69 protein-coding genes and 1 riboswitch (2 of these 70 cut by a window edge) are annotated in these 57671 nt (G+C 36.6%); of the genes, 15 read left to right on the plus strand and 54 right to left on the minus strand.

The annotated features are described in order from the left end of the window. Positions 1-524: the 3' portion of an ADP-ribosyltransferase gene (locus QI30_RS08860; RefSeq protein WP_158621017.1), read on the plus strand. Its footprint begins 343 nt before the window's first position; only the last 524 of its 867 coding nucleotides appear in the window; the start codon falls outside the window, past its left edge; its stop codon occupies positions 522-524. Positions 525-757: 233 nt separating this feature from the next. Then, a complete protein-coding gene (locus tag QI30_RS08865) occupies positions 758-958 on the plus strand; it encodes a cold-shock protein (protein ID WP_020189763.1) in 201 nt (66 codons plus the stop codon). Between the two features lie 112 nt (positions 959-1070). Here the strand turns inward: QI30_RS08865 and QI30_RS08870 are convergent, their stop codons facing one another. After that, positions 1071-1622, minus strand: a complete 552-nt coding sequence (locus QI30_RS08870) for a hypothetical protein (protein WP_126990559.1) — start codon at positions 1620-1622, stop codon at positions 1071-1073. Between the two features lie 747 nt (positions 1623-2369). On the opposite strand from QI30_RS08870, the gene QI30_RS08875 reads away from it, so the two are divergent. Next, a complete protein-coding gene (locus tag QI30_RS08875; RefSeq protein ID WP_126990560.1) occupies positions 2370-3161 on the plus strand; it encodes a DUF5677 domain-containing protein in 792 nt (263 codons plus the stop codon). A gap of 71 nt (positions 3162-3232) precedes the next feature. Here QI30_RS08875 and QI30_RS08880 read toward each other — a convergent pair whose 3' ends face one another. The 35 genes from QI30_RS08880 to QI30_RS09040 form a co-directional block, all read right to left on the minus strand. Beyond that, on the minus strand, positions 3233-4030 hold the full coding sequence (locus tag QI30_RS08880; RefSeq protein WP_158621018.1) for an N-acetylmuramoyl-L-alanine amidase: 798 nt from the start codon (positions 4028-4030) through the stop codon (positions 3233-3235). After that, entirely contained in the window at positions 4020-4460 is a 441-nt protein-coding gene (locus tag QI30_RS08885) for a phage holin family protein (protein WP_126990562.1), read from the minus strand. The genes QI30_RS08880 and QI30_RS08885 overlap by 11 nt, the downstream gene beginning before the upstream one ends. Positions 4461-4571: 111 nt before the next feature. After that, a complete protein-coding gene (locus QI30_RS08890) occupies positions 4572-4934 on the minus strand; it encodes a DUF2513 domain-containing protein (RefSeq protein WP_126990563.1) in 363 nt (120 codons plus the stop codon). Positions 4935-5017: 83 nt separating this feature from the next. Next, positions 5018-6904 carry a Gp37-like protein gene (locus QI30_RS21165; protein ID WP_126990564.1) on the minus strand — a complete coding sequence of 629 codons (1887 nt, stop codon included), beginning with the start codon at positions 6902-6904 and terminating at the stop codon, positions 5018-5020. Between the two features lie 88 nt (positions 6905-6992). Next, positions 6993-7154, minus strand: a complete 162-nt coding sequence (locus tag QI30_RS20440; protein ID WP_158621019.1) for a hypothetical protein — start codon at positions 7152-7154, stop codon at positions 6993-6995. Between the two features lie 29 nt (positions 7155-7183). Then, on the minus strand, positions 7184-7417 hold the full coding sequence (locus tag QI30_RS08900) for a hypothetical protein (protein WP_126990565.1): 234 nt from the start codon (positions 7415-7417) through the stop codon (positions 7184-7186). 12 nt (positions 7418-7429) lie between these two features. Further along, positions 7430-7957, minus strand: coding sequence for a hypothetical protein (locus QI30_RS08905; protein ID WP_126990566.1), 528 nt, complete (start codon positions 7955-7957; stop codon positions 7430-7432). A 3-nt stretch (positions 7958-7960) separates the two neighbouring features. Next, positions 7961-8851: a hypothetical protein gene (locus tag QI30_RS08910; protein ID WP_126990567.1), complete on the minus strand. Its 891-nt coding sequence runs from the start codon at positions 8849-8851 to the stop codon at positions 7961-7963. A gap of 15 nt (positions 8852-8866) precedes the next feature. Continuing rightward, entirely contained in the window at positions 8867-9742 is an 876-nt protein-coding gene (locus QI30_RS08915; protein ID WP_126990568.1) for a phage tail family protein, read from the minus strand. Positions 9743-9745: 3 nt separating this feature from the next. Then, positions 9746-15439: a hypothetical protein gene (locus QI30_RS08920; RefSeq protein ID WP_126990569.1), complete on the minus strand. Its 5694-nt coding sequence runs from the start codon at positions 15437-15439 to the stop codon at positions 9746-9748. Positions 15440-15478: 39 nt separating this feature from the next. Beyond that, complete coding sequence (locus QI30_RS21095) at positions 15479-15610, minus strand: hypothetical protein (protein ID WP_255411568.1); 132 nt, start codon at positions 15608-15610, stop codon at positions 15479-15481. 62 nt (positions 15611-15672) lie between these two features. Continuing rightward, positions 15673-16029 carry a hypothetical protein gene (locus QI30_RS08925; protein WP_126990570.1) on the minus strand — a complete coding sequence of 119 codons (357 nt, stop codon included), beginning with the start codon at positions 16027-16029 and terminating at the stop codon, positions 15673-15675. A gap of 19 nt (positions 16030-16048) precedes the next feature. Beyond that, positions 16049-16621 (minus strand): major tail protein, encoded by a 573-nt coding sequence (locus QI30_RS08930; protein WP_126990571.1) that lies wholly within the window; start codon positions 16619-16621, stop codon positions 16049-16051. A gap of 11 nt (positions 16622-16632) precedes the next feature. Next, on the minus strand, positions 16633-16947 hold the full coding sequence (locus QI30_RS08935) for a hypothetical protein (protein WP_126990572.1): 315 nt from the start codon (positions 16945-16947) through the stop codon (positions 16633-16635). Further along, the gene (locus tag QI30_RS08940; RefSeq protein ID WP_233600561.1) at positions 16944-17294 is read right to left on the minus strand and encodes an HK97 gp10 family phage protein; all 351 of its coding nucleotides are present in this window, start codon (positions 17292-17294) and stop codon (positions 16944-16946) included. Before QI30_RS08940 ends, QI30_RS08935 begins: the two co-directional genes overlap by 4 nt. Beyond that, on the minus strand, positions 17272-17589 hold the full coding sequence (locus QI30_RS08945) for a phage head closure protein (protein ID WP_126990573.1): 318 nt from the start codon (positions 17587-17589) through the stop codon (positions 17272-17274). The genes QI30_RS08940 and QI30_RS08945 overlap by 23 nt, the downstream gene beginning before the upstream one ends. Beyond that, positions 17576-17854 carry a head-tail connector protein gene (locus QI30_RS08950; protein WP_126990574.1) on the minus strand — a complete coding sequence of 93 codons (279 nt, stop codon included), beginning with the start codon at positions 17852-17854 and terminating at the stop codon, positions 17576-17578. The genes QI30_RS08945 and QI30_RS08950 overlap by 14 nt, the downstream gene beginning before the upstream one ends. After that, complete coding sequence (locus QI30_RS08955; RefSeq protein WP_126990575.1) at positions 17829-18101, minus strand: Rho termination factor N-terminal domain-containing protein; 273 nt, start codon at positions 18099-18101, stop codon at positions 17829-17831. Before QI30_RS08955 ends, QI30_RS08950 begins: the two co-directional genes overlap by 26 nt. 12 nt (positions 18102-18113) lie before the next feature. Further along, the gene (locus tag QI30_RS08960; RefSeq protein WP_126990576.1) at positions 18114-19289 is read right to left on the minus strand and encodes a phage major capsid protein; all 1176 of its coding nucleotides are present in this window, start codon (positions 19287-19289) and stop codon (positions 18114-18116) included. A gap of 10 nt (positions 19290-19299) precedes the next feature. Then, complete coding sequence (locus QI30_RS08965) at positions 19300-19884, minus strand: HK97 family phage prohead protease (RefSeq protein WP_126990577.1); 585 nt, start codon at positions 19882-19884, stop codon at positions 19300-19302. Beyond that, positions 19832-21055, minus strand: coding sequence for a phage portal protein (locus tag QI30_RS08970; RefSeq protein WP_126990578.1), 1224 nt, complete (start codon positions 21053-21055; stop codon positions 19832-19834). Before QI30_RS08970 ends, QI30_RS08965 begins: the two co-directional genes overlap by 53 nt. A gap of 10 nt (positions 21056-21065) precedes the next feature. Beyond that, positions 21066-22754, minus strand: a complete 1689-nt coding sequence (locus QI30_RS08975; protein WP_126990579.1) for a terminase large subunit — start codon at positions 22752-22754, stop codon at positions 21066-21068. Then, on the minus strand, positions 22747-23115 hold the full coding sequence (locus QI30_RS08980) for a hypothetical protein (protein ID WP_126990580.1): 369 nt from the start codon (positions 23113-23115) through the stop codon (positions 22747-22749). Before QI30_RS08980 ends, QI30_RS08975 begins: the two co-directional genes overlap by 8 nt. Before the next feature lie 98 nt (positions 23116-23213). After that, complete coding sequence (locus tag QI30_RS08985) at positions 23214-23450, minus strand: hypothetical protein (protein ID WP_126990581.1); 237 nt, start codon at positions 23448-23450, stop codon at positions 23214-23216. Next, positions 23437-23757 carry an HNH endonuclease gene (locus QI30_RS08990; RefSeq protein ID WP_126990582.1) on the minus strand — a complete coding sequence of 107 codons (321 nt, stop codon included), beginning with the start codon at positions 23755-23757 and terminating at the stop codon, positions 23437-23439. Before QI30_RS08990 ends, QI30_RS08985 begins: the two co-directional genes overlap by 14 nt. A gap of 299 nt (positions 23758-24056) precedes the next feature. Next, complete coding sequence (locus QI30_RS08995; RefSeq protein ID WP_126990583.1) at positions 24057-24632, minus strand: site-specific integrase; 576 nt, start codon at positions 24630-24632, stop codon at positions 24057-24059. Beyond that, on the minus strand, positions 24629-25159 hold the full coding sequence (locus QI30_RS09000; RefSeq protein WP_126990584.1) for a sigma factor-like helix-turn-helix DNA-binding protein: 531 nt from the start codon (positions 25157-25159) through the stop codon (positions 24629-24631). The genes QI30_RS08995 and QI30_RS09000 overlap by 4 nt, the downstream gene beginning before the upstream one ends. A 169-nt stretch (positions 25160-25328) precedes the next feature. Beyond that, positions 25329-26489, minus strand: coding sequence for a helix-turn-helix domain-containing protein (locus QI30_RS09005; protein ID WP_126990585.1), 1161 nt, complete (start codon positions 26487-26489; stop codon positions 25329-25331). 22 nt (positions 26490-26511) lie between these two features. Then, a complete protein-coding gene (locus QI30_RS09010) occupies positions 26512-27159 on the minus strand; it encodes a hypothetical protein (RefSeq protein WP_126990586.1) in 648 nt (215 codons plus the stop codon). A gap of 66 nt (positions 27160-27225) precedes the next feature. After that, complete coding sequence (locus QI30_RS09015) at positions 27226-27423, minus strand: XtrA/YqaO family protein (RefSeq protein WP_126990587.1); 198 nt, start codon at positions 27421-27423, stop codon at positions 27226-27228. Between the two features lie 113 nt (positions 27424-27536). Beyond that, positions 27537-27773 (minus strand): hypothetical protein, encoded by a 237-nt coding sequence (locus QI30_RS09020; RefSeq protein ID WP_126990588.1) that lies wholly within the window; start codon positions 27771-27773, stop codon positions 27537-27539. 3 nt (positions 27774-27776) lie between these two features. Next, positions 27777-28055: a hypothetical protein gene (locus QI30_RS09025; RefSeq protein WP_126990589.1), complete on the minus strand. Its 279-nt coding sequence runs from the start codon at positions 28053-28055 to the stop codon at positions 27777-27779. Between the two features lie 3 nt (positions 28056-28058). Then, positions 28059-28427, minus strand: a complete 369-nt coding sequence (locus tag QI30_RS09030) for a hypothetical protein (RefSeq protein ID WP_126990590.1) — start codon at positions 28425-28427, stop codon at positions 28059-28061. Between the two features lie 156 nt (positions 28428-28583). Next, positions 28584-29486 (minus strand): DnaA ATPase domain-containing protein, encoded by a 903-nt coding sequence (locus QI30_RS09035; RefSeq protein ID WP_126990591.1) that lies wholly within the window; start codon positions 29484-29486, stop codon positions 28584-28586. After that, positions 29410-30270 carry a phage replisome organizer N-terminal domain-containing protein gene (locus tag QI30_RS09040; protein ID WP_126990592.1) on the minus strand — a complete coding sequence of 287 codons (861 nt, stop codon included), beginning with the start codon at positions 30268-30270 and terminating at the stop codon, positions 29410-29412. The genes QI30_RS09035 and QI30_RS09040 overlap by 77 nt, the downstream gene beginning before the upstream one ends. 58 nt (positions 30271-30328) lie before the next feature. Between QI30_RS09040 and QI30_RS09045 the strand changes: the two genes are divergently transcribed. After that, a complete protein-coding gene (locus QI30_RS09045) occupies positions 30329-30706 on the plus strand; it encodes a DUF2513 domain-containing protein (RefSeq protein ID WP_126990593.1) in 378 nt (125 codons plus the stop codon). On the opposite strand, the gene QI30_RS09050 is transcribed toward QI30_RS09045, so the two are convergent. From QI30_RS09050 to QI30_RS09080, 7 genes are all read right to left on the minus strand, one after another. Beyond that, on the minus strand, positions 30689-30883 hold the full coding sequence (locus QI30_RS09050; protein WP_126990594.1) for a hypothetical protein: 195 nt from the start codon (positions 30881-30883) through the stop codon (positions 30689-30691). The genes QI30_RS09045 and QI30_RS09050 overlap by 18 nt on opposite strands. A 35-nt stretch (positions 30884-30918) precedes the next feature. Beyond that, complete coding sequence (locus tag QI30_RS09055; protein ID WP_126990595.1) at positions 30919-31149, minus strand: hypothetical protein; 231 nt, start codon at positions 31147-31149, stop codon at positions 30919-30921. Then, positions 31133-31402, minus strand: coding sequence for a hypothetical protein (locus QI30_RS09060; protein WP_126990596.1), 270 nt, complete (start codon positions 31400-31402; stop codon positions 31133-31135). Before QI30_RS09060 ends, QI30_RS09055 begins: the two co-directional genes overlap by 17 nt. Beyond that, a complete protein-coding gene (locus QI30_RS09065; protein WP_126990597.1) occupies positions 31399-31917 on the minus strand; it encodes a helix-turn-helix domain-containing protein in 519 nt (172 codons plus the stop codon). Before QI30_RS09065 ends, QI30_RS09060 begins: the two co-directional genes overlap by 4 nt. 88 nt (positions 31918-32005) lie before the next feature. Further along, positions 32006-32305, minus strand: coding sequence for a hypothetical protein (locus tag QI30_RS09070; protein ID WP_126990598.1), 300 nt, complete (start codon positions 32303-32305; stop codon positions 32006-32008). A gap of 55 nt (positions 32306-32360) precedes the next feature. Then, positions 32361-33146 (minus strand): phage antirepressor KilAC domain-containing protein, encoded by a 786-nt coding sequence (locus tag QI30_RS09075; RefSeq protein ID WP_126990599.1) that lies wholly within the window; start codon positions 33144-33146, stop codon positions 32361-32363. Positions 33147-33178: 32 nt separating this feature from the next. Beyond that, positions 33179-33373 carry a helix-turn-helix transcriptional regulator gene (locus QI30_RS09080; protein WP_126990600.1) on the minus strand — a complete coding sequence of 65 codons (195 nt, stop codon included), beginning with the start codon at positions 33371-33373 and terminating at the stop codon, positions 33179-33181. Positions 33374-33510: 137 nt separating this feature from the next. Between QI30_RS09080 and QI30_RS09085 the strand changes: the two genes are divergently transcribed. The 7 genes from QI30_RS09085 to QI30_RS09115 all read left to right on the plus strand — a co-directional run bounded on the left by QI30_RS09085 (position 33511) and on the right by QI30_RS09115 (position 38568). Beyond that, positions 33511-33876, plus strand: a complete 366-nt coding sequence (locus tag QI30_RS09085) for a helix-turn-helix domain-containing protein (protein ID WP_126990601.1) — start codon at positions 33511-33513, stop codon at positions 33874-33876. 96 nt (positions 33877-33972) lie between these two features. Continuing rightward, positions 33973-34713: a hypothetical protein gene (locus tag QI30_RS09090; RefSeq protein ID WP_126990602.1), complete on the plus strand. Its 741-nt coding sequence runs from the start codon at positions 33973-33975 to the stop codon at positions 34711-34713. Between the two features lie 68 nt (positions 34714-34781). After that, positions 34782-35327, plus strand: coding sequence for an ATP-binding protein (locus tag QI30_RS09095; protein ID WP_126990603.1), 546 nt, complete (start codon positions 34782-34784; stop codon positions 35325-35327). Continuing rightward, positions 35314-36399, plus strand: coding sequence for an N-acetyltransferase (locus tag QI30_RS09100; RefSeq protein WP_126990604.1), 1086 nt, complete (start codon positions 35314-35316; stop codon positions 36397-36399). The genes QI30_RS09095 and QI30_RS09100 overlap by 14 nt, the downstream gene beginning before the upstream one ends. Further along, positions 36377-36751: an ASCH domain-containing protein gene (locus QI30_RS09105; RefSeq protein ID WP_126990605.1), complete on the plus strand. Its 375-nt coding sequence runs from the start codon at positions 36377-36379 to the stop codon at positions 36749-36751. Before QI30_RS09100 ends, QI30_RS09105 begins: the two co-directional genes overlap by 23 nt. A 71-nt stretch (positions 36752-36822) precedes the next feature. Further along, the gene (locus QI30_RS09110; RefSeq protein WP_126990606.1) at positions 36823-37329 is read left to right on the plus strand and encodes an ImmA/IrrE family metallo-endopeptidase; all 507 of its coding nucleotides are present in this window, start codon (positions 36823-36825) and stop codon (positions 37327-37329) included. 45 nt (positions 37330-37374) lie between these two features. Next, positions 37375-38568, plus strand: coding sequence for a site-specific integrase (locus QI30_RS09115; RefSeq protein ID WP_126990607.1), 1194 nt, complete (start codon positions 37375-37377; stop codon positions 38566-38568). A gap of 92 nt (positions 38569-38660) precedes the next feature. Here QI30_RS09115 and odhB read toward each other — a convergent pair whose 3' ends face one another. The 6 genes from odhB to dapF all read right to left on the minus strand — a co-directional run bounded on the left by odhB (position 38661) and on the right by dapF (position 48095). Further along, on the minus strand, positions 38661-39920 hold the full coding sequence (gene odhB / locus QI30_RS09120; protein WP_126990608.1) for a 2-oxoglutarate dehydrogenase complex dihydrolipoyllysine-residue succinyltransferase: 1260 nt from the start codon (positions 39918-39920) through the stop codon (positions 38661-38663). A 31-nt stretch (positions 39921-39951) separates the two neighbouring features. Further along, complete coding sequence (locus tag QI30_RS09125; protein WP_126990609.1) at positions 39952-42747, minus strand: 2-oxoglutarate dehydrogenase E1 component; 2796 nt, start codon at positions 42745-42747, stop codon at positions 39952-39954. A gap of 219 nt (positions 42748-42966) precedes the next feature. Continuing rightward, on the minus strand, positions 42967-44391 hold the full coding sequence (locus QI30_RS09130; RefSeq protein WP_158621020.1) for a sensor histidine kinase: 1425 nt from the start codon (positions 44389-44391) through the stop codon (positions 42967-42969). Then, positions 44388-45050 (minus strand): response regulator transcription factor, encoded by a 663-nt coding sequence (locus tag QI30_RS09135; protein WP_126990610.1) that lies wholly within the window; start codon positions 45048-45050, stop codon positions 44388-44390. Before QI30_RS09135 ends, QI30_RS09130 begins: the two co-directional genes overlap by 4 nt. Before the next feature lie 20 nt (positions 45051-45070). Continuing rightward, positions 45071-47101 (minus strand): diguanylate cyclase domain-containing protein, encoded by a 2031-nt coding sequence (locus QI30_RS09140; RefSeq protein WP_126990611.1) that lies wholly within the window; start codon positions 47099-47101, stop codon positions 45071-45073. A 31-nt stretch (positions 47102-47132) separates the two neighbouring features. After that, positions 47133-48095 carry a diaminopimelate epimerase gene (gene dapF / locus QI30_RS09145; protein ID WP_020189756.1) on the minus strand — a complete coding sequence of 321 codons (963 nt, stop codon included), beginning with the start codon at positions 48093-48095 and terminating at the stop codon, positions 47133-47135. 563 nt (positions 48096-48658) lie between these two features. Here dapF and QI30_RS09150 point away from each other — a divergent pair. Continuing rightward, entirely contained in the window at positions 48659-49204 is a 546-nt protein-coding gene (locus QI30_RS09150) for a GNAT family N-acetyltransferase (RefSeq protein WP_020189755.1), read from the plus strand. A gap of 124 nt (positions 49205-49328) precedes the next feature. On the opposite strand, the gene QI30_RS09155 is transcribed toward QI30_RS09150, so the two are convergent. The 5 genes from QI30_RS09155 to QI30_RS09175 all read right to left on the minus strand — a co-directional run bounded on the left by QI30_RS09155 (position 49329) and on the right by QI30_RS09175 (position 54242). After that, positions 49329-50411: an undecaprenyldiphospho-muramoylpentapeptide beta-N-acetylglucosaminyltransferase gene (locus tag QI30_RS09155; protein WP_126990612.1), complete on the minus strand. Its 1083-nt coding sequence runs from the start codon at positions 50409-50411 to the stop codon at positions 49329-49331. 167 nt (positions 50412-50578) lie between these two features. Next, positions 50579-51481: a CobW family GTP-binding protein gene (locus QI30_RS09160; protein WP_126990613.1), complete on the minus strand. Its 903-nt coding sequence runs from the start codon at positions 51479-51481 to the stop codon at positions 50579-50581. A gap of 51 nt (positions 51482-51532) precedes the next feature. Next, entirely contained in the window at positions 51533-53017 is a 1485-nt protein-coding gene (locus QI30_RS09165) for a S41 family peptidase (RefSeq protein ID WP_126990614.1), read from the minus strand. A 207-nt stretch (positions 53018-53224) separates the two neighbouring features. Beyond that, entirely contained in the window at positions 53225-53929 is a 705-nt protein-coding gene (gene deoD / locus QI30_RS09170) for a purine-nucleoside phosphorylase (RefSeq protein WP_020189751.1), read from the minus strand. An 88-nt stretch (positions 53930-54017) separates the two neighbouring features. After that, the gene (locus tag QI30_RS09175) at positions 54018-54242 is read right to left on the minus strand and encodes a YozE family protein (protein ID WP_020189750.1); all 225 of its coding nucleotides are present in this window, start codon (positions 54240-54242) and stop codon (positions 54018-54020) included. 97 nt (positions 54243-54339) lie between these two features. On the opposite strand from QI30_RS09175, the gene QI30_RS09180 reads away from it, so the two are divergent. The 3 genes from QI30_RS09180 to QI30_RS09190 form a co-directional block, all read left to right on the plus strand. Then, positions 54340-56118: a methyl-accepting chemotaxis protein gene (locus tag QI30_RS09180; protein ID WP_126990615.1), complete on the plus strand. Its 1779-nt coding sequence runs from the start codon at positions 54340-54342 to the stop codon at positions 56116-56118. 119 nt (positions 56119-56237) lie between these two features. Beyond that, positions 56238-57227 carry an SH3 domain-containing protein gene (locus QI30_RS09185; RefSeq protein ID WP_126990616.1) on the plus strand — a complete coding sequence of 330 codons (990 nt, stop codon included), beginning with the start codon at positions 56238-56240 and terminating at the stop codon, positions 57225-57227. A 183-nt stretch (positions 57228-57410) separates the two neighbouring features. Then, positions 57411-57509: riboswitch (SAM riboswitch) on the plus strand. Between the two features lie 76 nt (positions 57510-57585). Continuing rightward, positions 57586-57671: the start of a methionine biosynthesis PLP-dependent protein gene (locus tag QI30_RS09190; protein WP_126990617.1), read on the plus strand. It continues 1030 nt past the right edge of the window; 86 of the gene's 1116 nt are visible here — the first part of the coding sequence; it begins with the start codon at positions 57586-57588; its stop codon lies beyond the right edge, outside the window.

Raw genomic sequence — 57671 nt, forward strand, 5'->3', positions numbered from 1 at the left:
AGCGCAATCGCTTTGATCGTTTTGAAAAAAAATGGAATAAAACCTTAACAACAAATCAACGAAAATCTTTAAAAGATTATACACGCAGTGGCTATGTCGATATTAACAGAACCCTACGCGGTCTACAGCCAACCTCGCCTAAAATCGATAATCGCATTAAAGCGATTGACCATGCGCTCCTAAAGTTTAAAAGCCCGTATGATTTTACCGTTTGGCGTGGAACAGAGCTTAAAAACTTTAAATATGGCTTAAAAAATGGCAAACTCGCTATTGGTGCTAGCTATTCTGATAAGGGCTATCTTTCGACTTCACTGGTTAGAGCTGGTACAATCGGCTTTGGTTATGATGCACTGATTCGTATCCAAACACCTGCTGGAAATTACGGAGCACCCGTATACAAGCTCTCTCCTTATGAAAATGAAGAAGAGTATTTATTAAAACGTGGGACAAAATTTGTCGTGACAGGTATTAAAAAAGAAAAACATCGCACCGTTATTACAATCAATACAATCCCAACACCTTAATAATTTAGTAGAAGAATTATTCTTCTACTAAACTATTTTTTTACAATAACCAATATTTTACTAGACAAACAACGTTCATTCCTCTATAATTAAGTCAATGAGATATTTTCAAACGCTAATTTACCTATTATAAAGGGCATGTAACGTTTAGTTGGTACTCTTTATAATATGTGAATTTTTTTCTTTCGAAAAATTGTGATCTTATTAATATTAAAACAATGGAGGTCATTTAAATGACACAAGGTACAGTAAAATGGTTTAACGCAGACAAAGGTTTCGGCTTCATCGAAGTTGAAGGCGGTTCTGACGTATTCGCTCACTTCTCAGCTATCCAAGGCGAAGGTTTCAAAACTTTAGAAGAAGGCCAAAAAGTAGAATTCGACGTAGAAGAAGGCCAACGCGGTCCTCAAGCTGCTAACATCGTAAAACTTTAATTTTTACGTAGAAGAGATACCCTAGATAGGGTATCTCTTTTTTTATGCAAAAAAAGGAAACATTTTTATCACGCTTCCTTTCTTTATCATCGTATGTATAGAACGATTATTTTTAAAAATCGTACGTATGTATCGTTTTGTAGCCATCAGTTTTCTCTACAATTTCAAAGACATTTTGTTGACCACGCCATTCAAAATCCTTTGGCACTTTATATACTGCATGTATGGTTACCGTCTTTTTCGCTTGTATTACATCTTCCCCTACACTCGTTTGAAAATGATTCGCCTTATATGTTTCCCCGTCTACATCAACAAATCTTGAATGTAATTGAGCGAGCGATTGCTTGCTGTCCGCTTTATTATGTGCTTTCAATATTACGGTAATATCCTTCTGATCACGCTCATTTTTACGTATATGCTCCTCTACACGTTCAATCTTTAATGCCATCATCTCTTTATCCGAAATGCCATACTCTACTGTTTCTTCTTGCATATGGAATATTTCCGTCTTCGTTGCCTTGTCACCTGATTCTTCATATTCGTTCAAAGAATCATCGTAATCATCATCTGATGTTTCGACAACAGTGACCTCCGACTTCCCGATGTCCATATTACAGGCTGCTAAAGGCAACGCTACTACCATACAAAAAAGTATTTTTTTCATAAACTCACTACTTTCCTTTTATTATTTCACTATATAGTCAAAACCTATCTATTCTCTAAATAAAAAATGCATTGCATTTACCTTTTACAGCATATCCAGGAAAAACATAGCTATCTTTATTTTATCATTTTATTAATTTTTTGTTTATTTATTCAGCTATAAGAAAAATATACGAGGAAGCATTTTCTTTGAAGTAGTTAAGTAAAATTCTTCCTGTGAGCTCTACCAGCGTAGGAGGGCTTGCAAGTCGTTGTCTACTCGGAAGCAATTGGCATACAAACAATCTACAGCTGACTATACGAGCCCTACATGATGTCCTTTATTTAGGACACAAAAAAAGCCCCCGATTTCTCGGAGGCTTTCTTTATATCTTCATTTCCAGAAGTGCTTCAAACGCTTTTGTAAGGAAGTCAAGCCAAGTTCGCAAACGTCGTGTTTGCAACGCTTGACCACCCTCCGTCCGTCGGCAGTATTAAGCTTCTAATAATAAATCTTCTGGGTTTTCGATTAAGTCTTTAACCATTTTAAGGAAACCAACAGATTCTTTACCGTTCATTATGACGGCATAATTACCCGCTATACTGCTTTATTTATATAAGAAGAAACTCAATATTTTCAGCTTTTGATGTAGAATGAAGAATCAGTTTTTATCGTTGTTTATACGATGATATAGTCAAAAATATAGTCAAGTTATTTAAAGTGATGTAAAATAAAAACATAATATGATATAAATTAGGAGGTTCGATTTTGGAAAAACAAAATGTAAAAGAACAACTCTCAGATATAAAGAGAATTTTATTTCAAAGTGAAAGATACATAGAGTCACTACTTAATAGAAATTTCGATACCGATAATAAATTTTCTGTCATTAAAGATGCCACTATTTTAGGTATATTTATTAGTTTAATAGATAAGGCTCGAAGTTTAAATCTCCTATTAGAAAATAAATACTACGCTGGAAATAATACGCTTTTAAGAAGTATTTTCGAAGAGGAAATTTATCTCGAATATATTTTAAAAGAAAATACTATGAATCGTACGCGTGCATATATAGCGTCTTCAAAATTAAAAGCTCAAAAGATGTTAAAAACTGCCTCTAAAACCAACGCATTAGGTAATAAGATTAGAGAGGTTACAAATTTGGGAATATCTGATTTAGAGAAGATATTCTCCCAAGTACCTGAAGAAAACATCACTAATCTAGAAAAAGAATATTTGGATCTGACAGGAGAAACTAATCCTGATAAATGGTATAAAGAAAAAAATAATGTAACTTCTTTTAGAGGTGTTTGTGAATATTTAGGAGTTGAGCATCTAGCTAATTATGAGATTCTTTACAGATTACTTTCCCAAGAAGTTCATGGAAAAAATTCTAATTCATATTTCACAATACAAGATAATCAATTAGTAGTAGAACCATTAAAAGAAGAACCTATGGTTTTATCATTAATGAGAGCAACGGTTGTTAGTGCTGGAATCGCAATTTCAAATTATTATGATGATTCAGAAAAATTTCGTGAAATTATTTCTATTATTTAAAAAAACTAAAACAAAACAGAAAAGTCTAGTATCTTTCAAAACATGAAAGATACTAGGCTTTAATTAATTTTTTAAACTTTTTCGAGATATGCGCGTTTAGCAGATACCCATTCACCCATTTTTGTTTTGAATCGATACTTATTACCGAATTTAACAATATCCGTTACGGTAAATGCTGTACCGACTTTTAATGTTTGTAGCTTATCAGCTTTTGTAAAGTCTACACCGCTGTATGTTGAGCACACTTTTTTAACGCGGTATAAGCCAAGTGGTGCACCAGTTTTATAAAACGTTTCAGTATTATTTGATGCTACTTCTACATGAGTTGTGGAAGACTTTTTGTAGCCAAGATAATCAGCTAAAAACTTCGCGATCGCCTGGCATAGCTTTTCAAATTTTGCTTTATACGTATCAGCATCGTGTTTATTTGAGACAAAGCATACTTCAAGTAATAATGCGGGCTTAGCTGTATTTTTTAATACATATAAATCTGTACGTACTTTTTGACCACGATTCGGCAAACCAAGTGCATCGGCCATTGCTTTAGAAAGTTGCGCAGCAATAACGCCATGCTTACCATGATGCAATACTTCTACACCAGTTGCTTTTGCTACGCCGGCGTTAAAGTGCACGCTAATATCAATGTTACGAGGTTTTGAATTGTGGAAGTTCGTAATTGTGCGTAAGTTTGTTGATTGATCGCGACTAGTGTTATCGTGGAACGTCCAACCATCGCCATCATATTCTTCACGTAAGATTTGATCTACACGATTTACCACGCGACGTGCTTCATCTACTTCATCGATATAACCGCTTGCCCCTCGTACAATTTTGCCGTGTCCACTTGAAATAACATATTTATTTACCATTCTGTTCTTCCTCTTTTCCGTCAATTTTAAATTTGCCATCAATGATTTCTCGTAATTTGTTCACCAGATACTTCACTGGTGTAGGCATTGGCATACCCATGCGTTCGCTATTTTCTTCTAGCGATACTAATTCCATTAAGATGTAGTAACACGCTACAAAGTTAGGGATAACGATGCCCACATCGAAACCTAAGTGAAGTAGCAACATATAAATTAAATTGGAGATACCTACCCACATCCACATGATGCCTTTTTTGATACCGCCTTTATAAAGCCTGTTACTGCTTGTTGCATACGGACTTGATAAAATACCTAGTACAAAATCAAGTACGTTTAAGATGAATAGAAACGTTAAAAAGAACGACCATCCACCAAAGAAGTAGCTTAGTCCAGCTACAATAAATGATAAAAATTTCATGACATGTTCCATACGTCACCTTCCTTTCTGTAAAATAAAAACCCTCACAATTTGTAGGAGGTTGATTATTTGCATAATAAAAAGCCTCCACATTTGTTGTGGAAGCCTTTTAGAATTACGATTTTAAATTCCTAAATATTTTTTAAGCTCTAAGGTAGCTAGTTCTTTAATGATGCCAAATGAAGCACTAGATAAATTAAGATCTCGAATGCTAAGTCTTTCTTTTACATTTTCCCAAATATTATCTTTACGAATAGAATCTAAATACTCATGGCCATCCCATGTGATTCTAGGACATTGTATTAAAGGAATGTACGTATTAGTAGGGCGTTGCATCTTAACTTCAACGAACCCGGCATCGGATAATAAATCTAAGTGATATTTATATTTCGCGCCTTCTTCTGTTCGGTATTGAATAGTACGTGTATACTCTTCGCGTTCTAATTGAAATAATAGCTCACGAATGTATTCCATATCTCTTTGCATAGATAAAACCTCCTTCCACAACAATTATCCCTGTGGAAGAAAGGTATTACCATCATAGCTTTATGCTATTTTTGGTAATTAGGTTAATACACAAAGACCAAGCCATCTTTATTGCTATTTAATTTCAGTGACCAATTGACGGTTATTCCATCGACAATCATCGTATTGTCTGCACTACCGATTTCTGCTGCTTTCTTTGCTTCGTTTGCTAAATCATATGCGGTTTTAACTGATGCTGCGCATGCAATGTCTGTTGTGGATGTACTTGTCACACTGTTAACAATATTGGGTTTGCCAGTAATCCCCGACCATGTTGTTGTGCCAGCATCACCTTTATCACCTTTAGGCCCTTGTATACCTTGTGGCCCAGTCGCTCCTGTTGCCCCTGTATCACCTTTTGGACCTTGTATACCTTGTGCCCCCTGCGGGCCTGTGTCACCTTTATCTCCTTTGGGCCCTTGTATACCTTGCTCACCTTTATCTCCCTTTGCCCCTGTATCACCTTTTGGACCCTGTGGACCTATGGGGCCTTGAATACCCTGAATACCAATACCTTGTGGGCCTCTTTCACCAGTGGGTCCTTGTGGTCCAATATCACCTTTATCGCCTTTGTCACCTTTTAGATTGACGTAACTATAAGATGTTTCATTATTAGCTTTCACGCCCAATTGCGTACCGTTCCAGTTATAGTCGACTGCTATAATTTCATTTACTTTCGCATCTACATAAGTTTTAGACACGCCACTACCGCCACCATTAGATGATGACGCTGCAGTTTTAATGGTCTTTTTGACCTTATCAATGAATGTTGGATAATCTTTATCAAATACTGCCTCAACTTTTTTATTTTGCCCTGTTTCGTGATAGATGCGAATTTCTGTGATACGTGGCTCAACTGATACGCCCCACTCATTACTATTCAATGTAACAATATCACCCAAGAAAAAGTCTTTTCCATACTGGAATAAAGTATTTTGTATTTGACCGCTGAAAAATAACGTTTGCTCATATTCAGAAAGTTTTTCCTTACCTTTGTCAGCAAGGTCAGCTACAATATCATCTTCTGAACGATCAACTTCAACTTTATCTTTATATTCATATTCGTAAGAACGACCATCTTCATGTTCTCCTACGCCTATCAATGTGACTTCTTTTTCTTCTGTTTCAGTTACGTCTGCATCAATGTATATTTCTTTTCTTTCTAATCCAGACACGTCATCATTAACTGTGGCAATTTTTCGTTGGATTTTTTCACTTTTGCCAGCTACATAAGCAGTATTTTTGTAATTTAGTTTGCTTTCTGTATATTCTAGGCTTTTAACCGTACCAAATTCTGTACTAAAAACTACTGGTGGTCTATCTATTTGATTGGTTGAACGGTCTACACCATCGACAATATCAAATACAAATTTTTTGTTTGAAATATCAATATAAATATTCCATCCGATTCCAGTAAGTTCGCCAATATCTTTTAATTCTTCACTAATTATCGTTCCTCGTTTCACGATACGCTTTATTGTTTGTCCACGATTTAAATTTGGGGCAACAATTAAATTTGGAATGTGGCGATTAATGTTATTAGATTCGGTAATATTTGCAGTAATTAACCCTTTGAAAATACTTTCAATATTTGTGTCGAAATATGTTGAAATAGCATTATTAGCAGGTAACACAATCCGATCGGATAACCAACTTTTTAATGGTACAGCTTTAATTAGCCAATTTTCTGTAGCTTTTCCTTCTTCATCTAATTCAATCTCTCGATGAAAAATTTGAAAGGGTGTATCATACTCATTTTCAAAAAATATGATGCGATCTTGAATAAGTAAATCGGCATTATGTGCATAGCGATTAATTTTTATTTGTACTTCACCAATCGCATATAATTTATGTGTAATTGTTACAGAAGAATATAATGTGATTTCACCATAAAAATTAAATTCGCCATCTATAACGCGTAAGGGTATCATTTTAATTCCTCCTTAACCTTAATAAAAGGCCTTCCACAATGAAATCACTGTAGAAGGTTAATTTTTTGTATAATAAAAAGCCCAAACATTACGCTTGCGCTTCTTGTTGAGTATCCATCATGTTCATTAGTTCGTTGTATTGTACTGCTGTGATACGTTTACGCATTACGAACATGTCTAGCATTGTTGCCATTGTTTCATATTCATAGTTACCAGATGCAATAACTAGTTTTGCATTGTTATAAGTCATATTATCACCTCCTTTCAAGTGATACTGGATTAAAGGCCATTACTGATTTCAGTGAGCATTGTTAAATATTCCACTTGGATCTGTGTGTATGCAGAATTTTGTTCGATAGCTTCTAAACGTTCTTCTACTGTGGGTTGTGTTGTGTCTTCTTCAATTTCTTCGACAATTAATGTTTTGATTTCATGTGAGACTGTTTTGCCATCAGTAGTGTATCGTGTGATACGATAACCATCTTCAATAATTTCTTCTAAAAAATCAATCATCCTAATACCTCCTTATGGGAATAAGTACATTTCTTCGTATGTTAGACCGATACCGTCAAAAATGTAATTTGATGTAGGCTTTACTCTTAAAAGTGAATTAATATATAGTTCGCTAAAATTAAATGTTAATAGTGATCCGTTTTTTGTTGGTTTATATATTTTACCGTCAATATTAACAGTTGAGTAAGAAGTTACACTAGTGGAGTTGCCATATAATTTTAATACTACATTCTTTAATAACATTTTACCTGTAAGGATGGTAGTTGCTGTACCGTTTGCTTCTGATGTTATTTGCGTTAAGTCACTACGACTCACCACGCTATTAAACATATTACTTCCAAAAGCATCGTCAGCAATATTAGAAGTACTCGCTAAAAGTGCATTTAGTTTTGCATGTGCATTAGCGCTTATAGCAATACTTGCTGTACTTGTTGGTGTGCCCAAATTTGTATTAATTGTACTTAGTGTTGCTTTGTTAGAGTTTACATTGTTTAATATAGTTTCTTGTTTTGTTGCTGTTGGTAATTGGATTTCTGGCATATATTAAACCTCCTGTTCGTATTTAAAAATTAAGCCGTTAAAATCATCGGTAACTGTGAAACCATAACGATAATTTACACCGTTTTTGGTAAATCGTAAGGGCAATTCACTTGTGATACGTAAAAATAAATTACCTGCTGCATCTTCAGATAAAGTGTCCTTAACTTCGTTGAACCATGTTGTAAATGCTGTTTGTTTACCATTACGCCATGCCTCAAATTCTGATTGTTGCACTGAACGCCAATCGGTAAATAATTGCACCTCATTATTTCGCCAATCAGTAAATAATTGTTGTTGTTGGGCTAACCAATTTAACATTTGAGTGACATATACACCTTTTTGAGCACTAAACCAGTAATCCCATTGTGATTGAAATTCACTTGTTGGCACAGTGATTAATGAACTTACTAAACCGCATAAATTCTCATTAAAACGTTCGTCGATAAAAGTTAATGGGTTAATCACTTTATCACCATATGTGATTTTTAATTGCGCCAGCGATAATTCGTAAATATAATTGTCTCGTTGTAATGTTGGTGCTACAGGACTTTTTGATTCTTCACCTTTTTTTACAAATGCTCGGATATAGCGACTTTCTGGACGTAAATCCAAACGTAAAACGATACGATCAATACGGCTCATACCGACATTCGGAATTGCGTGTGTAAAATCTAATACTGTCGTATTTTGATAACTAAAACCTTTGATGATAGCTTTACCAACACTTAATTTTGTAGTTAAGCCGTCACCTACACTAACTCTTAGTGCTGGTACATTATTCGTGTGCAGTAATCCACTTGATAATACATTACTAAAATATGCCGCAAAGTCACTAGCTGAATACCACCGTTCATCTTCTTCTGTACTATCAAATAGCTTATATTCTTCTGCCATTCTTCCACATCCTTTCTAAACTGCGTTATAGCGTTTCTGCCATTTTAAATTAAACGTATTGTTCGTAATGTCACTTTCTGCAACATATGCAATACGATTTTCTCCAACTTCTAATTTAAAAGAAGTCAATGATGAACCAAGATCAAGCCAGTTCACAACGTTGCGCACGTTGTTTTCTGAATCAATAAAGACAACTTTCGCTGTACGATGATTTGTATCGATTACCATAGTTTCACCGATACCTAAATCTTGGTTCACTTTAATGTACTTACTAGTAGTGCGGTTAATAATTTGTGGACGAGTCGCAGGACCTTTTAATTCGATATACAACGGTGTAGCTTCGTCGCCATCGTTTAAAATAGTCCGTTCATCTAGTTGTAATCCTGTCTTATAACGTTTGACACTACTGAATGGGAATTTAAACAATGGTTTATATGGTGGTTCTGCCATTTCATTTGTTTTCCAATATGGATCTGGGGCAAGCAGATTTACGACAACACGTTGGAACCAACGTCCGACGCCATCTCCTGTAGGAAAAGATGGCACACCATCTACAATTACTTCAATTTCACGTTTTACACTACCATTCGAATATTCTAGTAACCCTGGCCCTGCCTTTGGGTTGAATATACTAGCTATTTCTTGACGTTTATTTAATAAGTCATCACGATTTTCAGCCAGGATTGCAAAATCTAACGGGATATCGCGTGATTCTAAGATCGTATCTACATAAAAACTACCGTCAACATATGGCGATTTAATTGTTTGTATATCCGCTGCTACATCACCTTTGCCACCCATAGATTCGAGCGCGTATGGAAATTCATTTGTTAATGTGACACTTTGACCGCGACCATTCGTAAAAACAACTTTTTCAGCTTGATTCGCCATTGTTTAAACACCCCATTCCATTGCTAGTTTACGTTGCTCACGCGCAGCCTTTTTAGCTAATGCTTGCGCTGATACTGTGGACGACTGGTTAATAATTGTTACAGATGGATTATAAGATTTCGATTGATCATAAGATTGAGTAGTATTCGTTGTATTAACAATTGATGATTGTCGTACAGCATCAGTACTACTTGCTAAACTCCCATATACATTTTGCATAGCTGATTGTACTTTAGCTGCTGAACGTTGTAGACCAACAATAAATCCTTCATTTGTGTACTCACCTAAACGACGCATCACGCGTGACGGACTATGAATGTCTAATTCAGTCTTTGTAGTATCAGAAATTAAATTGGCAATTTCTTCTATGGTTTTCTTTAATTCATCTTTCTTGTACTGCATACCATCAATAAGACCTTGTACGGCATCAGAACCTACGCTTGTCATTTTAGATAATTCTTTCGAACTTACATCTACTACAGCTGTCATAGCAGACTTCCATGTTTTTTTGTACTGCTTCAGTTGTGCGTTAGTATCTTTACGTAAAGCCTGAACTTGTTCTTCTGTATCAATACGTAAGCCTTCGAACTCTTTAGTGGCCTGTTGTCGTGCTAATTCACTTTTTGTTTTCCACAATTCTGTGTACTGTGATAATTGATCGTCAGATAAAGAAGTTAATGCTTTAATCTGTTGTGCTGATTTTGGTCCAAGATCTTCAAGTTCTTGCAATAATCCATCATCTAAACCGCGTGCAGCTAATGAAGCAATATCGTTCATCCAATCTTCGAGCGCACTTGTTTGTGATTGTAAATTATTGATTAATTGTTCGCCAGTTACTGTATCTTCACTCGCTGTGATTTCATCGAATAAACCAGCAAATGAGATTAATGATTTAGTACGGTCATCAACGGCTTTATTGTAGTCATCCCATAACTTCGTTGAATTTGTTACATAATCTTCTTCAGCTTTTTTGATATTAGCTAAATAAGTTTCAGTAGCTTCAAGTGCTTTCTGTTCGGACTGGTAACGTAAATCTTTCAACTTCGTCTGAATGCTTAAATATTCGTCGCTACCTTTTTTGAAGTTATCTAAACGATTTTCCCAATAGCGCACTTCCCACTCTAAGGTTTTACCGTCATACTTCACTTTGTCGTTGTAAGTAGCTTCATACTTTTTCAGACGTTCAGCTTCTTTTTGGAATGTTAAATCAGTGATTTTATCTTGTACTGCAAGATATTCTTCACTGTTCTTCTTAAACTTGTTTAAGCGTTTTTCCCAGAACTTGATTTGCTTATTCAATGAAGCATTATTGTACTTTTCTTCATTAGAAATTTGCTTTTCGTAGCGTTTCAGATTATCCGCTGCGGCTGAATCGCGCAACTCTTTGATTTTGGCGTTAAGCTCTGATTCAGAGCCTTTAACCTTTTTGCCATAATCTTTTTTCATCTGTTGCAATGCTTGAATATATTGCTTGTTAGTGATGAGATCAGCATTGTAATTATTTTTAAGCTCTTTCAAACGTGCGCTGTAATCAGATTTGATAGTAGCAATTTGTTTTTTGTTTGCTTTATTAATTTCAACATCAATCTTTTTAATACCATCAGAATAATTTTTGTACTCGCTTTTTAATTTATTTAACTGGCTAATATACTCTTTCGTATCAATCTTGCCGGCATTAAATTTAAGCTGTACATTTTTAAGGTCTTTAGTGAACTGGTCCTTAACTGCTTTGGCCTTTTTAGCTGCTGCTTGTTCGGCTTTCTTTTCGGCCGTAATACCTTTAGCGAGACCAGCATCAATGTTTTTACCGATTTCATCGCGCATCCAACGAGAAGGTGAGTGGATTCCTAAAGCGCCTTTAATTTTACTTTTGATGTTACCAGCAACTTCTGAAATGGCTTTACCAACTGCGCCAACACCAGATTTAATACCATTGACTAAACCTTGAATAATGTTTTTACCAATGGATACTAGGTTAATACTTGTCAAGAATGATTTAGCAGCATTCCAACCGTTCTGAATAGCTGACTTAACACCATTCATTGCGCTTGATACAACTGATTTCAAACTATTAAATACGCTCGTCACAATGGACTTGATGCCATTAACTGCGCTCGTTACCACACTTTTTGCGCCATTCCACGCTGATGTGATAACCGATTTAATGCCATTCATCACGCTCGTTACGACTGATTTGATGCCGTTAAATACTGACGTAACCACAGACTTAATACCATTGACCGCGCTCGTCACTACAGATTTAATACCATTCCAAACCGATGTAGCCACTGACTTGATAGCATTAAATACGCTTGTGACAGTCGATTTTAAAGCATTAAAAGCTGTAGTTGCTGCCGTTTTAATACCATTGAATACAGTCGTTAAAGAACTTTTAATACCATTCCAAACCGATGTGGCAGTACTTTTAATAGCGTTAAAAACAGTTGTAATCGTTGACTTCAATCCATTGAAAACGGATGTGGCAGTGGATTTCAAGCCATTCCAGATGCTTGTTAGTGTCGATTTGATACCATTCCACACTGACGTAGCAGTTGATTTGATACTGTTGAAAATTGTGGTGATCGTAGACTTTAATCCATTGAATACAGATGACGCTGTACTTTTTAACCCATTCCATATACTTGTCAGCGTTGATTTAATGGCATTCCATACACTTGAAAATACAGATGAAATACCGGACCATAGTGAACTAAAGAATGAAGTTAATCCAGACCATATTGCGGACGCACCACTTACAATACCAGTCCAAATTGTCGTGAGCACCGTCGAGATTACCGTCCACGCGGTGGTAAATATTGTTTTATATACGTTAAATACAGTAGTGAAATAAGCTGTTAATAAGCCCCATATCGTTTGAGCTACGGCAACGATACCAGTCCAAATTGTGGAGAGTACAGTAGAAATTACTGTCCACGCGGTTGTGAAGATTGTCTTATATATATTAAAAACAGTCGTAAAGTAAGCAGTTAGTAATCCCCAGATGGTTTGAGCGACTACAACAATACCATTCCATACAGCGGTTAACGCCGCAACGATACTGGACCATGCGCTTGATAGAAATGAACCTATCGCTGTAACTGTAGTCATGAAGATAGTTGAAATACTCGTCCACAGATTTGCGAAGAACTCTTTAATTGCTCCCCAATTGCTGTAAATTAATACACCTGCCGCAACTAATGCCGCGATAGCAGCTATAGCAATTGCTACTGGTGCGGCAATGGCGGCGAAGGATGCACCGACCACGCCTGCGACGGTGGCTATGACACTAAAAACAGGTGCTAACGCCATACATGCCGCAACGACAATACCGATTATAGCCCCTACAGCTGTTAAAGCCGCAACTAATGAAGTATTTTCGCTTACCCAATTGGCTATTTTTGCAACAAATTGTGCTACTTGCGTAAGTAAAGGTGTTAACGCTGTTTTCACATCATTTAATGCTTTTTGCAATTGCACAGCTGGATCTGCATTCAAAGTTGATACGTCTTTAGCTAAGTTTTTTTGGTTGTTTGATAAATCTACAGTTGCTTTCGATGCGTTCGTTAGTGTTTCAGTAATATTAGCGCCTTGATCTTCATACATCGTCCCGAAAATGGCCGTTCCTAATGCTAAACGCGTCGTATCGTCATCAATAGTAGACAACCATTTAGACACTTCTGTCATCGCTTGCGAACCTTTTTTACCGCCTGCAGCTACATCTTTGCCCCATTGTTGGAATTTCTCTTTAGACATATCGGTTTTAGATAATAATTCACCAAGAGACTTTGGAATTTCTTGACCAAATTCAGTCATGCGAATACGGCCTTCTTTAATCCCATCAAGCAAGTTATCAATATTCCAAGTCCCCGTATCAACGCCTGCTGCCATAATAGCTTGAATCTCTTGAGCATCGTAGCCAGCCATTTTAAGCTGCGTCCCATATTCAGAGATTATGTCTAGTTGCTCGGACGGGAACCCGACTTTAAGAAGGGCATTCGTCATGCCAAGTGCTTCCTCTTGTGAAATCCCCATACTCTTACCCATCTCATAAGATTCTTGAATAAGCTCATTAAAATCAATATCCGCATATGCACTGGCAATCATACCTGCACCTTGTACGATTTGAGCATTTGTTTTATCTGATGCATCACCATTTAACGCCCATTGACGTTGTACACCTTTTAGCGCTTCTTCTCCATCCACCCCATACGCTTCGATACCTTTTACAGCATCACGTACAGACGCTTTACTACTTTCAGGAACATCAAACATAATATCGATTTTCGTATTTGTAGACGATACATCTAGTGCTTGCTGTACAGCTGCTGCTAAACCACCGCCAGCTGCTAAGCCTGCAATGCCAGATTTTAAACTATCGCCAATACCTTCTACAGCATTTTCTGTTTGTTCCGCTTGTCGTGCAATTTCTTGCAACTCACGTTGTAGGCGTTGTAAATCCGCAGCGCCACCATTACCTGCTTGAATTAACGCTGAACGAAATCGGTCTAAGTCTGCGCCAGCACCTAATGCTTCACGCCCAATAGCTGTTAAAGCTTGTTGCAATTGCTGACTGCTTGCACGTCCTTGTGAAATAGCCGCTGATAAACGTGGACCTAGCACATTAGCAAATTCAGCTGCACTTGTCCCGGTAGCTTCGAAAAAACGATTTAATTGTTGTGTAGACGATGCTACCGCCTGTTGTTCCGAACGTGATTGTTGTAATGAAGCATTCAAGCTACTTAGCTGTGCTTCTGTTTGGCCAAGCTCACGTTGAAATGCTCGGTATTGAGATACGCCAAGATCACCACTCGCAAATGCGGCTTCAACTTGTGCTTGTGCCTGTCGTAAACCGTCTAACTTTTGTTCGGTTTGTTGAATTGATTGACTTAATAAATCTTGCTGTTGCGTCACCAAAGTAATATTGTTTGGATCTAACTTCAAAGCCGTCTGTACTTGCTTCAATTCGGCTGTTAACCCTGCTGAAGTATCTTCTACTTGTTGTAACGAGGCTCTTACTTGGTCTACGACTGTCGGTATTGGATTTAGTTCATTACGCATTTGTTGCAAATCTGCATTAACTTGGTCAATTGAGCCACCTGTGTTAATTTGATTTAACGCATCACGTAAACGGTCTATATCAACATCAGCACCGATAGCAGACTGGCCAATTTTAGTAATAGCTTGTCCAATTTGTGCAGCGGATGCTGTACCGTTCTGAATAGCTGTTGTAAGTTTACTACCTAATACTTCTGCAAAATCTGTTACCGTCGTGCCAGTCGCATTAAAATACGTTTCTAATTGCTGCGTATTTTGTGCAAGGTCTTGTAATTGTTGCTGGGAACGTTGTAATTGACTGCTTAGGCCGTTTAGTTGACCTTCTGTAGTCTGTAGTTCGCGCTGAAATGCACGATATTGCTCTACACCGATTTGGCCAGATCTAAATTGTGCTTCTACTTGTGATTGTGCATCTTTTAATTGCTGTAATTTCTGTGATGTTGTAGCGATACGTTCACTTAAAATTTGCTGTTGCTGTGCGATAAGTGTTGTATTACCAGGATCAAATTTTAACGCGCGCTGGACTTCCTTTAATTCATCTTGAAGCTTTTTTGATTGTTTATTTACATCACTTAAAGCTGTTTCAAGACCTGTCGTATCGCCACCGATTTCTACTGTAATTCCTTTAATTCTGCTAGCCATGTTCCACCATCCTTTCGACAAATAAAAAAAGAGCGTAAATTAACGCCCTTTTAATTTCTCAATATCAGCCTGTGTCGCCTTACGCGGCTGATTTTTCTTGTCTGATGGATTGTGCAAATCTTGATATGCATCTACATAATCGAGCGCCATTCCGACGGTCATTAATTCCATGTCAGCATATTGCAGCTTAGCGCTCCGACACACAGCTAAATATTGCTCTGTATTAAATTCTTTTATTGTTTGTTCTTCTTGCCCTGCTTCACCGGTTTGTTTTTTTTAGTAGTTGCGCTTAATGAATCTACTAATAAATCCACGACCTGCGGAATCACATTAAACACATCAAATTCGTCAAACTGTAAAAGCCATTCGTCACGATCTGGAATCGCACGATCAGCGAACCAAGCGAGTACATATACAATGTCATATAAAATATCGATATTTAAATCATCGAATGATTTAGCGTGCTGCATGTTTTCTACTACTTTTAAATCTTTGAAAATATCTCTACCTGTTAATTGTTTGTATTTAATAGGAAAAAGAGCATTCGCTTCAAAGCGAACACTCTCCTTTCCAATTTGAATTTTTTTCATCAATATTGCCTCCTAATTATTAAATCGTTGGTACTTCAGTTGGTTCTGTTACAGCAGTATAGAATGCATCGTAAATCGCTGCTGGTGTTTCTGGACCAGTCACCCATTTAATGGCTCCATCTGGACGTGGTGTAGCTTTGAATGATAATTCCACTGTATTTACTTCTGTAGAATCTTCTTTCGTTTTCGACGCTGTACCTGGACGATTAGCGCTCACATTATAATAAACAAAACGGTCTGCTTGTTGATCGCCATCAATTTCAAATAAAAGTGCGAATGGTTTAATTTTTGCGTTAGCATTTTCATATAGACCGCCGTTAACAAATGTGTAACCTAAAATATCTACATAGAATGAATTTGGTAGTTTAGCAAAGTTGAATGTACCTTCGTAACCTTGGTTGGCGATTGCTTCATAGAAGTTAATATCATCAGCGAAGAAGCTTGTTGATTCGCCTGCTGGATCAGTAGACATTTCTGTAGCACCTGGAATGCGTACCGGTGTACCGTAAGTAAATACACCATCAGTTGTATCCGTAATCGGTGCGTAGTGTGCGTTTTTCAAGCCAAACGTGACTTTGTTTTCGTTTTTCATATTTGTTCCTCCTAAATTGTTAAATAGTACGTGCGTTTAAACACGCCTTCTTCCTCAATAAAAACTTCATCTGGGTCCTCATAAAAGATTTCATGACTATCCAGCAATGCTTCTAATTGAATTTCTAATGCTTCATCCTTTTCAGCCATATAAAGTTCCACATCCACATATTTCGCTTTATATAGCACCTTATTGTCAGCACCTACTGTACTGTCAGATTCATTCATGTAAACGATAAAGGGTAATGACTGCCGACTTTCAAAATGATGATAAGCTACTGGTAAATTTAACGTTTGAAGAATGTTATAAAGCTGTTGTAACGTCATCCTCCCAGCACCTCATTTAGACCATTTACAAACTGCTCAATAGCTGCCTGTTCAACAGGTCGAATATGTGGAATGGCTGCAACACGTCCACCATTGACTTTTGCATGACCTTTTTCAAGTAAATGTGTCAGCTGATATTTAGTGTTATAAATAACAAAACTTGTCCCTACTTTTTTCACACGCCAGCTCTTTGCATATTTACCGCTCCGCTGTGGGCTTGTACTTTTCAACGTAGTAGCACCTTCATTAGCTGTTCTTTCCGCTAATTCTTCTACATTTTCTCTAGCAAGTTGAGCATAGCGATTGAGTTCTTGCATAATTGCATTATTTAGTTGACTGATTTGCACCGCTTCTCACCTCACAATAAAGTTCAATAAAATCACCATTTTCAAACGTCCGATAAATGCTGTAAATCTTTTGTTCATAGCGAATATATAATTCTTCATCATAGTCCAATAAATGTACTTTAAACATCGCAGACGGACGCAAACCCGATTGACCAGCCGTAAAATATTCTGTTCGAGTAATACTTTTCTTCTTACAAAATACTTCATTAGCAACAAACGTCTTTCTTTCCTGTCCTAATGAAGTTTTAACGATTTGCTCTTGCAACAATTCCGCTACGTCATTAAGTGTATCCATTGTAATCACCTGCTAACGCTAGACTGACTTTCAACATGTCATACGAAGCTTGATATTTATCGCTGGCTTCTCCTGCCATGCCATATGAAGCTTTACAATATAGCTGTATAGCTCGATAAATTAAAGCATCGTCCACATCTAGTTTATGAATACCTCCAAGCTTCAAATCGATTAATGCAGCTTCAATTGTTGCTAACAATTCATCGTCTAGCTTGTCATGTTTAATACGCAGACTCGTTTTAATTTTCTGAAGTAGTTGGTCCATGTCGCTGTACCGCTTCTAACAAAGCTTCTTTCTTCATTTTGTTATAACCTTCGATGCCTAAGTCTTTAGCCATTTGTTTTAACTCGATATAATCCAGTTCCTCAACAGATGGCTTTTCACCGACTAAGAAACCTTTTTCAATCAAAAAAGCAACACGTTCTGAATCAGTCGATTCATACGTATTGCCTTCGTTATATCCAATGAAAGTTTTCTTATCAATAAACGCTTTTAATACGCGATATTTCATCACTCACACCTCCTAAATAGCAGCTGCTTTACTTAGTACAACTAATGAGCCATTATCAACCGATTTTCCGTCTGCAATCATAATTGCTTTTGTCACAAGATCGTCCGTTTCGTTATCCTCATACTTTTTAACGCCCATTTGGTAGTTCGTATTTAGGATATAGTCTTTAAAGTTGTATAAGAATGCAAATGGACTGCCTGTTTCCGCTGAATCGAATGAGTCTAAGTAATTGCACAGCACTACGCTACGACCTAGTAAAGAGCGCTCAATCGCTCCTGCAATGCCATAGTTTACACGTCCGATTGGTTGGCCATTTTCATCTTTAATACTTGCCATCTTCATGAACGTTTTCTTTGTCATCACATAGACTGCATTTGTTTCGTATTCTAATGGTAATGCTGCCTCTGCATCGACTAATGTTTGATATTCCATTTTGGCCACATCTAATGCCTGTCCTTCATTCGGTGTTTCAGCTAAAATGCCTTTCGGTTTACCAATACCGTCGCCCGAAATAATAGCCTGTTCAAGTGCAATCGTCATCGCTTCAACGATATTGTTTACTAATACTTGCTCAAAAACAGCCAGTGCCATCGTTTCGACTTCTAATGTTACTGCTACAGAACAACGTAATTTATGATAGTTAAATGTAATTGAGCCTGTTGTTTTCTTCTGCTTCGTAGAGCCACTACCTTCTGCTACCCATGTTGCTACTGGCTTAACAGTGGATGTCGGAATTGTAAGGCCACCTTTAAACGCTGTATTCGTAATAAGCGGTAAGATCATACCTGATGCATCTAGCTTTTCAACAATGCGATTTAGCACCGTTTGCGGAATAACCGAGCCAATGTCACCAGTACTTGTTGTTTCACGTAATTCAGTTGGAATAGGTGCATCACGTAATACAAAATCCATGAATGCATTTCGATACGCTAATTCGGCTTCTTCTGGCGAACGTTTTTCTTGTTGACCTGTCATGTTAAACGTACTGATCGTACGAGATTCTAACTCGCCGTTGTTGATTTGCTCCGCTTGCTGCATTAACTTTTCACGTTTTTCAATCGTTTCGTATTCTTCATCTAGCTCACGTAATTCTTTTTCAAAAGCGTCTAAGTCAACGTTATCATTGCTTTCTAATGCAGAACGAATTTCTGTCTTGCGCTGTAAAATTTCTTTTAATCGTTTATTCATGCCTTCACCTCTATAGGAATGTTTTTAATAATAATTTTTGTCGGCGCTCTTGTCGCTCCTTCAATTCCATATGCTCTTGATACGGATCATGTGAACGCGCCGCCACTTGTGAATCTGGATAAGCTGGGAATGCTACTGGCGAAATTTCGAGTAACTTTGCTTTCGTAACAGTCCGAACAACATTATCTGGGTCTGATTCATCCCATTCTTGCTTTAACATACTAAATCCGAATGAAACCCCATCAACATCGCCGCGCTTGATTGATTTATAAGCATCGTCACCTAATGTTGTATCCGGTAAATCAAGCTCAAAACGTAATCCTAAATCATCTTCAAACAAACGTAGCGTTCCGTTTTTAGTACGTCCTAACACTTTAGATGTATCATGAGACCACAACGCCTTTTGGTCATCATTCGTTAATGATTCCGTAAAAGCTCCACGTTTAAATTGCTCTTTAAATCGTTGAAAATAGCCCATTGGTACGGACTTCATTTCCCATTTGACCGCATAGCCTGTTAATACACGTTGACCGCCTTCATCCTCACGAATCTCCACTTGATTCGTCGTCAAATTGCGCTTCTCCGTTGTTTCCATCTTTCTCACCTCCCTTCTTGGCATTAATTTCAGCTGTATCTAATCGACGAATTGCTTTATCTCCACCTTCAATTGGTCCTAATGATAAAATTGAACGCCATTCATTTGGTGTAAGCGCTCCTCTATCTACCATTTGTACAAGGTTCATTTTTGTACTCATAGAAGCATATTGTAGACTTGCTGCTTCAAAAATAATTCTGTTGCCAAATCCGCGCTCTTTTCTCGTAAAGAGTCGTCGTGTATACTCGTTAGCAAATTGCATCGCATCAGGCTCAATTTGTGCCTCGTAGTAAGCGTTCCATTCATCTTCGGTATAATTCGACTGTACAATTTTCTCATTCGTGTTAAAAAACGAATAAATACGTTTTGTCGTATTATCCACTTGCTTTTCATTAGGCACATACGCGTCATTTTTCACTTGTTGAAGATCATAACGAGTATCTGCAGCTGCGGCCCCTCCACTATTTCTATCAATCGATAAATAGTTTTCAGTGAACCGCTTCACTTCGTTCTCCATATCTTTCGGCTGTAAAATCGTTTTAAACTTCATTAGCCATTTGATAGAAGCACTATTTTTAATTGCTTTTACAATCCCTTGATCAGCAGTTGAAACAATTTCTAATGAATCTTTCAACGCTTCTCCAGGATGTGTACCAAAAAAGTCATCTTCGTTAAAATCGTTTCTTAAATGGATAATGTCAGCATAAGGAACTGTCATTCGCTGTCCATTTAAAAATAAAAAGCGCAGAAATATTTCTCCGCTCGGCCCTTCTTTCAATTCGATACTTGCAGCAGGAATCGGATAAATTTCAAGTGGCCATCCCCGCTCATCTCTCTTAATATATGCAAATGCATTATTGTTAAGCGCTAACTGAGTGGCCATCTTTTCTTGAAATACTTGTCCTGTCATTAATGGGTTAGGTTCTTCCAATAGGAATCGAATATTTACATTTGGATTTACTTTAAATTCCTTGTCATTTTGCCTAATATGTTTTGCCGTAAGCTTCCCAATTGCTTTTACTTTTGGTCGAATAGCCGAACGAATAATATCAGATCTATAAAGCTTTCCATCCCATTGAAAAAAGCCATCGCCAGCATCTTGAATCAATTTAAATTGATTACTCAAATGCGGTTCTGACTTTTTACCAAACATTTTTTCAAATAGCCCCATGATTCACCTCCTAAATCATCTGCAAATACTCAGCGTTTTTATCTTGCAAAATTGTATAAGCATTTAATAGTGCTGCGGTACCGTCAATACGTCGGCGCTGGTTCTTTGTCTTCGTCGGTTGGATATTTAAATTCTTATCCATTTCGATAGCTGTATTCGACAAACACCATTTGTCTATCGGATTGTTGTTGTAAACAATCGTATTGGCTTTTAAATCGGCTTTCAGGTTGTACATCGGTCCTGATAAGGTCTTTTTCCCTTGGTGAACAGGAATCATTGCCTCAGAGCCAAAATGACCTTTCATATCTTCCACCCAATATTCTGCTGACCATGCATCATAGCCAATCCAAGGTAAATAAATGCCATGCTCATTGCGTTGCTCTAAATACCATTGCGTCACAAACTTTGGATGTACTTTATTGCCAGGTGTAACGCGCAACAAACCGCGCTCATGCCATAAATCATATGGAATACGGTCTTCTTTTGCTCTCGCCTCAAGCAATTCCTCTGGCAACCAATACATTTGATTCACATAAATGTGCGGATCACCTTTCACCATAAAAATAACTTTAGCGGCAGTTAAATCTGTCGTCTTCGATAAGTCTGTACCGCCGATGCCGTATTTAGGCTTCAACTGCTGGACATCAAACGTATCTGTATTATTGAGTTCCTCAAATGTTAGCCACGCTTCGCTTGTCGTTTCCGGTACGTTAAAGTCTTTCGTGACAAGATTCTTTACTAGCATTGGATTAGACTTTGCTTTATTGACTTTAGTGCGCAGCGTATCGCGTCGTTTAATCGTATCAAGGCCGGGATTCGCTTTTTGCCATGCGTTTTCGTCCATCCATTCTTCACGTTTATCCAATTCATAAATGATTGGTAAGAAACGTTCATCCTTGTAACCGTCTGGATCTGCTAAACCATTCAACAGCATAACTGCTTCATCGTATTTCATATCATAAACAGATTCTCGAATGGTGCCAGCCGTTGTAATCATAAAAATAAGTGGCTGCTCCCTCGCTGAAGTACCATCGACGATAACGTCATACAAATTTTTATCTTTCCAAGCGTGAATTTCGTCCATCAGCGCGCCATGAACGTTCAAGCCATCAAGTGTTTCACTATCGGAGCCAAGCGGTTTAAAAGTGGAATCATTAAAATCTGCTCTCAATTCTGAAACTAACGGCTTAATTCGTTTTCTAAGCGCTGGAGATTTATTTACCATTCGTTTAGCATCAGCCCAAACTAACTTTGCTTGGTCCTTCTTAGTAGCCACAGCATAAACTTCTGCTCCCGGTTCACCATCAGCTGTTTGTAAATACAGCCCTAATCCAGATGCAATAGTCGACTTGCCATTTTTACGAGCAACGACTAACAATACTTCTCGGTACTGCCTCGTTCCATCGATTTTATGAACAAACCCAAAAGAAGCCGCAATAAAAGCTTGTTGCCATCGTTCAAGTTCAATTGGCCGACCTCCCCATTTACCTTTACTGTGCTTACAAAAGTTTTCAATAAACTCAATGGCATGGTTTGCTCTTTCAGCTCGGTACTCAAATTCCCCAATAGGCTCATAAATTTTTTGTACTAAGTGCTTATAAATTTGCTTAACCTTTGTCCCTGCAACAATCTCGCCCGTTTCGATTTTGTTATAGTAATCAATAATAGGGTTATAAGCAACTGGATAACGTTTAAGCACGTCGATTCACAAAATCATCAAAGCCATCACTTTCAACTTTCTTCGCCACTTCTTTTGGAAGCAAGTCTGTAAGCTGCTTAATGATAGATTGATAATTTTTGTTCATTTGCTGATACTGGCGAGCAACGGGACGCTCTCTTTCATATGGTTCTTGATCACCTTGCCTAAACATTTCTACAAAACCATTGGCATCTAAATCTACTTCCATATCTTCAAGGCTCGCTCTCATAAAAGCAGCACGTCGAATAAGACCATCCGCTACTGCTAATTTATCTTTTTGAATCTCCTTATAATTCCGCTTCAAGCGACGTTCCTCTTTGATAATTCGTTCTGCTTTTGTTAATTCTCTTTTCTTCGGCACAAAATCACCTTCTTTCTTGGGGAGGGGGGTCACGCGCGAAACCCATGTATCACGTGAGCCTCCCCTCTCGGTCCCACGTTTGTAGGTTTTTAAATTTTTTATAGGGGGGCTATTTCATTTGAAAAATCCTCAATAAATTTAGTAAATACTTTTTTAGACAATTCAATTGTCGCTTCACGCATCTGCTTTGGCGAAAACTCGTCTTGGATAGTGTCAAAGCAATGATGAAGATAATACACTTGCCCTTGCGTTAAATCACACTGCTGTTCGAGTTCTGGGAACGATGCTATTAATACGCTAGCCATTACTGCATTTTGTAGACTATCGAGTTCCATCTATTTCACCTACCTCAATCAAGTTTCCTTCTTCATCGAATGCTACACCCTGACGAACTGGACTATATTTCTCATGGTGCTCTTGGTTGTGACACGTTTGGCATAGATACTCTAGGTTCGCATGATTCAATGTAATCTCTGGATCATGTATGTTCCTACTGTCGATATGTATCTTGTGATGCACAATCTTGCCAGGCTCTTTGCACCGTTCACATAAGCCATGCACTTGTATAATATAAGCAGCACGACACTTACGCCACGCCGCACTCTTATATAACTTCTTAGCTTCAAGTGTATGCTCTAGCATAATCTTCACTCCATAACGCTAAATAACAACGTATTATGAATGTAATAACGCTGTATTTGTATTCTTTTACGTATTAAATTAAATAAACCTTTCACTAATAGTAGGCACGTGGGATTATTTCATGCGTGAATGTAACATATCTTAGTGAGTGTTACATCAATCAACATGGCTCAAACCGTTGGTAAATCAGCATTCTTAAATTTTTTTATTTTGAATGTACAAGTATCTAAATTATGTAACGTTCAACATAGTAAAAATAATAACAGTTGTTGATATACCAACAACCACAGCACTTTTAATTATTTAGTTTTTCTCCGTCTGAATAGATTGTTCACAACAGCCTCTACTTTCTCTTGCTCTACACCTATGTAACGCAACGTATCTGCTTGATGTGCATGGCCAAACAATGCTTGTAATGTCGCCACATCATTAGTCTGTTTATAGAAATGATAAGCAAATGTTTTACGCATCGTGTGTGTACCGATATCGCCCGTATAACCTATTGCCTGTGCTGTCTCTCGCATAATACGATATGCTTGCACACGACTAATCGGCTTCTGGCCACCCGTCGCCGTTTTCTTCCGGCTGCGTAACAAATAGTCATGCGGTTTCATATTCTTCGTATATTCTTTTAGTGCTCGACGTAATTCATCACTAATGATCATTTGCTTATACTTGCCAGTCTTCTTCTCATAAATTTTAATGGCCATCTTATTACGCACATCTCTGACACGCAGCTCTAGCACATCCGAAATACGCAGTCCTAAATTAATCCCTAACATGAACATAATGAAATTTCTTTTATTCGTTTCATCCAAATAATCCATAAATTCTTGTACTTGATCCATATCACGAATTGGTTGTACATATCTCATACCATTACCCAGCCTTCCTTACGAATTTTACGTTTACAACGCGCAATTACTACTTTCACATCATCTCTTGTAATGCCCAGCATCTTAGCGATTTCATACTGCGATATTGCATTAGCGCTCATTTCAAAAATTTCACGTTCCTGTTTATTCAGTACTTTCACAATTTGTTTCATCAATTGTGCCTTCATCGCTTCACGCTCTAATTCTTCATCCGTCTTTTCAAATTCCGTTGGTGCTGCATCTCCATTTAACTGAATCCAATAAGGTTCAACAGGTGTTTCGCGTTTATAACCGGATTGTCTTTCGATTCCTCTGCGAACACTTGGCTCATGTCCTTTTTTCAACCAATCAATACAATAGCGTAGATCAGTGACTGCCCCACGAATAATTGCTACATCACTTTTTAAGCAACTGGCCATTTCTATATCATTTTGCTTGTCTGCCAATTGCTGCTGATATTCTTTCGTACGTATCAATTCCTCGGTATATTTTAGTGTGTACTCGTATTGCTTTAATAAACTATTCATTCCGTCATCTCCTTTTGGACAAATAAAAAAGAGGACAACAAATGAAAGCAGCGTTTGCTACTAACATTTGTTATCCTCCAGAGGGCTGGTGGGACTAAAACTATTCATGATTTATTAACTCAATTATACAATATTCTTCGAATAAAGAGTTTTGATTTAGCTATTTAATTTACCTAAAGGTTAATGCTCTACCTTCATTTACAACTCTTTCTTCAAAATAATTCTTAGGCAATCTTGTAAGGTTTTGTATATCCTCTTTATTTAATTTCAACTCTTCACATAAATATTTTTTTGATTTGACATCATGATTGATAATTAATTCAATCGCATCTTTTAACATTTTTGCTTCTTCTTTTTCCAATTCATCATCTAATGGCTCTACTAATTTCCAACCATTTTTAGCTATAGACTTCCAAAGATAACTTGCTTGGTAATCCGTTATTAAATTCAGCTCTTTAGAACGATAAACCATAGATTGAATCGAAACATGCCAACGTTTTTTCAAAATCTTATAGTAATCTAAAGTATGTGAAATTAATTCTTCTGAAAAAGCTGGTGCAGGCAATAAAAATGCTGATGCAAAATAATTTGCTTCTATTTCGATGCGTTTATAAATATCTTTCTTATTAAAATCTTCTTTGGAAAGATGATAATGTAACAAATAATGCCCTAATTCATGAGCAAGGGTAAACTTAATTCTAGATGGGCTTGATAATGCACTTCCTATCATGATAAACAATCTATTGTCATCCCAACTAGAACAAGCATCTATTAAACCATCATTTGAGTTATCCATACTAACAATAATCCCTTTTTGTTCAAACAAACGTGTCAAATTTGTTATAGGACCATTCGTTAATCCCCAATCAACTCTTAAATCTAATGCTAATTTTTCAATCTCCTCAAAATCTGTTGGTGTAAAAATTGTTGATTTTTTCTTTTCTATTCGAGGAAGTTTAGATTCCGGGAATTCGATTATAGTATTTAAATAATTAAATATCTCTTCTACCCAACCAATTCTCACTTGATGAATCTTTTTCAACTTGACTGTCGTATTCGCTTTACTTCGGAAAAATACAGGTATTTCCGCATCTATTACCGGCTTTTCTGAATAAAAATAGTTAATTGGAATTTTTAATATTCTAACTAAATTAAACAGTACATTAGATGGTGGTATAGCTTTATTATTTTCATATTTTGAAAGTGTTTGATGATTATTCAAACCTAACTCTGTTGTTAATTCTCTAATAGTTAGTCCTCTAGATTCTCGTGCCTCTTTTAATTTAGATCCCTGAAATTGAAATTTCAAATCTTTTTTTATGCTATCCATATATAGGCACTCCTTAAAAACTTTAATCTTCCGCGGCCATTTGCTGATGCACAAGCTCTTTGAATTTAACTAAAGTTTCGTCCGAGAATACATTCTCTGGTTCTTTATTTTGCAAGTCTATTACTCGAGGTAATTTTAGAAGGTCAATTTTATCAAACCATTTCCCTTTTCCATTAGGAATGCCTAAATTCAAAAAACTTAGCTCATCAGCATCAATTTTATATGTAAGTTCTAAATACTGCTTTTCTTCACGAACTTCATCTTCTTCAAAAGTCATATATAATTGATGGCTTTTTTGCAAAATCTCTCTAAATATCGCTGATTCAGAAGTGGCATGCGTACTTTTAGAACTATTTATTGTAATAATAGTATTTCGAGTTTTCAATTCAATGTGATAGTCACTTCGTGTTTTGTTTGGAACTATTGCAGCTTCAAAATCTGATAATGTTCCACTTTTTACTGCTTCGTACAAAACAAATTGAATCGCAATTCTATATAAATAGCCTTGGTGTTTTTTACCTAACCACCAGTTGAAAAAAGATACATCTTTTACAGCTTCTTTAACAAGATCCTTCGCTTGTTCAACACAAGTTACTATTTTAGATTTATTTTTCAAATTGATTTCAGCATCAATAAATTTTTTAAAATTCATAGGTTCTTTAATTAGCACAAGCATACCACCTTTTCATTTTGTGCACTAATTTTACCCAAAAATCACTCTTTTGGCAACCTTTTATTAAAACTCTTCTCCTTCATTCCATCTAATTCGTTTCACTTTACCCCCATGTGTCACAATGTTTGTCTCCGCAAAAGCCGGTAATTCACTTAATTTGGCCTTACCATCACTTATGACAATTACACATGTTGGTGGTAATTTCATTATATCTAGTAGCAGGTTATTAGAACTATCTAATTGTACTTCTTGTAGTCTCATATTCTTTTCTCCTATGCTATAATAGTTGTGGGTATATAGCATAGTAACGCACAAAAGAAGTGGCGGCTACCACTTCTTAGGCCTGGCATCAGACTTTATTGTTTGATGCCTTTTTATATATATTCTGGTCCATTTTCGAAATAATTTTTGATATACATTAACGCTGCTGTTCCCGTTTTAAATGTTTCCTCAAATTCTTTGGCGCGAACTGTAAGCATTTTTTCATTTCGTTCAATATCACAAGTGACTGTAATGATTGAATCACCAATTTGTAATTTCTCAATGTTACGCGTAATCAGCTCAATATCTGTAATTTGTTGTAGCACCGAAAATATGGATAGCTGCTGCATTTATTATTCCTCCACAAATTCAGCTTTTTCAGCCCACTTTAAAAACTCTGGAATATTCAAAGCTGTTACTTTTCTTTTTGAACGCTTGGTCATGTATGCGATGAACATATGATCTGCACCATATAAAATACGTTCCGTTTTACCTTTACGTAAAATTTGGCCACGCTTGCATTTATAAATCTTTACCAGTAACTCTTTTTGTTGTTCATTCAGCTCTTCTCGTGCATTCGCAAATTCGATAAGCACTTCTAGCATCGTTTTTTGTTCCTGTAATTCATCCATTCCCTATTCCTCCAATCGAACCGCCACTTGATAATTTTTCTTGCGAATCTTCGGCGGCTCTCCATAAAATAAATTTTTTAGCTTCTCAGCATCGATTCCTGTCTGCTGTACGAGCTGTTTGAGGTTTCCCTCACCAATTAGCCTATTATCGTCAAAAACCTTATATACGCCCCGTTTTACACGTTTAGCATGCAATTTATGCGATACTGGCGCTTTCTGTTCCTCCATGCGCGCAATATGCCCCGGCATAGAGTAGTTGTAAATGGTGCGCGGCTTTACACCTCTTTCAGCAGCGATTTCCTCTAGCGTACCGATGGCCAATAATACCTCGCCCTTATACAATGCGTATTCAACTGTCTCCACAAAAATCACCTGCCCCTTTGAAATTCCATTAACACCGCAAAGGCTCCCTCATAAAAGCCTTCGCATTTCATATCACCCAATTGTCGCCAACCTCTTAACTCCTTATCTTGCACTTTGAGCTGTAGCGCATAACGTGTACTGGCTCTAACAATTTGTCTTAACGGCTTATGCATGATACACCTTACGCAAGCGATGATTTAAAAATGGATCTTCTGCTATCGTTACTAAGTAGCTGCTACACATTTCAAATAAGCGTGAGCCAATCGCATCGTTAATTTGTAGCAACGTTTCAAAGTCCAATTCGCAAGATAATAAAATCGGTTTTTTGTTGAGGTAGCGATAGTTAATGATTTCGTACATTCGTTCTTGCGCCCACTCACTGGCACGCGGAACTTTTGTCGTTTTACCATTTACCATTTTTGTTACTGGCTTGAATAGATCATCTAAAAACCATACATCCGCTTGCTGCGCCTGATGAACAATCTTATCTTTTAACGCAAATTCATTTTCGCGCATCTTTTCCATTACTTCTGCGAATGGAAAGTACATCACCGAAATATTTTGTTGTAAGAGACCATTTGCAATAGCAGAAAGTAAATGCGTTTTACCAGAGCCAACTTGACCTACCAGTGCAATACTGTTTTCCATTTCATTACGAATTTCAGCAAAGTTGTTATAGTATTTCAGCGCTTCATTTCGCATTTTGCTAATAATTGGTGCATGGCCTTCTATATCAAAGTTTTTAAAGCCTTTCTTTTGAAATTCACTCGTAATTTGTGAATTAGCGATAAGACGTTCAATTTGCTTTTGTTGTTGGCAACTACACGTAACCCAAATTTCATTTTTCATTGGTAAACGTTTATATACTGGTTTATTAAATTCATCTAGCTGTACGTTTCCAGCTGCGTCCTTAACGACTGTTGAATAAAACGTAACTGGCTCATGTTCTTCAATCCAACCGCCTTGATCTTTGCATTGCTCACATTTGTAACTAGTTTGAACAGAATCCTCGGAGGCTTGGTTTACTTTCTCCTGCAGTGCTGCCATTACTTCCTCGAACGTTCTCATTACCTTTCACCCTTTCGTTTAAGTAGCCTTCAAATTTTGTACCGAACAATGTTTGTGGTCGTAAATATTTAGCAAAGTCTGTATTTAACCATGTTGTTGTCTTGTTATCGATAACTTTATAAAAATCGTGCTCTGTAAAGCCTTCACTAAATCGTGCTTTAATGAGCTGTTGCGTAGCTTTTGAAGTAGCTCTATATGCGGTATTGGCTTTTTCATTCAAATAATCGAGAATCGAAGCATAAGGTATCGTGTCAGACTTGTCTGGCACAATATCTTTCTTTTCTTTATCTATTTCTTTTTCTATATCTATATCTAATTCTTTATCTATATCTGTTGCGTTACGTAACGTTACAGATACGTTACTATGATTTTCTTCATTCGGAGCTTCTAACTGCACCTGTTTCTTACGTTCTCGGTGTCTACGAACACGCTCACGAGTAAGCTGTTTTGCTCGTTCCATACCATCAATATTTTGATGAACTTCCCAGTTTTTAATACGCACTGCTTCGCCCTCTACTTCAATCATTCCATAGCGTTGAAACGTCTGTAATGCTAGGCGCACTGTATTAATATCGCGATTAAAAATCGTGGCCATTTCCTCGGTATTCATCGGAATATTTTCCGTAAGCATGATGTAGCCATTTAAGTTTGCTTTTCCAGCGGCAGCTAATAACTTCACCCAAATAACGATAATAGTATCTGCTGCTGGTAAAGCCTCAATTAGTTTGATTTTGTCATTCTCAAACATATCTGTTTTTAGTTTGATCCATGTGATTTCTGACATTAAAGATTCTCCTTATTTGGTAATTTGGTATAATTTCCCTAGAAAGGTGGTGAATTATATGAAATTAGACCAAGACTGCGTAAGAGATTTACTCCTTGCTATTGAAGAACTAGCACAAGTAAATAGAACTGCTAGTCTCGAAGATTATTTTGAAAATAGTAATTTAAAGGAAAAATCCTATAGTGAAGAAGAATTAATGTATACTGCTTCACGCCTCAAAGAAGCTGGATTTATTCATGCACAACCTAATCGTGATTTTTCCTATTATTTTGTAAGTACATTGACGTATGATGGTCATGTATTTTTAGATACGATTCGCGACCCTAAAGTGTGGGCTAAAACTAAAGAAGTCACTTCGAAATTAGCGAGTGTTTCCATCCCCTTAATGGCCGAAATCGGATCAAAATGCTTAAAAAACTTACTTCATCTTGAGTAAATCATTCTTTTTTTCAGGATGATTTTCAACGATTTCATTTAGAGTATGAAGATACCCATTCAACAAATCGATGGTTTCTTGAAATGTAAATTTATTTTCATTTAGAACTTGTACAATACCGTCTGTTGCGGTTACAACTTTAGATGTTAATTGTGTTTTCTCTAAATCATTTATCATTTATACTCTCTCCTGTGTTATAATATTTTTGAGTGTTAGACATTGTCCTTTTGGATGATGTCTTCTTTTTTTGTCTTTTTCGCAACGATCCATAGCACCGCGATAATTACGATGATACAAGCGAGTAGGAATTTTAATAAATGTGGTGCGCAAATTGCTATCGTACTTCCACCTACTGTGTACATGAATAGCAAAGTTCCATAAAATGAAATCATGTCCCATAACGTAGAATGTTCATCGAAGAAAAGCTCATTTACTTGTTTCACGAATAACCACCTCCATTTCCACCCCTAGATTGGCCATACTTTCAACAATCTGTACTAGTTTCTTATGTTGCTGGTAAACGCTTTGCAAACGTTTAATCTCGCCGATAATATTAGCTTGGCGTGTTACAATTTCTGATGCTTCGGCCATATCATGCTGATAAATAGCGCTTATAAATTGCTGTTGTAGTGCCTCTAGCTCGTACACTAACTCTAAAGCGTCTGCTACATCTTCCTTACGATATAGTTGTCTCATTCATCTGCACCTTCTAAATAACCAGCTTGCTGTAAAGAACGGTAATGTTGGCTCCACAAATCTTTGTAACTGATGCCAGATTCCATACATACAACGGCCATTAAATGCGCCATCGCTGTTTGTGCCTCCACTAATTCATTTAAAGCCTCTTTAACCGCATGTAATTCATAAGCTGTAAGATTCTGCAAAGGCTTTGCCAAACTCGTATTACGAAGTTTATGAATCGCTTCTTCTAGTTCCTCTAACGTTTTTTCTTTTACGCTAGATCGGTGTAAATCTATGTTAGGACCGTCCAACCAAATTGGCCCTGTCCCCGTATATTCCTGACACAATGTAATCGCAAATTGTGGATTATTAAATTTCGCCATTAATCCTTTACTTATGTCTGCAGGAATTCTCGTGCGTTTGTTTTCATATTTTGAAATACTTTCCCTTGAAACATTTATTTCTTCAGCTAATTGCTGCTGATGCATCGTACCGCGCATTTCACGCACCAACTTACTTGTTTTCTTCATACACCTTGCCTCCTTCAAATTTAAAATTCCCATAGAGATATGCATGTACTACTAGAAATACCATCACAGCTTTGTTCAAACGTTATACTTAACGTAATGCATCAATAATGACTGTATTTTCTTCAATCCATTTAAATACAGCTTCACGCGGATAACGTGCTTGTACTTCCTTCAAACGAGGAAATGATGGATTACTTGTTAGGCGATCTACTGTAGGTAAACTAATTGATAAAATTTCCGCTAAGTGCTCACGACGTAATACCATTGGATAACCTAGCGTTTTTTGGCCATCCTCTACCCCTTTTTCATAAGCTTCTTTAATAAGAAGTTGAAATTTTTGAAGTACAAATTGTTCGTTTAGTACTTGAAGCTCTTTCATTGCTTCCATTTGAATCATCCTTTCTTTTTATGAAGCCCTCTTTTATCAAGAAGGCTTTTGAAATTTACATTGCTTGAGTTAAAAGCTTATTAATAAAATAAATCTGTCCTTTGCCAGTAACTTTTGTTGTGCGTGTAATACGAACACTTCCATCTGACTTTGGTACTGTGCGCTCTACAACTTCGAACCAACCTCTTTCAACAGCATATTGAGTAGGTTCGTTATAGTGCGCGCCTTTTCGGCCTAAATAGCCTTGATCACGTAACCATTTAAATAAATTGTTTTGGCCGATACGCAGCCCATTTTGTGTAATTAATTTAGCAAGCTGTCCTATTAAAATGGATGAATCACTTGCTTCGACTGCATCAGCAAATAATACTTTTGGTTTTTGCTGTTCGATTACTACTTCTGCTTGCATACGCTTTGCCCGTTCTTCTTTCAGCTGCGTTGCAATTTGAATAATCGTATCTGGATCAGTAAGCACTTTTTCAATAGTGTCCGGTGTAAGATGCGCCCCATGTTTGCGAATATTAGGCAGGACTTCACTTGTTATCCAGCGCTTAAACTTTTTAGCTGCCGTTAATTTAGAACTGAAGATAAGTGCATAAACACCCGATTCGTTAATAAGTGTTGGGTATTGGCATCTTCCTAAAGTGTCCATAATAGGTGGGGTAACATTTCGTTCACCCATCTTTTTGTCTTCCATATCCACATGGTCACGAATTGCTTTTTGCGGATTTTCATATCCTAGAGTTTCAGCAACATCTTTACCGATAAAAAATGGTTTATTATCAATGGTTACTGTTCTAACTTGATTTTCTTCAAAATTAAATATTTGTAATTCGTTCATTTTTTACCCTCCTTATTTAACTACAAGTTAAATTAATAATTAAAAAAAATTTGGTCTGGTGTCTTTTGAAAAATAGCTGCTATTCTACAGGCCATTTCATAAGACAACTTACGCTTCTCATTTTCCAACATCCAATAATATTCTAGGGATATATTCAATTCTTCCGCGATATCTTTCAAAGTCATCCCTTCAGATAAGCGTAGTTCTTTTAATCTTTCTAACGTCATTTTTTCACCTCACTTAACTTGGTGTTAAATACATATTAATTTAACCTATAGTTAAAGTCAACAACTTTTTTTGTCATTTAGTTAAAAATCAATTTCTTTCTTTAACTATTTGTTAAAATAAAACTAGATTTAAAGGAGTGATACTATTGTTAGGTGATCGCTTAAAAAAATTAAGAAAAGAAAAAAAATTAACTCAACAAGACTTGGCTTCTAAAATTAACGTAACGCATGTTTCAATATCTGGATATGAAAGTGGCCGACGTTCACCAGATACCGACACATTGCAAAAGTTAGCCGACTACTTTGAAGTATCAACAGATTATCTTTTAGGTCGTTCAGATTCAGAACGAGCGAATATTTCAAAAAATGATGAAGAATTCGAAGCATTTGCTAACGATCCCTCTTTAGAGAAATGGTATAAAGAACTACCAGCTTCTAAAGAAGAAGATTTACGTAAGCTGCGTAAGATGTGGGAAATTTTGAAGGATAACGGAGAAATATAAAGTTGCACTATCATGTGCTTCTTTTTTTGCCCAATATATAGGCACAAAGAATTATTAAAAAAACAATATTTATATTATTTTAGGAGGATTTATTTAATGGGAGCATTTATAGCAGTATTAGGCTTTTTAGCATTTTCAGTCGGCTTTCTTATGTTTGTATTTAGTATTTTCAAGAAAAAGAAAAAAGCTAAATCTCTTTTAATTATGGGCGTATCAATGGTCTTTTTTATAACAGGAGCAATCATTTCTGGAAGTAATGATGTAGCTACCCAAGACTCTAAACCCGTTGCTGATGAGAAGAAAGATGAGAAAGATCCGATTAAGGAAGATAAAGAAAAAGTAGCTGAGGACCAACTGGCTAAAGAAGAACCAGTTGCTGAAAAAAGTGTGGCATCTGAGGAAGATACAGCTATTGAGAGTCAAACAAATACTAAGAAGACAGCCACTGACAACCCTAAAAATGACTGGGAATCTAAAATTGACAAGATTGCTCAATCTGAAGATTCACCTACTGGGAAGTATGATCAAGTAATGATTCTCGCAAAAGACTATACGCCTACCAAAAAAGAGGTTGAGAAATTCGCAGTATATATTATTACTGAATACCAAAGCAAACAATATTCAGCTGACATTACCAATGGTGAATATATGCTTAAGAACATATTTAGAGCCAATGTCATTAACAATTACATTGGTAAAGTTAATACACCACTAAACGACTTTGCATTTGATTTTTATCAAAATACTAAGTACCTCTATCGCGGTGTGGATACAGTAGATAGCGCCGCAGTAAGATCTAATGAAAGACAAATGGATAAAGCATTATTAAAAATGTAATTCTAAAATAAATATTAAAGGGGGTGTTATTTGAAAATCTATAAGCTTAAGAAGGAGGATAAATCTAGATGCCTAAAAAAAGTATATTTATCTCAGGAATTCACGGTGTAGGAAAAACCACATTTTCAAAACAGCTTGAAAATATTCTTCACTTACCTTTATACAGTGCTAGTACATTAATCAAACGACAAAATAGCGCCCTAGAGTTCCCTGAGAAAAAAATTCAGGATGTAGCTAAGAATCAGGATGTATTGTTACAAGCAATCGAGAATTTTGTCTCTGAAGAAAAATTTATTTTAGATGGCCATTTTACACTGCAAAAGGAAAATTGTGAAATAGTCAAAGTACCCCTTAGTACTTTTGAACAATTAAGTCCAGACTTAATGATTTTACTATTAGACGATCCAGTCAAAATTCAACAAAGAATCAATATACGAAATGACGTTTTTTTTGAACAAGAGTTTTTAAGAAACATGCAGGAAACCGAACTAAGATATTCTCAAGAGATATCGAATCATTTAAATATTCCTTTAGTATGTTTAAATGGTTTCTCAGCATTTGAGCTATTTTTAAAATCAGCAATAAAAGGAGTTATAGAGGATGTCTACAATTAAAAATACAACCAGAGGAGACTTTTTCAAAAAAGACTTCTTTAAAAACATAAATTTATCAGATCCATTTTTTAATACATTAAAAGCAGATTATGCTGAGTTTGAAGATTGGTATAATCGTAAAGGTGACAATGAAGCTTTCTATTATGAAGATGAAGATGGGATTCAAGCTTTTTTATACTTAAAATGTGAAGAAGAAGCACTAATAGATATTTATCCTGAACTTCCTCAAAAAAAACGTATTAAAATTGGTACCCTAAAAATTAATGCACATGGCACCAAATTTGGTGATCGATTTATAAAGAAAGCTATCGATTACGCATTACTAAATAACACAAATCAATTATATGTCACAGTTTTTAGTAAACATCAAGGATTAATAACTCTTCTTAAAAAATATGGTTTTGCTAAACATGGCACTAAAACAACCACCAATGGTATCGAAGAAGTTTTAATAAAAGATATTAATCCCAATAGCTATTCCGAAAATAATTTACCTTCAGAAAACTACCCATTAATATCAAAAAAAGCCAACTCTTGGATATTAGCTATTTATCCAGAATGGCACTCACGTCTATTCCCTGACTCTATTTTATATACAGAAAGAACTGAAGATATAGTAGCCGATGTTTCCTATAGCAATAGTATTGAAAAAGTTTATATCTGCCGAATGTCCGATGTTCAAAAAATTAAAGAATACGATCAATTAGTTATATATAGAACTAAAGAGAGTGGAAAAAATGCAGAATATTCTGCATTAGCATCTTCAATTTGTACAGTTGTAGAAGTAAAATCTAAAGAAGATTTTAACAATGTCGATGAAGTAATTGATTACTGTCTGCCTTATAGTATTTTTACAGAAGAAGAAATCAGACAGCAATACCAATATAAAAATATGTTTGTAATTAAAATGCTCTATTCATATTCTTTACCAAAAAGAGTAATTAGAAAGTATTTAATAGAAGAATGTGGAATTGACAGAAACTCATATTGGGGTATAATTAATTTAACCGAACACCAATTCGGTAAAATATTAGAATTAGGTGACGCCCATGAAGGTATTATTGTCGATTAAACCTGAGTTTGTCGAAAAAATATTCACCGGCGAAAAAAAGTATGAATACAGAAGAAGTATCTTCAAGCAACCAGACATCGAATCTATCATAATTTATTGCACGAAACCTGTCGGAAAAGTAGTTGGTGAGATAACAATTGATTCTATTATCAATTTAAAAATCGACGACCTTTGGGAAAAGACAAAATTAAATTCTGGATTAAGTTATGATTTTTACAAAGAATATTTTCACGATAAAGAAAAAGGATATGCTATCAAAATAGGGAAATTAATTCCATATGAAAAGCCCTTCTTACTTTCAGAACTAGGAGAAAATTTACATCCTCCTCAGTCTTTTCGTTATATAAAATAACCCCACTTCCCAAAAGTGGGGTTTTCTTATATACTCTTAAAGAACATATGTTTGCTTAGGAGATGTAACAATTGAATCATTTAGAAGACTACATTAGTAATTTATATCAAACTATAGGTATACGCGTACCAGAGGAATTAGTGTGTGAAAATCTTTCTTCAAAACTTAATATCGGCCTTTATTACTGGGATGAGAAAAGCCAGGCAGCCACAATACATAACAAACCATTCATTTTTTTAAATCTACATATGCTACCAAATTTCAGATGGCAAATTTTCTGTCACGAGCTTTGTCACATTCTTTTTCATGCTGGTGATCAGATGCAGCTGCCTTCCAGTTTCGTTGAATATCAGGAACGGAAGGCCAATAACTTTGCGCTCCACGCAGCTGTACCTACATTCATGCTAAAAGAAATGGACTTACCTAATGATTATTTTGCCGCTGTAAGAGTGCTGCAAGATACATTTAGTATTAGCCTGACATTCGCTTGTAAGCGATTAGACCATTACATAAACAATCACATCATTCCCCTTCACAAAACCGCACTAGACGAGCCTAAATTGGCACATCACGACTGATTCTAGTTGGTACGATATACGTAATAACAAAAAGGAGGAACTTTTATGGCATCATTTTCAAAATATAAAACGACTAAAGGTGAGTTTTGGATGATTCGTCTCTATTTAACGGATCCCGTCACTTTTGAAAAAAAGCTCACAACTAGACGTGGATTTCATAAACTAAGTGAGGCAAAATTAGCAGCGAAAGAATTAGAGGCAGAAGATTCAAAAGTGAAATTGAATTCAAAAGCGCACTATACGTACCGACAAATGTTTAAAGAGTATGAAGCAGAATATTCTACGCATCTAAAATCTTCTACCGTTTATCGTAAATCTGTTGATTTCAACAAATGGATATTGCCGACTTTTGGCGATAAACGTTTAAAGGACATTACGAAAAAAGAGTGCCAAAATTATATACACCATATGTCTACACAATTAAAATCGTATAAACCGATTGTCATTCAAGCGAGAAATGTATTCGATTTCGCCGTTCGAAACAATTACATTGAGGCTTCCCCTTTCGATAATACAGTCTATCCTAAAAATACTTTTTTCGAGGAAGAAGAAGCTTTAGAGAAATTTTGGACGAAAGAACAATCATTGTATTTTTTAGAGCAAGTCAAAGCGCATGAAAGCTTAAAGCGTTATGCGATGTTCCGTACATTGTTACTTACTGGCATGCGCAAAGGTGAGCTGCTGGCGCTTCAAGAAAAGGATATTGATGATGCTACTCAAAATATCACGATCAATAAAACACTCTTTTATAACAAAGATGGCTCGTATCAATTGCTGAAACCTAAAACGAAAACATCGATACGGGAGCTACATTTAGACGATGAAACATATGCGGTATTGAAAGATCTAATCCGACAAAATAAAAAGCTGCGTCTCCAGTTTGGTGAACGAGCAGAGCACTCGTTCATTTTCATTAAAGAAACATCGTTTGATCCGTTTCGTAATTCATACGTCAATGAAGTGTTAACGAAGCTTTGTAAAAAATATAAGCTGCCACGTATCACTGTACATGGACTTCGTCACTCTTGCGCTTCCCTATTATTTGCTGCAGGTGTAGATGTTAAAGTAGTCCAAAAACTGCTCGGCCATGCGCATATTGAAACGACGATGAACATCTATACACACGTGACTACAGAACAAGTCGAAAAAACGACAGATTTGCTTATAAACTTCTTAAATGAACCGAAAAATATAAGCTCATATAGTCAAAATATAGTCACGAGCGAAAAAAAGCCTTAAAACAGCACAAAAAAAGCCCCCGATTTCTCGGAGGCTTTCTTTATATCTTCATTTTCAGAAGTGCTTCAAACGCTTGCTACACAAGGGTTTGATTAAGCTTCTAATAATAAATCTTCTGGGTTTTCGATTAATTCTTTAACCATTTTTAAGAAACCAACAGATTCTTTACCGTTGATGATACGGTGGTCGTAAGAAAGAGCCACGTACATCATTGGACGAACTTCAACTTCACCGTTTACAGCGATTGGACGTTGTACGATGTTGTGCATACCAAGAATTGCAGCTTGGTCACCGTTGATGATTGGTGTAGACATTAATGAACCGAATACACCACCGTTAGTGATTGTGAATGAACCACCTTCAAGGTCAGATAAAGCTAATTTTTTGTTACGTGCTTTAACAGCTAAATCAGCAATGTCGCCTTCGATTTCAGCGAAGTTTTTACGATCTGTGTCGCGTACGTTTGGTACTACTAAACCGTCTGGAGTTGATACAGCGATACCAACATCAAAGAATTTATTGTAGTGAATTTCTTCGCCAACGATTTTAGCATTTACAGCTGGGTATGCTTTAAGAGCAGCAGTTACAGCTTTTGTGAAGAATGACATGAAGCCTAGTTTAGTACCATCATGTTTTTCCATGAATGCATCTTTTTTGCGTTTACGAAGTGCCATAACGTTTGTCATGTCAATTTCGTTGAATGTTGTTAACATTGCAGTACCTTGAGATACTTCAAGTAAACGGTTAGCAGCTGTTTTTTGACGACGAGTCATTTTAACAACTTCTACACGAGATTCATCTGCAGCTGGTGCAGCTTTTGGTGTTGGTGCTGCAGCTTGTGTTTGAGCTGGAGCTTGTTGTGCAGCTGGGTTATGAGCAGCTACGTCTTGTACGCGTACGCGGCCTTGAGGATCAACTGGGTTGATTGCGCCAAGATCGATACCTTTTTCACGAGCTAATTTACGAGCAGCTGGAGAAGCGATTACGCGACCGTTAGCAGTAGTTTCTTCTACTACTGGTGCAGCTTTTGGCGCTTCTTCTTTTGCTGGTGCTGGTGTTGCTTCTTTAACAGGAGCTTCCTCTTTTGCTGGTGCTGCAGCTGGTGCTGAAGCTGTACCGTTTGGATCTACTTTCGCGATTACAGCGCCTACTTCTACAACGTCGCCTTCTTGCGCAAGGATTTCAACTAATACGCCTGCTTCTTCTGAGATGATTTCAGCGTTTACTTTATCTGTTTCTAGTTCAACGATGAATTCACCTTTCTCAACTGTGTCACCTACGTTTTTAACCCAACGTACGATTTCACCTTCTGTGATAGATTCTGCTAATTCTGGTACGATAATGTCTGCCACTTTAATTTCCTCCTATTCGGTATATCCGAAATTATTTAGATAATGAATCTTCAATTACGATTGCTTGTGCTTCTTTATATGCATCTGCATCGCCTTCTGCTGGAGAAGATAATGCTGGACGACCAATATATTTCACTTCTTGAGCATCTGTAGCTAACTCGCGTAGGTACGGATCTGCAAGGAACCATGAACCCATGTTTTTCGGTTCTTCTTGAGCCCATTTGATTGTTTTTGCATTCGGGAATTTCGCGAATACATCTGCAATTTCTTTTTCTGGGAATGGGTAAAGTTGTTCAACACGTACAAGATGTAAGTGATCGAATCCTTCGCCTTCACCGATTTTTTCTGCAAGATCGATTGCCATTTTACCAGAAGCAAGTACGATATTTTCCACTGCATCAACGTTTTTACCTGTAGTTGGGTGTTCGATGATTGTTTGGAATTTACCAGAAGTTAATTCTTCTACATCAGCAGCTACGATTTGGTTACGTAGAAGTGATTTAGGAGACATCATAACTAATGGACGAACTTCGTCTGTGCCTAAGATAGCAGCTTGTTGACGTAATAAGTGGAAGTAGTTGGCAGCACTTGAAAGCATAACAACTGTCCAGTTATTTTCAGCTGATAATTGTAAGAAACGTTCTAAACGTGCAGATGTATGTTCTGAACCTTGACCCTCTGCAGAGTGTGGTAATGATAATACTAGGCCTGAGCGTACGCCCCATTTAGAGCGAGTAGCTGACACGAAGTTATCAAACATCATTTGCGCCATGTTTGCAAAGTCACCATATTGTGCTTCCCAAATTGTAAGAGCGTCTTCATTTTGTAAGTTGTAACCATATTCGTAACCTACGATTGATGCTTCAGATAATGGGCTGTTAATCGCTGTGAATGAAGCATTTGAGCCTGAAATACCGTGAAGTGGTGTGTACTCGTTACCGTTTTGTTCGTCATGTAGAACAAGGTGACGTTGTGAGAATGTACCACGTTGCGCATCTTGACCAGTAATACGGATTGGGTTGCCATCTTGTAAGATTGTACCGAATGCTAATGTTTCAGCGTGGCCCCAGTCGATTTTACCTTTACCTTGGAATGGATCGCGACGACGGTTTAAGATTTTGTTTAATTTTTTGAATACGTGGAAGTCTTCTGGGAAAGTAAGAAGTTCTTCATTCATTTTTTCAAGACGAGCTTTTTCAACACCTGTTTCAACAAGTTCGTAGCCGTTTGCAACAGCATCTGGCATTGTTAATTCTGAATGTTTACCTGCGCCTTGTTCTTTAATGAAATCAAGGTCAGCTTGTAATTCAGCTTTGATGTCTTTTTGTAATTGTTCAACTTCTGCTTCCGTTACAACGCCTTCTGCAGCTAATTGTTTACCGTATAGCGCACGAACTGTGTCATGTTTATGAACAAGATTGTACATTGCAGGGTTTGTAATCATTGGTTCATCCATTTCATTGTGACCATAACGGCGGTAACCGATTAAGTCTACTAAAATGTCTTTACCGAATTTTTCACGGTATTCAACTGCGAAACGTGCAACTTGTACAACAGCTTCTGGTTCGTCAGCGTTTACGTGGATTACTGGCACTTCGTAACCTTTTGCAGGATCTGAAGAGTAAACAGTAGAACGAGAGTCGAAACGTTCAGTTGTGAAACCAATCATGTTGTTTGCGATGATGTGTACTGAACCGCCTGTACCAAAGCCTTTTGTACGAGAGTAGTTCATTGTTTCTGTTACAACACCTTGACCAGCGAATGCTGCGTCACCATGCACTAAAATAGCTAATGCTTTAGAAGCGTCTTGTACTGGCGCACCAGCTTTAGAAGTATCATCTTGAGCTGCACGAGTTTGACCAGTAACAACTGGGCTAACTACTTCTAAGTGTGATGGATTGTATGCAAGACCGATTGTCGTACCATTCGGCGCTTTGTAAGTAGCACCTAAGTGATATTTCGCATCGTTTGACCAACCTTTTGTCACTTTAAGAGAACCATCTTCAGGAACGAATAATTCTGATGGTACATGAGCAAAGTCAGCAAGCATCATTTTATATGGTTTGTGAACGTTGTGGGTTAACACGTTTAAGCGACCACGGTGAGCCATACCAATTTGGATGTTTTTAACGCCACTCGCTTCAGAACCTTTAATAATTTCTTCGATTAAAACAACTAATGCATCAACGCCTTCAATAGAGAAACGTTTTACACCAACGAATGTTTTGTGAAGGAATTGTTCGAAACCTTCAACTTTGTTTAACATATTTAAAACAGCTTTTTTATCATCATTTGATAGTGGAGCATTTAATGCACCGCTTTCAATTTTAGATTGAATCCATTCACGTTCGTCTTTACCAACAACTTGATTGAATTCGTAAGCGATTTTGTTTGTGTAAATTTCTTTTAAGTAGTTGATTGCATCTAGACCATTGTTCACGTTTGCAGGAACGTTGTTTAATAGTACTGATGCAGGTACTTCACGTAAGTCAGCGTCTGTTAAGTTGTATGCGCTTGTTTCAATACGCGTTGTATCAAGATTTTGGTTGTGTAGAGGGTAAATGTCAGCTGCTAAATGACCGTGTTGACGGATTGCATCTGCTAATTGTACCGCTGCTAATACTTTTTGAATATCGCCTGTATTTGCTGCGCCTGTAGTTGCTACTGCTGCTTGAGCTGTTGTATCAACTGGTGCACCGTATTGTTCAAATAAAGCGACAAGTTCTGCGTCTACTTCTTCTGGGGAAGTTAAGTAAAGATCGTACATATCCATTACATAACCTAGGTTAGGACCTGAAAAAGCAGCCCATGGATTACTGTTTGTCATGAGATTACCTCCAACTATTTTGCCTAAGTGGCACTTCGATTAACAATTTTAAAAATCAAAAAATCCACTATATATTATTACTATTTGTGAACATAGACATAATTTGTCCTATGTTTTACAAACGCTTTCACCATTCAATCTTACTACTCTTCACAAAAAATTCAATAATTTAATTCAAAACTAGCATATTTCATCTTTAACGACTTATTTCGCTAAGAATTAAATGGATTCTTGCACTAAAAAAAGTGGTAGATGAATCGTAAAAGTTGTTCCTTCATTTAATGCGCTCGATACTTCAAGTGTTCCATCGTATTTATCAATAAGCATTTTGACGATACTTAGGCCAAGACCTGTTCCACCATGCTCTCTCGAACGCGCTTTATCAACACGATAAAAGCGTTCAAATATATGCTCTAAAGATTCTGGCGACATCCCTATCCCATTGTCTTCGATTACGATTGTGCAATTGTTCAAATCAAATGTCAAGTAAATGTTAATGCTAGGTATAGAAGAAGTGTATCGAACAGCATTTTGCAATATATTATGCAAAATTTGGCGATATGCATTTTCTGAAATCATAACGCGAACATTATGAAAGTCTTCATTATAATGAAGATTTATTTCAGCATTTGGTGCAATTGTTTTCATTTCTTTCATAACAATCTCCGTTTGTTCAGCAACAATGGCACCTTGCGAAATATCTTTTGCCTCATGCCGTGCTAGTTCTAATAATTCTTCTATTAATTGTTTCATCCTTCTTACTTCATCAATCGATGTCATAAGTGATTCATTTAAAACTTCCGGATCGTCTTTTCCCCAACGCTGAATCATCGACAAATGCCCTTCTAATACTTGAATCGGTGTACGCAATTCATGACTAGCGTCTGAAATAAACCGTTGCTGCTGTAAAAAAGCACTTTCTAATTCTGTCATCATTTGTTTATAAACTTTTACTAAGTCCCCAATCTCATCCTGACTATCGACAGTGACTTGAATAGGCGCTTCAAAACGATGTGCTGCTACACGCTTCATATCTGAAGACAATCGTTTTAATGGTTGTAATAAGAGCGTTGCGAGCGCCGAACTAATAAACCACGAAGCAATTAATGCAATAAGCCCCATCAATAACATCGACGTCAAAATATACTTCATTAGCGAAGCAAGTGATGTTAATGGGTGTGTTAATTGTAAATAGCCATCAAAATTTCCTAGTCGTAAATGTCCTATCGCCACAAAGCTGTCTGCGCCATCAACTTTCACTTGTTGTATCGTATACCCTTTTAGCGGGATATTTTGCGGTAAATCTGGAATTTCCTCACTTGTATTATTTAAACGAAGGATTTCAATTCCGTCAGTATTTAAAATACGGACCGTTTGATCCTTATCTACAATCGAATTCATCAAGCCCGTATTATGTTGCATCTCATTGATTGTCAGATTACTTCCTCTCGTTTCAAAAAATGCTGTTAAATCATCCATAGAGCGTGTCACAGAAGTTTTTTCTTCATTTAGAAGCCAACTATTAATCGCGATGTATAAAATGACACACACGAGCGCAAAACTAATAAATAAGACACTTGCAGATGTAAGTGCCCATTTGCGTTTTAATGTCAGTCGATGCCAATATGCGGTTAGTTTTTTCATTCGCGCATCACATATCCTACACCACGTACAGTTTCAATCGTATTAGCGGGTAATTTCGCACGTAAATGCCGAATATAAACATCAACTACATTTGTTTCTACATCCGTATCGTAGCCCCAAACATTTTCTAAAATAATTTCTCGTGTACATACTTTATTTTTTGAACGCATTAATAAATGTAATAAATCAAATTCTGTTTTCGTTAAACGAATTGGCTCTCCATTAACAGTTGCCGTATAGGCGGTTTCATCTAAAATAATATTTTTAAGCGCTAATGTATCATGCTCGGTACTAGTCGTTGTACGACGTAGTGCAGAACGAATACGTGCTAATAACTCCTCTATCGCAAATGGTTTAACCAAATAATCATCTGCTCCTGCGTCAAGCCCTGCTACTCGGTCCATTACAGCATCTCTCGCTGTAATCAAAAGAATAGGGACTGAAGACTGTGCTCGCACACGGCGGCACACTTCAATCCCATTTAATTCTGGTAGCATAACATCTAATAAAAGCACATCAAATTCTTTCTCTAATGCCGCTTCTAAGCCACTTCGTCCATCATAGCAAACCGTTACATCATATCCCTCATGTTTCAGCTCTAACTCGACAAAGCGCGCGATGCTCTTCTCATCTTCGACTAATAAAATCGACTTTTCCATTACGCTACCTCCCTATTCAATTAATTCGACGCAAAACGGTAGGAATCTTTTCCACTCACATTTTTCGCCAAATACAATGCACTATCTGCTTTTTCTAATAATAACTCAACCGATGTTCCGTGCTGTGGATAAACGGCAATGCCAATTGATGATGTCGGCGCAAAATGGTTTCCCGCAATATCCCAACCTTTTCGTAACACCTGTTGAATGCGTTCAATTGTCGCTAAAATCTGTTGCTCACATACCGCTTCCTCTAACGACATATGCGTTAATAGCACGACAAACTCATCTCCGCCAATGCGACAAACAAAATCTGAATCTCGTAAACTTCGCTTCAGTGCGCGTCCAAATTCGCGGATAAATTCATCCCCAACATCATGACCGTACACATCATTTATCGCCTTAAAATTGTCGCCATCAATATACATTGCGACAATCGACTGTTGTCTTTCCTTCGCTTCTTGTTCAAGCTTTTCACATTGCAAGGATAAATAGCGTCTATTAGGTAAAAGCGTCAGCGCATCATGGTATGCTAAAAAGCGTAATTCTTCTTCTTTTTGTTTACGCTGTGTGATTTCACGAGCGATTGTCACGTATTGATACACTTCCTCACGAACCGGGTCTTGTACGCCTGTAATATAAGCTTCGGTCCATAGGGTCTCCCCAAATTTAGAAACCATTTCTAATTCCACATTTGCCTCTTCTTCATTATTCAACGTTTGGACAATTTCGCGTTTTAATACTTCTGAACTTTCAGCCGTTAAAATATCTGAATAAAATTTACCGATGAGCTTTTCTTTTTCATACCCTAGACGCTCTTTATGATTCGGTGAGGCATATAGAATAATACCGTCTTCATTTGTTATTGTAATAAAATCATTTGTATTCTCAGTAATTAAATTAAATGTTTTTTCGATATTTTGTAAGCTCGACATTAAAGCTCGCCGCTCGGTCACATCAATGCAAACCGACACAAAGTTTTTAATGTCTGCATTTTTATCAAGTACTGGCACAATCGTTGTATGTGCCCAGTAATATGTTCCTCGTTTTGTACGATTACAGATTTCTCCTTGCCAAATTGCACCACGTTTAATGGTTGTCCACATATCTTCATAAAATTCGCTTGTATGTCGACGCGAATTTAATATAGCATTTGTTTGGCCAAGAAGTTCTTCACAGCTATATCCTGATAATTGTTGATAGCCTTCACTAACATATTCAATAATGCCTTCTGTATCTGTAATACAAAAGTTTGAGGCTGCAGCTAATGCTTGTTTATAACCTTCTAATAAAAAATTTGTCTCTTTTAACGTAGCTTCTAAATGCTGTGCATCATTTTGTTCAATCCATTCTAAAGATACTGCTACTATCTCATCTTCCATTACAATAGGTGTCATTAAAATCGTGTAATTGATACGGGTATTATAAATCCAATTCATTGACACCACTTCTTGGTGACTTCCTTCAAAAAGCGGTTGAAGGTGTTCTTCACACAATTTAATCAACTGACGTTCTTCCTCATTACGTGGCTTTAAATGCGTTCCTATAACCGTTTCTGGGACTGAAAAAACTTCTGAAAAAACACGATTTATTTTTAAAACTTGGCCGGTACGTGATGCTACAATCATTGGATTATGCTGTTTTAAAAACAATGTAGATAAGAAATGTTGCTCCTCCTCTAACACTTTATGAGAAGACATTTCTTTTGAAACGGCCAATACATATTGTTCTTGCTCAATGAAAACTGGCCATACAGTTGTTTCATTCGTATGCTTTGTATCTGCAAATAAATAAAAATCCCGATAGATAATTTGGCGATTCTCTTTAATTGCTTTCTCATAATTTTCTACAATAACGTCACTTTTATTATGGTTCAACCCAGACATTCCTAGCTCACAACCGATTGGTGACTGTTTAAAAATTGCCACTCCTGCTGGATTCACATATCTATATTCATAGGTGAATGGTGCTGTTCGTTTCATAAAGAAAACGAGTTGTGTACAATGCTCATAAAGTGCCGCCATTTGCTGTTCAATCGACAGAACACCCATTTTCAATGTCTCCCTTTTTCTTTTGCCATTTTTAAGCGAGTGCTGACAACTTACTTGCCGTAAAATCGATTAATGCTTGATAAGCATGTTGCTCATTCGTTTCACGGTCTTTATTTAATGTCCATTTATCATTTACGTGTTCAAACGAATAATGTGCTATAAAGGTTGCATTCCCTATTAAACGCAAATGATATTCCCCGTTGTTATTTTTCACTTCACATTTAACAAACCCACCAGGATTAAAGACGGTAATTGTGCCTTCTTCAACAAGATGTAATAATGTAGCGACAAGTGCAGAGGCTGTCATTGCTGTTCCACAAGCATTTGTAAATCCAACACCACGTTCAAATGTACGAACATAAATTTCTTGTTGACCGATTGGATACATATAGCTAACATTCACGCCATCTGGTGTATAATCATTTTCGCCATTTAACATCGATGCAAGTTGTTGTTGGTGGGCAGCAGATAAAATTTCTTCTTTTGATACAAGTCCGATTAAATGCGGATTAGGCACCGATACGGCTGTAAAACGGATATCCATTGAGAATGGTGGAATGCATTCATCAATTAATGTGTGCTGCGCATTATAATTCATCGGTAATGTAGCCAACTCAAATGAAACTGGTGCAATCTGCACTGCATATGTAGGTATGTCATTCATTAATGAAGGTTCCTCTGTTACGAGTAAATTCGCTTTCATCGTTTCAATAATGCATGATTTTTTATTTTCACGTTCTAAGACGTAGCGTGCTACACAGCGTAATCCATTCCCACACATCGATGCTTCCGAACCATCTGCATTAATCACCCGCATCTTTGCTGTTCCAACATTTGAAGGGGCAACTAATAGTAAACCATCTGCACCGCCATCATTACTTTTTCGGCATAACCATTCACCGAATTTAAACCAATCCATTGCCGTTTCATCTGCTGTTTCATATAAATAAAATGTATTGCCTGAACCGTGTACTTTTAATAAATTTTCTACCATTGTTTACCCCCTACTTTCCTTATGTCTAATGATAATAGGAAATGTAGTTTCATACAACTAACTTCTTTTTCATTAATGCCAGAAAAATACAATTTTCATATAATTGAATAGGTGTATTTAGGCGAAAAAACGAACATTTCTATGTTTGTAGTCCTATTTATTGTCTATTTAACGCCTTTTTTTATTTTTTTCAGTGAATTGGTATACTTTTTGCCTGTTACGGGTATATAACTATGTGGGTGTTTACTGTAACACCTCACATCTACCACAGGATTCTTCATCGTATAACAAATACACTTTCCTGTCACAAAAGAGCATTTTTTGCTAATTTAATCTATTTTTTTATATTCAAATCTATATTTTTTTATTATAATCTAAATAGAAACATCGCATAGCAAAATATGCTAGCTATGTTTGAGATTTTCACTATAATTAAATAGAATTTTAGAAGGCAAATGGTGCGCCACTAACATTCGTTAGTTTTAGCGGGTTCGATTCCCGTCCTGAAATTTTTTGTTTTAAAATTTTCTGATGACTAGATCATCTTAAAGGAGGCGTTCTTCATGTTAAAAAAACGTGAACTGCACGAGTCTGCAGAACTATTTGAGCTTATGACACATCCTGAGGTATTCCCGTATGTACGGCAAAAAGCACATTCTGCTGAGGAATTTGCTTTTATGACTCGACAATTAATGGTAGAAGAGCACTTTGGTAAAACAGTCTCTCGTACAATTACAGATGATTGGGGCAAACCAATTGGTGTAATTGCTTTATTCGACGTTGCAGATGGTGCAGGATTCCTAGGAACTTGGATTGGTAAGCCTTATCAAGGTAAAGGCTACAACCAAAAAGCAAAAGTAGAATTTTTCAAAGAGTTATTCTTCGAATTAGGATTCCAAACAGTGTTTATGAAAGTTCGAAAAGTGAACAAGCAGTCACAGCGTGCTGTTGAAAAACTGGGATACGCAATTGACGCAAAAGAGTTACACCCAGCGCTATATGCACAAGTAAATAGCGGTGACATCCCATTTGAATTATTCAAAGTAGACAAAGATAACTTCTATCTATATCTTGCTACACAAACAAACGAGGAGGAACAAGCAATCTAATGGATACCACAAGCGAAATTACCCCGACCTAAAGGCAGCTCCCTAGCAATTATGCGACGTGAGCTGCCTTTTATAATGCAAAAAAGAGATTAGAAATTTTCCTAATCTCTCACGTTATATGCTATTATTTCTTTTTAACATATTGCAAAATTAAATGCATCATATCATCTGGTAATTTTGGTTTTTCTGCCTCTTGCATCGCCTTCATTAAAACAGGCTCTTTATCACGTAGCTCATGCACGGCTGTTAAGAACGTTTCTTTGTTAACAGATTCTTCTTCTAAAACCAAAGCCAAGCCTTGTGATTTAAATAATCGTGCATTTAAAATTTGGTCTCCGCGTGATTGTGCAGCTGATAATGGAATTAATAACATTGGTTTTTCTAATGCTAAAAATTCAAAGATTGAGTTAGAACCAGCACGTGAAATAATATAATCTGATGCATACAATAAGTTTGGTAACTCTGTTGTGACATAATCAAATTGTTTATAACCTGCTAAAATATCTAATTTTGGCTCTAAATTTCCTTTACCACATAAATGAATAATATTATACGTTTTAAGTAATTCTTCTAAATTTGCGCGTACAGCATCATTAATAAATTTAGAACCTAGTGAACCACCCATAATCATAATCGTTGGTTTATTGTTTGAGAAACCACAATATTGTAACCCTGATTCACGATTTCCTGAAAATAGGGCTGGTCGAATAACCGAACCCGTACAGGTTGATTTTTCAGTTGGAACATATTTTAACGTTTCTTTAAACACCGTAAAAATATGTGATGCAAATGGTAATGCTAATTTATTCGCTAAGCCTGGCGTCACATCTGACTCATGCGCCACAACAGGAATACCTGCCATTTTCGCAGCCATTACGACCGGTACCGATACGAAACCACCTTTTGAAAAAATAATTTGTGGTTTCACCTTGCGTAAAATAGCAGATGCTTGTGCAATACCGGCTAATACACGGAACGGATCTGAAAAGTTTTTCGTTGAAAAATAACGACGCAATTTACCACTTGAAATCGCATGATATGCAATTTGTGGAAATGCCTGTGGAATAATTTCTTTTTCTATGCCTTCTTTTGAACCGATATAATGTACTTCATATCCTGCTTCTAAAAAAGATGGAATAATCGCTTGGTTAAGCGATACGTGGCCCGCTGTTCCGCCACCTGTAAAAACGATGGTTTTTTTCATAATCTATATAAACGCTCCTATCACTATTAACGAATCAATTTAATAACCTCGTCATTATACACCTCTTACAACAAAATGCACTTATTCTGACAAAATTATTATCACAGCTTTCATTGTAGCATAGTAAAAGCACGAAAAAAAAGAGTCGCATGGCTCGCGACTCTTTTTTATTACATTGTTCGGCCTAATAACGGAATCTGATCAACGCCATCCCCAATAATTACGAGATTCGGCTCCATCTTCATATATTCAGGAAGCCATTGTGTTAATCCATATGCATATTGGAAGAGCATCGGATGACTATTGCCTTCAATCGGCACATAGCCTTTCATACGATAAATCGTTTCTGGCAGTGAACGTACCCAGTCCTCTACTTCTTCCATTGTATAGCTTTCTCCTTCGCCAAAGTGAAGTAAGCGCGAGCTTAAATGTAAATGATGACCAAGATCCGCTTTTTGCACATCACCAGTTGCTGTTGCACGCATTCTTTCAATATACGTAAATGGAACATTAGCATTCACTGTTTGTAAAATCGGTGCATGACTATTTAAGTTTTGCATTTCAAATGTTACTTGCGCTAATTCTTCTGGTGTTAATAAATCAGATTTATTGGCTAAAATTAAATGTGCATGGCGAATTTGTTCAAGGAATAATGAGCGCGTTTGAGGCGTCATGTCATTGCGATGTAACCAGCGCTTGCTATCGGCTACTGTAATAATCCCTTTAATATTTAAGTCATTGGCAAAAAGAGGTGAATAGACAGCATCTAGTGCTTCTACTGGATGAGCTGCACCTGTTGTTTCAATTAATAATACATCCCAGTCCGATTCTGCTAGTAGCGATTGCACTTGCGCTTCTGTTTTTTCAGCACCCGAGCAACAAATACAGCCATTTAACATTTCTTTTAATGGAACTCCTTCTTCAACAGCTTGCGAATCAAAGTTCAGTTCCCCTAGTTCGTTCATAATTACAGCTGGTTTTAATCCGTGTGCTTTCAATTCGCCAATAAAATTCGCTAATAGCGTTGTTTTACCGCTTCCTAAAAAGCCACTTAATAAATAAACATCTTTCATTTGAATATCCTCCAATTAGAAAAAGAGCTGCCGAAGCAGCTCTTTTTACGATTATTTTGCTTCTTTCACAACGATACTATGTGCTTTTTTCAACTGTGGATCATCTTTTTTAATTTTCTTACGGAGTTGATTCATTAGTTCTGTTGTTGTTTCACCTGTTAATGTACCCGTCACGTTTAAATCATGCTCTTGTTGGAAAGCCTGAACAGCTAATAATGTATTATAGTCATATAAGCCATCTACTGTTCCAACCGTATAACCAAGTGCTTCAAACATTTTTTCTGCTACCTTCACCGTATCTGACACATCACCTTGTTTTAATGTTTTTGTCGTATCAATATACGGTAAATTTGCGTAAGAAGGATACTTCACTTTTACATTTGGCTTAATACCTTTTTCATGAATCCAATTACCATCTGGCGTTAACCATTTAGCTGTTGTATATTTCAATGTGGCACCATCTGATAAATCTTCTACCGTCTGAACAGTTCCTTTACCAAATGTCTTCTCACCAATGATTTTAACATTTGCAGACTCATTTACTGCACCCGCTAAAATTTCCGATGCAGAGGCACTACCACCATCAACTAAAATCGTCGTCGGCACCGTTACTTTACGACCATCTTGTGCTGAAGCAACATTTTTCTCTCCATCACGATTCTCTACTTGAACTACTGGTTTTCCAGTCGCTACAAACAGACTAGCAATATTAATCGCGACATCAAGACGACCACCTGGATTTTGACGTACGTCTAATACTAACCCTTTCATCCCTTTCGCTTCCATCTCATCTAATTTTTCTAATAATTCTTTGTACGTATCTTCAGAAAAACTTGTAATTTGGATATGTGCTACTTTATTTTTCATCATTGAAGCGTAAACTGTCTCAACTGGAATTTCATCGCGAACGAGTGTAATCTTATGTAGATTTTTCGAATCGCCCCTTTGGAATTCTATTTTCACTTTTGTTCCTTTTTCACCACGAATTAATTTAACTGCTTGATCCGCTGTTTTTCCAACAATGGATTTTCCATCTACTGTTTTAATAATATCATTGGGTTTAATGCCCGCTTTTTCAGCTGGAGAGTTTTTGATTGGTGACACGACAACAATTTGACCGTCCTTTTCTTGAATCTCTGCACCAATCCCTTCAAAACTAGAAGAAATTTGTTCATTAAATTGCTTTGCTTCTTCTTTAGGCATATAAGTAGAATATGGATCGCCTAATGCGTTAATCATACCTTCCATTGCACCCTCAGCCAATTTTTCTTCATCTACTTCTTTAAAGTATTTTTTATCGAGTTCATCATACACATCTAATACTTTTTGAAATTGTGGATGTGTACTTGAATTTGTTCGCACTTCAACCATTTTTCCTTCACCAAAAGTTAATGCCAAAATTGTAATTCCTGATGTACTAATAATCAGTACAATAATTAGCATAATAAGTGTAAATGGCTTCATGCGAACATATTTTTTTGCAGGTTTTACTTCGTTGTCATGCTGTTCTTCGTTTTGCGATTTTTTTTCGTCCAATTTCTTTCACCACTTTCACTATTCAAACGTTTGCACACTACGTCTATTTTAGCAGTATTCGACGTATCCGAAAAGAAAAGTTATATGAAAAGTTCATACTCTTTCTATTCAAGATCCGTTCTCTTTTTATTTTATGCTTTTTAGATAGCAAAAGGTCAGCGCCGCCTAATAGACGTTGCTGACCTTTTATAAAAATGATTTACTTTATTATTCAGCGATTGCTGCTTCTAGTGCAACAACCATCATTTCTTTAAACGTTGATTGGCGTTCTTCTGAAGAAGTCGCTTCACCAGTAATTAAATGATCTGAAATAGTTAACACAGATAATGCTTGTGCATCATATTTCGCTGCTAATGTATAAAGAGCAGCTGTTTCCATTTCTACTGCTAATACACCATAATCAGCTAATAATTCATTAGGATTTTTCTCACCATAGAATAAATCTGCTGTATAAACGTTACCAACACGTAGGTTTAAGCCTGCTTCTTTACCTGCATTATATGCTTTTAATAATAAATCAAAATCAGCAATTGGTGCGTAATCTAATCCACCAAACTGGATTTCATTCATTTTTGAGTCTGTTGTTGCACCTTGCGCTAATACTACGTCACGTACTTTTACGTCACGTTTTAAAGCACCTGCTGTCCCAACACGAATTAATTTTTTACAACCATAATCTTTTAGTAATTCAGTTGCATAAATACTAATAGATGGTACACCCATACCTGTGCCTTGTACCGACACTCGGTGGCCTTTATATGTACCTGTGTAACCAAACATATTTCGAACGTCATTGTATTGAACAGGATTTTCTAAAAACGTTTCTGCGATAAATTTAGCGCGTAAAGGATCTCCTGGTAATAGAACAATATCAGCGATTTCGCCGTCTTTTGCGTTAATATGAATACTCATATAAATTCCCTCATTTCATTTAATTATCGAAAGCCTTTTCATAACTATTTTGATTGTACTAAAAAGTCTGACCTCTGACAAACAATAATCAGTATTCCACTATATATTTCTCTTCATACATTGCCCATAAATGATCAAATGTCGCTGCATTTAAGTCATCGTCGGCTAATTCTTCGATATACAAAGAAATTTTTTCAAAGTCCATTTCTTGTTTTGGAAAAGCATGATCGTTAAATGCAGCTTCTGCAAAAACGCCGTATTCATCGCTCGCGCCACGAAAAGTTAACACATATAAATAAAAACTTGGTTGCATGATTTCTCCTTCTTTCTTCATTTATTTGAAAATACAGATTTTACACTAATTCGACAGTACTATATAATTGTACCTACCTAACAAGGGGGGTACGATTATGATAATAGACACAAAAGAAAATAAATCATCGGTTAAAAAAGAACTATTTAATACTACTTTTAAAAAAATGTGGCCTTTATTTCTTCTTCGCTGGAGAATTGTGATGACATTCGCAGCTTTATCTTTATTACTCGTTGCGATGCTTGTATTGAGTTACAATAATTTAGAAAAACTTAAGGATGAATTGAAACTATTTAATGGCGACACATTAAAAACACAGCTCGAGGTTAATAGCCTGTCTGGCAAATTAGCGGCAATTACTGCACTCGAAAAAACATATATCATTACTGGCAATACTAATGAACGTGCATTATACGATGAGCAAGCTGCCTCGTTTACAACACAAGTCGAAAAGCTACAGGAAAAGTTTAGCCGTTCTAACAATGAATTAAAACATCTCGAAACGATTTTAGCATATTACACAACATATACGAACACTGCAAACAGCGCAATGGCTATACGTGAAACAGAAGGCCTTTCAGCTGCTAAGGAATATGTATCGCGTGGTGCTGGACAAAAGGCGATGACAAATGTTAATACACAAATCAATTATATGAAAAATGCATTAAATGAAAAAAGCTCAAAAAAATTAGTCACGCTCGAAAACTCCACAACGTTGTCAGAATTAATTTTCTTTATCTTAACGCTACTCGCAATCATTGTCTTATCAATTACTGGCTTTTTATTATTCCGTTCGATTAAGCGAAATACCGCTCGTATTCAAGCAGCAATTGATGACATGGCAAATAATGGTGGTGATTTGACACAGCGTATCCACATTTCTACACGAGATGAATTTGCGCAGATTGGTCAGAGCACTAATTCATTAATTGAGTCCATCGCAGACCTTGTTGGAAATATTGATACACTGGCACATGATGTCGCAGCAAATGGTGCACAATTAAAAACATCCGCTGCTCAAAGCGCTGACATTATTCAATCTATCGCACAATCTTCAAACGTCATTTCAGAAAGTAGTGAAAATACCATTATAAATATGAATGCTGCTGCGCAAAAAATGGAAATGCTCCATAGCGCCGCAACACATTTATCGAATGATACGAATGATATGAAGAATTCTGCAGATGCGATGATTCAAGCCGCCAATGAAGGCTACGCTTCTGTACAAAATGCGGCAAATATGATGATGGAAATTGAAGAAACAATCGCGAACACAACTGGCACCGTTCAAAAGCTTGGGGACCGTTCTTCACAAATCACATCGATTATTCAAACAATTACAGAAATCGCAGATCAAACGAATTTATTAGCGCTTAATGCTTCAATTGAAGCAGCACGTGCAGGCGAAGCTGGCAAAGGCTTTTCAGTAGTAGCAGATGAAGTGCGAAATCTCGCTGAATCTTCACAGCAAGCGGCAAATGAAGTTGCTACGATGATTCATGCTATTCAGCGTGAAATCCATACCATTATTGAACAAAATGAAACAGGTGTTACGAAAGTCATTCAAGGTGTTAATTTAACAAATACAACGACGTCCTCTCTTGATATTATCGTGGCACAAACAAATGAAACACTTATGATTATTGATGATATGGCTCAAAAAATTGAAACGTTTGAAAATCATAGTGAACATGTAACCCAATCGTTTATTGAGGTAAATATAATCGCTGAGGAAAATGCGATGCAAGCTGAGGAGAATGCACAATCTGCTGAAGAAGGTGCCCGCTCTGTAGATGCAATTTATGATGCTGTTGAAAATTTATCTACGCAATCTAGTGCACTTCAAAAAATGATTGCAGCATTTAAAATTTCTTAGTTTTTTGAAACCTTCTCTTTCGAATCTCGTCCTGTTACAGGATTGCTCCACTAATGACAGGAAAGTATACACTTTCGCATATTTTAGTGGTATTATTGCCTAACAGGAGATGATTTAACATGAAATTAACAAAATACGTATTATCTTTAGGAGTACTAACTGCTTCTACATTAACAGTTGCAACACCATCTTTTGCTGCAACGACTACTGCAACAACAATGACGGGTACAGTTTTAAATCCTGTCACTGTTCGTGAAGCTGCTGATTTAAAAAGCGATTCACTTGGCGCACTTAAAAAAGGTGACAAAGTAATCGTTTATTCAACTGACAAAAATGGTTGGGTTCAAATCAAATTTAATGATAAAAAAGCATATATTTATAAAGACTACGTTAAAGTATCAACAACTACAGATGATAAAACACCAGCTACGACAACAAAATCATCAACGAAATATATTCAACAACCTGGTGCAAACGTTCGCCAAAAAGGCAATGTATCATCAAAAATTCTTGGTAAATTAACACCTGGAACAAAAGTAACTGCTTATGGTACAACAAAAGATGGTTGGGTAAAAATCAAATATAATAACAGCACAGCTTATGTGTATAAAGATTATATTGGTGCAAAAAAACCTGCTACGACAACAAAGCCATCAACACCTGCAAACACAACGAAAAAAGGCTACAACTTACAAACAGCTAAAACGTATAAATACGCTCATAATGGCTCTAATGTAACCCTTTCTAGCAAAGGTAAAAAAACATCTTCAGGCTATACGGTATGGACAATGCACGATAGCAAAACAAACAAAACATCAAAAGTTTATTTAAAAGAAGTAGCTAATAAAGGTCTTTACTATAAAAAAGCTGGCGAAAAAGCAGTGAAATTATTAAACTATCCTTTCGCAGTTGGTGACACGTATAAGAACGGCTCAATGACTTATAAAGTAACAGGCGTGAACAAAACAGTGACAACAAAAGCTGGTAAATTCACTAACACAATTACAGTTAAAGTTGGCAATGAAACGTATTATATTGCGCCAACAACAGGCGTTGTGAAAATCACAAAAGGCACAAAAACAGTATTCCAATTAAAAAGCGTTAAGTAATCTGCGCTACGCTATTTAAAAGAATCGCTTTTGCGGTTCTTTTTTTATGTAATTTTTAAACTAATAATCATATAATCGTTTTCTTTTTCTGATTTTTGTAATTTTTCAGATTTTATATTGTCACAATTGTCAATTAGTGTTAGAATTCCATTAATTGATTATATCTTATTAACTTAATAGATTTTCTTATCGAGAGAGATTGAGGGACGTGGCCCATTGACATCTCAGCAACCCCCATTGGAAGGTGCTACATCCGCGAAGACATAGTCTTACAGATAAGAAAGGACGTATTTTCAAGTGCCCCTTTCTACTGTGTAGATCGGGGTGTTTTTATTTTATTCATAAAGGATGATGACATATGACAACAATCGAAACAAAATTAGCACAGCTTGGTAATAATTCAGATGAACGCACCGGTGCAATTAATACACCCATTTATTTATC

The sequence above is a fragment of the Candidatus Kurthia intestinigallinarum genome (assembly GCF_003991225.1).
GTDB lineage: Bacteria > Bacillota > Bacilli > Bacillales_A > Planococcaceae > Kurthia > Kurthia populi.

Coding starts and splice junctions, on each gene's coding strand:
- QI30_RS08865 (WP_020189763.1), top strand. CDS start 758: ATGACACAAGGTACAGTAAAATGGTTTAACGCAGACAAAGGTTTCGGC.
- QI30_RS08870 (WP_126990559.1), bottom strand. CDS start 1,622: ATGAAAAAAATACTTTTTTGTATGGTAGTAGCGTTGCCTTTAGCAGCC.
- QI30_RS08880 (WP_158621018.1), bottom strand. CDS start 4,030: ATGGTAAATAAATATGTTATTTCAAGTGGACACGGCAAAATTGTACGA.
- QI30_RS08885 (WP_126990562.1), bottom strand. CDS start 4,460: ATGGAACATGTCATGAAATTTTTATCATTTATTGTAGCTGGACTAAGC.
- QI30_RS08890 (WP_126990563.1), bottom strand. CDS start 4,934: ATGCAAAGAGATATGGAATACATTCGTGAGCTATTATTTCAATTAGAA.
- QI30_RS21165 (WP_126990564.1), bottom strand. CDS start 6,904: ATGATACCCTTACGCGTTATAGATGGCGAATTTAATTTTTATGGTGAA.
- QI30_RS20440 (WP_158621019.1), bottom strand. CDS start 7,154: ATGACTTATAACAATGCAAAACTAGTTATTGCATCTGGTAACTATGAA.
- QI30_RS08900 (WP_126990565.1), bottom strand. CDS start 7,417: ATGATTGATTTTTTAGAAGAAATTATTGAAGATGGTTATCGTATCACA.
- QI30_RS08905 (WP_126990566.1), bottom strand. CDS start 7,957: ATGCCAGAAATCCAATTACCAACAGCAACAAAACAAGAAACTATATTA.
- QI30_RS08910 (WP_126990567.1), bottom strand. CDS start 8,851: ATGGCAGAAGAATATAAGCTATTTGATAGTACAGAAGAAGATGAACGG.
- QI30_RS08915 (WP_126990568.1), bottom strand. CDS start 9,742: ATGGCGAATCAAGCTGAAAAAGTTGTTTTTACGAATGGTCGCGGTCAA.
- QI30_RS08920 (WP_126990569.1), bottom strand. CDS start 15,439: ATGGCTAGCAGAATTAAAGGAATTACAGTAGAAATCGGTGGCGATACG.
- QI30_RS21095 (WP_255411568.1), bottom strand. CDS start 15,610: ATGGAATTAATGACCGTCGGAATGGCGCTCGATTATGTAGATGCATAT.
- QI30_RS08925 (WP_126990570.1), bottom strand. CDS start 16,029: ATGAAAAAAATTCAAATTGGAAAGGAGAGTGTTCGCTTTGAAGCGAAT.
- QI30_RS08930 (WP_126990571.1), bottom strand. CDS start 16,621: ATGAAAAACGAAAACAAAGTCACGTTTGGCTTGAAAAACGCACACTAC.
- QI30_RS08935 (WP_126990572.1), bottom strand. CDS start 16,947: ATGACGTTACAACAGCTTTATAACATTCTTCAAACGTTAAATTTACCA.
- QI30_RS08945 (WP_126990573.1), bottom strand. CDS start 17,589: ATGGATACACTTAATGACGTAGCGGAATTGTTGCAAGAGCAAATCGTT.
- QI30_RS08950 (WP_126990574.1), bottom strand. CDS start 17,854: ATGGACCAACTACTTCAGAAAATTAAAACGAGTCTGCGTATTAAACAT.
- QI30_RS08955 (WP_126990575.1), bottom strand. CDS start 18,101: ATGAAATATCGCGTATTAAAAGCGTTTATTGATAAGAAAACTTTCATT.
- QI30_RS08960 (WP_126990576.1), bottom strand. CDS start 19,289: ATGAATAAACGATTAAAAGAAATTTTACAGCGCAAGACAGAAATTCGT.
- QI30_RS08965 (WP_126990577.1), bottom strand. CDS start 19,884: ATGGAAACAACGGAGAAGCGCAATTTGACGACGAATCAAGTGGAGATT.
- QI30_RS08970 (WP_126990578.1), bottom strand. CDS start 21,055: ATGGGGCTATTTGAAAAAATGTTTGGTAAAAAGTCAGAACCGCATTTG.
- QI30_RS08985 (WP_126990581.1), bottom strand. CDS start 23,450: ATGGAACTCGATAGTCTACAAAATGCAGTAATGGCTAGCGTATTAATA.
- QI30_RS08990 (WP_126990582.1), bottom strand. CDS start 23,757: ATGCTAGAGCATACACTTGAAGCTAAGAAGTTATATAAGAGTGCGGCG.
- QI30_RS08995 (WP_126990583.1), bottom strand. CDS start 24,632: ATGAGATATGTACAACCAATTCGTGATATGGATCAAGTACAAGAATTT.
- QI30_RS09000 (WP_126990584.1), bottom strand. CDS start 25,159: ATGAATAGTTTATTAAAGCAATACGAGTACACACTAAAATATACCGAG.
- QI30_RS09005 (WP_126990585.1), bottom strand. CDS start 26,489: ATGGATAGCATAAAAAAAGATTTGAAATTTCAATTTCAGGGATCTAAA.
- QI30_RS09015 (WP_126990587.1), bottom strand. CDS start 27,423: ATGAGACTACAAGAAGTACAATTAGATAGTTCTAATAACCTGCTACTA.
- QI30_RS09020 (WP_126990588.1), bottom strand. CDS start 27,773: ATGCAGCAGCTATCCATATTTTCGGTGCTACAACAAATTACAGATATT.
- QI30_RS09025 (WP_126990589.1), bottom strand. CDS start 28,055: ATGGATGAATTACAGGAACAAAAAACGATGCTAGAAGTGCTTATCGAA.
- QI30_RS09035 (WP_126990591.1), bottom strand. CDS start 29,486: ATGAGAACGTTCGAGGAAGTAATGGCAGCACTGCAGGAGAAAGTAAAC.
- QI30_RS09040 (WP_126990592.1), bottom strand. CDS start 30,270: ATGTCAGAAATCACATGGATCAAACTAAAAACAGATATGTTTGAGAAT.
- QI30_RS09045 (WP_126990593.1), top strand. CDS start 30,329: ATGAAATTAGACCAAGACTGCGTAAGAGATTTACTCCTTGCTATTGAA.
- QI30_RS09050 (WP_126990594.1), bottom strand. CDS start 30,883: ATGATAAATGATTTAGAGAAAACACAATTAACATCTAAAGTTGTAACC.
- QI30_RS09060 (WP_126990596.1), bottom strand. CDS start 31,402: ATGAGACAACTATATCGTAAGGAAGATGTAGCAGACGCTTTAGAGTTA.
- QI30_RS09065 (WP_126990597.1), bottom strand. CDS start 31,917: ATGAAGAAAACAAGTAAGTTGGTGCGTGAAATGCGCGGTACGATGCAT.
- QI30_RS09070 (WP_126990598.1), bottom strand. CDS start 32,305: ATGGAAGCAATGAAAGAGCTTCAAGTACTAAACGAACAATTTGTACTT.
- QI30_RS09075 (WP_126990599.1), bottom strand. CDS start 33,146: ATGAACGAATTACAAATATTTAATTTTGAAGAAAATCAAGTTAGAACA.
- QI30_RS09080 (WP_126990600.1), bottom strand. CDS start 33,373: ATGACGTTAGAAAGATTAAAAGAACTACGCTTATCTGAAGGGATGACT.
- QI30_RS09090 (WP_126990602.1), top strand. CDS start 33,973: ATGGGAGCATTTATAGCAGTATTAGGCTTTTTAGCATTTTCAGTCGGC.
- QI30_RS09095 (WP_126990603.1), top strand. CDS start 34,782: ATGCCTAAAAAAAGTATATTTATCTCAGGAATTCACGGTGTAGGAAAA.
- QI30_RS09100 (WP_126990604.1), top strand. CDS start 35,314: ATGTCTACAATTAAAAATACAACCAGAGGAGACTTTTTCAAAAAAGAC.
- QI30_RS09105 (WP_126990605.1), top strand. CDS start 36,377: ATGAAGGTATTATTGTCGATTAAACCTGAGTTTGTCGAAAAAATATTC.
- QI30_RS09115 (WP_126990607.1), top strand. CDS start 37,375: ATGGCATCATTTTCAAAATATAAAACGACTAAAGGTGAGTTTTGGATG.
- QI30_RS09125 (WP_126990609.1), bottom strand. CDS start 42,747: ATGACAAACAGTAATCCATGGGCTGCTTTTTCAGGTCCTAACCTAGGT.
- QI30_RS09130 (WP_158621020.1), bottom strand. CDS start 44,391: ATGAAAAAACTAACCGCATATTGGCATCGACTGACATTAAAACGCAAA.
- QI30_RS09135 (WP_126990610.1), bottom strand. CDS start 45,050: ATGGAAAAGTCGATTTTATTAGTCGAAGATGAGAAGAGCATCGCGCGC.
- QI30_RS09140 (WP_126990611.1), bottom strand. CDS start 47,101: ATGGGTGTTCTGTCGATTGAACAGCAAATGGCGGCACTTTATGAGCAT.
- dapF (WP_020189756.1), bottom strand. CDS start 48,095: ATGGTAGAAAATTTATTAAAAGTACACGGTTCAGGCAATACATTTTAT.
- QI30_RS09150 (WP_020189755.1), top strand. CDS start 48,659: ATGTTAAAAAAACGTGAACTGCACGAGTCTGCAGAACTATTTGAGCTT.
- QI30_RS09160 (WP_126990613.1), bottom strand. CDS start 51,481: ATGAAAGATGTTTATTTATTAAGTGGCTTTTTAGGAAGCGGTAAAACA.
- deoD (WP_020189751.1), bottom strand. CDS start 53,929: ATGAGTATTCATATTAACGCAAAAGACGGCGAAATCGCTGATATTGTT.
- QI30_RS09175 (WP_020189750.1), bottom strand. CDS start 54,242: ATGCAACCAAGTTTTTATTTATATGTGTTAACTTTTCGTGGCGCGAGC.
- QI30_RS09180 (WP_126990615.1), top strand. CDS start 54,340: ATGATAATAGACACAAAAGAAAATAAATCATCGGTTAAAAAAGAACTA.
- QI30_RS09185 (WP_126990616.1), top strand. CDS start 56,238: ATGAAATTAACAAAATACGTATTATCTTTAGGAGTACTAACTGCTTCT.